This window comes from Salinibacterium sp. SWN248, assembly GCF_015864575.1.
GTDB lineage: Bacteria > Actinomycetota > Actinomycetes > Actinomycetales > Microbacteriaceae > Rhodoglobus.
Window position 1 is genome coordinate 57099 of sequence record NZ_JADYWW010000002.1, and the last position, 57671, is coordinate 114769.

50 protein-coding genes and 1 tRNA gene (2 of these 51 cut by a window edge) are annotated in these 57671 nt (G+C 61.4%); 23 read left to right on the forward strand and 28 right to left on the reverse strand.

Annotated features, from left to right (window positions below):
• Both I6E73_RS10210 and I6E73_RS14880 read right to left on the reverse strand, forming a co-directional pair.
• Nucleotides 1–182: the 5' end (the start) of a hypothetical protein gene (locus tag I6E73_RS10210; protein ID WP_197125335.1), read on the reverse strand. It extends 1312 nt beyond the left edge of the window; only the first 182 of its 1494 coding nucleotides appear in the window; the start codon lies at nt 180–182; the stop codon falls past the left edge of the window.
• Nucleotides 183–235: 53 nt separating this feature from the next.
• A complete protein-coding gene (locus tag I6E73_RS14880) occupies nt 236–2503 on the reverse strand; it encodes an ATP-binding cassette domain-containing protein (protein ID WP_307784288.1) in 2268 nt (755 codons plus the stop codon).
• Nucleotides 2504–2704: 201 nt separating this feature from the next.
• Here I6E73_RS14880 and I6E73_RS10220 point away from each other — a divergent pair, with 201 nt between their 5' ends.
• The 4 genes from I6E73_RS10220 (at nt 2705) to I6E73_RS10235 (ending at nt 6025) form a co-directional block, all read left to right on the forward strand.
• Complete coding sequence (locus I6E73_RS10220; protein ID WP_197107291.1) at nt 2705–3397, forward strand: NTP transferase domain-containing protein; 693 nt, start codon at nt 2705–2707, stop codon at nt 3395–3397.
• Between the two features lie 146 nt (nt 3398–3543).
• Nucleotides 3544–4344, forward strand: a complete 801-nt coding sequence (locus tag I6E73_RS10225) for an ABC transporter permease (RefSeq protein WP_307784289.1) — start codon at nt 3544–3546, stop codon at nt 4342–4344.
• Nucleotides 4344–5084 (forward strand): ABC transporter ATP-binding protein, encoded by a 741-nt coding sequence (locus I6E73_RS10230; RefSeq protein ID WP_197125337.1) that lies wholly within the window; start codon nt 4344–4346, stop codon nt 5082–5084. The genes I6E73_RS10225 and I6E73_RS10230 overlap by 1 nt, the downstream gene beginning before the upstream one ends.
• 98 nt (nt 5085–5182) lie before the next feature.
• Nucleotides 5183–6025, forward strand: a complete 843-nt coding sequence (locus tag I6E73_RS10235) for a hypothetical protein (protein WP_231600895.1) — start codon at nt 5183–5185, stop codon at nt 6023–6025.
• A gap of 5 nt (nt 6026–6030) precedes the next feature.
• Here I6E73_RS10235 and I6E73_RS10240 read toward each other — a convergent pair whose 3' ends face one another.
• Nucleotides 6031–7323, reverse strand: coding sequence for a CDP-glycerol glycerophosphotransferase family protein (locus tag I6E73_RS10240; RefSeq protein ID WP_197125339.1), 1293 nt, complete (start codon nt 7321–7323; stop codon nt 6031–6033).
• A 191-nt stretch (nt 7324–7514) separates the two neighbouring features.
• On the opposite strand from I6E73_RS10240, the gene I6E73_RS10245 reads away from it, so the two are divergent.
• On the forward strand, nt 7515–9449 hold the full coding sequence (locus I6E73_RS10245) for a DEAD/DEAH box helicase (protein ID WP_197107294.1): 1935 nt from the start codon (nt 7515–7517) through the stop codon (nt 9447–9449).
• 68 nt (nt 9450–9517) lie between these two features.
• On the opposite strand, the gene I6E73_RS10250 is transcribed toward I6E73_RS10245, so the two are convergent.
• From I6E73_RS10250 to I6E73_RS10275, 6 genes are all read right to left on the reverse strand, one after another.
• On the reverse strand, nt 9518–10384 hold the full coding sequence (locus tag I6E73_RS10250) for a glycosyltransferase family 2 protein (RefSeq protein ID WP_197125340.1): 867 nt from the start codon (nt 10382–10384) through the stop codon (nt 9518–9520).
• Nucleotides 10381–11199 carry a CDP-alcohol phosphatidyltransferase family protein gene (locus I6E73_RS10255; protein WP_197107296.1) on the reverse strand — a complete coding sequence of 273 codons (819 nt, stop codon included), beginning with the start codon at nt 11197–11199 and terminating at the stop codon, nt 10381–10383. Before I6E73_RS10255 ends, I6E73_RS10250 begins: the two co-directional genes overlap by 4 nt.
• Nucleotides 11200–11203: 4 nt before the next feature.
• Entirely contained in the window at nt 11204–12232 is a 1029-nt protein-coding gene (locus I6E73_RS10260; RefSeq protein ID WP_197125341.1) for a glycosyltransferase family 2 protein, read from the reverse strand.
• Nucleotides 12233–12361: 129 nt separating this feature from the next.
• Nucleotides 12362–14023 carry a S1C family serine protease gene (locus I6E73_RS10265; RefSeq protein ID WP_197125342.1) on the reverse strand — a complete coding sequence of 554 codons (1662 nt, stop codon included), beginning with the start codon at nt 14021–14023 and terminating at the stop codon, nt 12362–12364.
• Nucleotides 14024–14186: 163 nt separating this feature from the next.
• The gene (locus I6E73_RS10270; RefSeq protein WP_231600896.1) at nt 14187–14993 is read right to left on the reverse strand and encodes a PKD domain-containing protein; all 807 of its coding nucleotides are present in this window, start codon (nt 14991–14993) and stop codon (nt 14187–14189) included.
• Complete coding sequence (locus I6E73_RS10275; RefSeq protein WP_197125343.1) at nt 14987–15541, reverse strand: hypothetical protein; 555 nt, start codon at nt 15539–15541, stop codon at nt 14987–14989. The genes I6E73_RS10270 and I6E73_RS10275 overlap by 7 nt, the downstream gene beginning before the upstream one ends.
• A 94-nt stretch (nt 15542–15635) precedes the next feature.
• On the opposite strand from I6E73_RS10275, the gene I6E73_RS10280 reads away from it, so the two are divergent.
• Nucleotides 15636–16838 carry an aminotransferase class I/II-fold pyridoxal phosphate-dependent enzyme gene (locus I6E73_RS10280; RefSeq protein ID WP_197125344.1) on the forward strand — a complete coding sequence of 401 codons (1203 nt, stop codon included), beginning with the start codon at nt 15636–15638 and terminating at the stop codon, nt 16836–16838.
• On the opposite strand, the gene I6E73_RS10285 is transcribed toward I6E73_RS10280, so the two are convergent.
• The 7 genes from I6E73_RS10285 to I6E73_RS10315 form a co-directional block, all read right to left on the reverse strand.
• Nucleotides 16835–17647: a carbon-nitrogen hydrolase family protein gene (locus tag I6E73_RS10285; protein WP_197125346.1), complete on the reverse strand. Its 813-nt coding sequence runs from the start codon at nt 17645–17647 to the stop codon at nt 16835–16837. The two genes, I6E73_RS10280 and I6E73_RS10285, sit on opposite strands and share 4 nt — an antisense overlap.
• A gap of 56 nt (nt 17648–17703) precedes the next feature.
• Nucleotides 17704–18930: an NAD(P)/FAD-dependent oxidoreductase gene (locus I6E73_RS14885; protein WP_197125348.1), complete on the reverse strand. Its 1227-nt coding sequence runs from the start codon at nt 18928–18930 to the stop codon at nt 17704–17706.
• A complete protein-coding gene (locus I6E73_RS10295) occupies nt 18930–19121 on the reverse strand; it encodes a ferredoxin (protein WP_009774276.1) in 192 nt (63 codons plus the stop codon). Before I6E73_RS10295 ends, I6E73_RS14885 begins: the two co-directional genes overlap by 1 nt.
• Nucleotides 19118–19996: a fumarylacetoacetate hydrolase family protein gene (locus I6E73_RS10300; protein WP_197125350.1), complete on the reverse strand. Its 879-nt coding sequence runs from the start codon at nt 19994–19996 to the stop codon at nt 19118–19120. The genes I6E73_RS10295 and I6E73_RS10300 overlap by 4 nt, the downstream gene beginning before the upstream one ends.
• Nucleotides 19989–20900: a catechol 1,2-dioxygenase gene (locus I6E73_RS10305; RefSeq protein ID WP_197125352.1), complete on the reverse strand. Its 912-nt coding sequence runs from the start codon at nt 20898–20900 to the stop codon at nt 19989–19991. Before I6E73_RS10305 ends, I6E73_RS10300 begins: the two co-directional genes overlap by 8 nt.
• Nucleotides 20901–20902: 2 nt before the next feature.
• On the reverse strand, nt 20903–22366 hold the full coding sequence (locus I6E73_RS10310; RefSeq protein WP_197125354.1) for an aldehyde dehydrogenase: 1464 nt from the start codon (nt 22364–22366) through the stop codon (nt 20903–20905).
• Nucleotides 22367–22486: 120 nt separating this feature from the next.
• Nucleotides 22487–22987 (reverse strand): MarR family winged helix-turn-helix transcriptional regulator, encoded by a 501-nt coding sequence (locus I6E73_RS10315; protein WP_197125356.1) that lies wholly within the window; start codon nt 22985–22987, stop codon nt 22487–22489.
• Nucleotides 22988–23134: 147 nt separating this feature from the next.
• On the opposite strand from I6E73_RS10315, the gene I6E73_RS10320 reads away from it, so the two are divergent.
• Nucleotides 23135–24379: a cytochrome P450 gene (locus tag I6E73_RS10320; RefSeq protein WP_197125358.1), complete on the forward strand. Its 1245-nt coding sequence runs from the start codon at nt 23135–23137 to the stop codon at nt 24377–24379.
• A 21-nt stretch (nt 24380–24400) separates the two neighbouring features.
• Nucleotides 24401–25771, forward strand: coding sequence for an aminotransferase class V-fold PLP-dependent enzyme (locus I6E73_RS10325; protein WP_231600897.1), 1371 nt, complete (start codon nt 24401–24403; stop codon nt 25769–25771).
• 78 nt (nt 25772–25849) lie between these two features.
• Here the strand turns inward: I6E73_RS10325 and I6E73_RS10330 are convergent, their stop codons facing one another.
• Nucleotides 25850–26791, reverse strand: a complete 942-nt coding sequence (locus I6E73_RS10330; RefSeq protein ID WP_197125360.1) for a hypothetical protein — start codon at nt 26789–26791, stop codon at nt 25850–25852.
• Between the two features lie 219 nt (nt 26792–27010).
• Here I6E73_RS10330 and I6E73_RS10335 point away from each other — a divergent pair, with 219 nt between their 5' ends.
• Nucleotides 27011–27346: a cupin domain-containing protein gene (locus I6E73_RS10335; protein WP_197125362.1), complete on the forward strand. Its 336-nt coding sequence runs from the start codon at nt 27011–27013 to the stop codon at nt 27344–27346.
• Between the two features lie 24 nt (nt 27347–27370).
• Here the strand turns inward: I6E73_RS10335 and I6E73_RS10340 are convergent, their stop codons facing one another.
• On the reverse strand, nt 27371–28078 hold the full coding sequence (locus tag I6E73_RS10340; protein ID WP_197125364.1) for a type 1 glutamine amidotransferase: 708 nt from the start codon (nt 28076–28078) through the stop codon (nt 27371–27373).
• A gap of 110 nt (nt 28079–28188) precedes the next feature.
• Here I6E73_RS10340 and I6E73_RS10345 point away from each other — a divergent pair, with 110 nt between their 5' ends.
• Complete coding sequence (locus tag I6E73_RS10345) at nt 28189–29535, forward strand: glutamine synthetase family protein (protein ID WP_197107312.1); 1347 nt, start codon at nt 28189–28191, stop codon at nt 29533–29535.
• 73 nt (nt 29536–29608) lie between these two features.
• On the opposite strand, the gene I6E73_RS10350 is transcribed toward I6E73_RS10345, so the two are convergent.
• Nucleotides 29609–30418 (reverse strand): acetoacetate decarboxylase family protein, encoded by an 810-nt coding sequence (locus tag I6E73_RS10350; RefSeq protein ID WP_197125366.1) that lies wholly within the window; start codon nt 30416–30418, stop codon nt 29609–29611.
• A 142-nt stretch (nt 30419–30560) separates the two neighbouring features.
• Between I6E73_RS10350 and I6E73_RS10355 the strand changes: the two genes are divergently transcribed.
• Nucleotides 30561–32057, forward strand: a complete 1497-nt coding sequence (locus tag I6E73_RS10355) for an APC family permease (protein ID WP_197125368.1) — start codon at nt 30561–30563, stop codon at nt 32055–32057.
• A 91-nt stretch (nt 32058–32148) separates the two neighbouring features.
• Here I6E73_RS10355 and I6E73_RS10360 read toward each other — a convergent pair whose 3' ends face one another.
• Both I6E73_RS10360 and I6E73_RS10365 read right to left on the reverse strand, forming a co-directional pair.
• On the reverse strand, nt 32149–33009 hold the full coding sequence (locus I6E73_RS10360; protein WP_197125370.1) for a sulfurtransferase: 861 nt from the start codon (nt 33007–33009) through the stop codon (nt 32149–32151).
• Nucleotides 33010–33359: 350 nt separating this feature from the next.
• Nucleotides 33360–34904 (reverse strand): amino acid permease, encoded by a 1545-nt coding sequence (locus tag I6E73_RS10365; RefSeq protein WP_197110246.1) that lies wholly within the window; start codon nt 34902–34904, stop codon nt 33360–33362.
• Between the two features lie 218 nt (nt 34905–35122).
• Here I6E73_RS10365 and I6E73_RS10370 point away from each other — a divergent pair, with 218 nt between their 5' ends.
• The 6 genes from I6E73_RS10370 (at nt 35123) to I6E73_RS10395 (ending at nt 42426) form a co-directional block, all read left to right on the forward strand.
• Complete coding sequence (locus tag I6E73_RS10370) at nt 35123–36490, forward strand: glutamine synthetase family protein (protein WP_197125373.1); 1368 nt, start codon at nt 35123–35125, stop codon at nt 36488–36490.
• Nucleotides 36477–37220 carry a gamma-glutamyl-gamma-aminobutyrate hydrolase family protein gene (locus tag I6E73_RS10375; RefSeq protein ID WP_197125374.1) on the forward strand — a complete coding sequence of 248 codons (744 nt, stop codon included), beginning with the start codon at nt 36477–36479 and terminating at the stop codon, nt 37218–37220. Before I6E73_RS10370 ends, I6E73_RS10375 begins: the two co-directional genes overlap by 14 nt.
• A complete protein-coding gene (locus I6E73_RS10380) occupies nt 37217–38578 on the forward strand; it encodes an aldehyde dehydrogenase (protein ID WP_197125375.1) in 1362 nt (453 codons plus the stop codon). The genes I6E73_RS10375 and I6E73_RS10380 overlap by 4 nt, the downstream gene beginning before the upstream one ends.
• Before the next feature lie 33 nt (nt 38579–38611).
• Nucleotides 38612–39400 (forward strand): 3-oxoacyl-ACP reductase, encoded by a 789-nt coding sequence (locus I6E73_RS10385; protein ID WP_197107321.1) that lies wholly within the window; start codon nt 38612–38614, stop codon nt 39398–39400.
• Nucleotides 39400–40143 carry a FadR/GntR family transcriptional regulator gene (locus I6E73_RS10390; RefSeq protein WP_197125376.1) on the forward strand — a complete coding sequence of 248 codons (744 nt, stop codon included), beginning with the start codon at nt 39400–39402 and terminating at the stop codon, nt 40141–40143. Before I6E73_RS10385 ends, I6E73_RS10390 begins: the two co-directional genes overlap by 1 nt.
• 66 nt (nt 40144–40209) lie before the next feature.
• Nucleotides 40210–42426, forward strand: coding sequence for a S9 family peptidase (locus tag I6E73_RS10395; protein ID WP_197125377.1), 2217 nt, complete (start codon nt 40210–40212; stop codon nt 42424–42426).
• 30 nt (nt 42427–42456) lie between these two features.
• On the opposite strand, the gene nadE is transcribed toward I6E73_RS10395, so the two are convergent.
• Nucleotides 42457–43281 (reverse strand): ammonia-dependent NAD(+) synthetase, encoded by an 825-nt coding sequence (nadE, locus tag I6E73_RS10400; protein WP_197125383.1) that lies wholly within the window; start codon nt 43279–43281, stop codon nt 42457–42459.
• 112 nt (nt 43282–43393) lie between these two features.
• On the opposite strand from nadE, the gene I6E73_RS10405 reads away from it, so the two are divergent.
• Complete coding sequence (locus I6E73_RS10405) at nt 43394–43666, forward strand: hypothetical protein (RefSeq protein WP_197107327.1); 273 nt, start codon at nt 43394–43396, stop codon at nt 43664–43666.
• Here I6E73_RS10405 and I6E73_RS10410 read toward each other — a convergent pair.
• Complete coding sequence (locus I6E73_RS10410; protein WP_197125385.1) at nt 43663–44055, reverse strand: VOC family protein; 393 nt, start codon at nt 44053–44055, stop codon at nt 43663–43665. The genes I6E73_RS10405 and I6E73_RS10410 overlap by 4 nt on opposite strands.
• 104 nt (nt 44056–44159) lie before the next feature.
• Here I6E73_RS10410 and I6E73_RS10415 point away from each other — a divergent pair, with 104 nt between their 5' ends.
• The 3 genes from I6E73_RS10415 (at nt 44160) to I6E73_RS10425 (ending at nt 48570) form a co-directional block, all read left to right on the forward strand.
• Nucleotides 44160–44771: a TetR/AcrR family transcriptional regulator gene (locus I6E73_RS10415; RefSeq protein WP_197125387.1), complete on the forward strand. Its 612-nt coding sequence runs from the start codon at nt 44160–44162 to the stop codon at nt 44769–44771.
• 130 nt (nt 44772–44901) lie between these two features.
• Nucleotides 44902–46497: an LPXTG cell wall anchor domain-containing protein gene (locus I6E73_RS14890; protein WP_197125389.1), complete on the forward strand. Its 1596-nt coding sequence runs from the start codon at nt 44902–44904 to the stop codon at nt 46495–46497.
• A 153-nt stretch (nt 46498–46650) separates the two neighbouring features.
• On the forward strand, nt 46651–48570 hold the full coding sequence (locus tag I6E73_RS10425; RefSeq protein WP_197125390.1) for a threonine/serine exporter ThrE family protein: 1920 nt from the start codon (nt 46651–46653) through the stop codon (nt 48568–48570).
• Nucleotides 48571–48580: 10 nt separating this feature from the next.
• Here the strand turns inward: I6E73_RS10425 and I6E73_RS10430 are convergent, their stop codons facing one another.
• The 4 genes from I6E73_RS10430 to I6E73_RS10445 form a co-directional block, all read right to left on the reverse strand.
• Nucleotides 48581–49531, reverse strand: coding sequence for an SDR family NAD(P)-dependent oxidoreductase (locus tag I6E73_RS10430; RefSeq protein ID WP_197125392.1), 951 nt, complete (start codon nt 49529–49531; stop codon nt 48581–48583).
• Nucleotides 49532–49701: 170 nt separating this feature from the next.
• Nucleotides 49702–49778 (reverse strand) — tRNA-Met (locus tag I6E73_RS10435).
• A gap of 89 nt (nt 49779–49867) precedes the next feature.
• The gene (locus I6E73_RS10440) at nt 49868–52747 is read right to left on the reverse strand and encodes a UPF0182 family protein (protein WP_197125394.1); all 2880 of its coding nucleotides are present in this window, start codon (nt 52745–52747) and stop codon (nt 49868–49870) included.
• Nucleotides 52748–52921: 174 nt separating this feature from the next.
• Complete coding sequence (locus tag I6E73_RS10445) at nt 52922–54034, reverse strand: S16 family serine protease (RefSeq protein ID WP_197125396.1); 1113 nt, start codon at nt 54032–54034, stop codon at nt 52922–52924.
• Nucleotides 54035–54142: 108 nt separating this feature from the next.
• On the opposite strand from I6E73_RS10445, the gene I6E73_RS10450 reads away from it, so the two are divergent.
• Nucleotides 54143–55486: a zinc-dependent metalloprotease gene (locus I6E73_RS10450; protein WP_197110256.1), complete on the forward strand. Its 1344-nt coding sequence runs from the start codon at nt 54143–54145 to the stop codon at nt 55484–55486.
• A 129-nt stretch (nt 55487–55615) separates the two neighbouring features.
• Nucleotides 55616–56506 (forward strand): hypothetical protein, encoded by an 891-nt coding sequence (locus tag I6E73_RS10455; RefSeq protein ID WP_197125398.1) that lies wholly within the window; start codon nt 55616–55618, stop codon nt 56504–56506.
• On the opposite strand, the gene I6E73_RS14895 is transcribed toward I6E73_RS10455, so the two are convergent.
• A protein-coding gene (locus tag I6E73_RS14895) for an ATP-dependent helicase (RefSeq protein ID WP_197125407.1) crosses the window boundary here: on the reverse strand, nt 56424–57671 show its 3' portion. Its footprint extends 447 nt past the window's final position; 1248 of the gene's 1695 nt are visible here — the last part of the coding sequence; the start codon falls outside the window, past its right edge; it ends in the stop codon at nt 56424–56426. The genes I6E73_RS10455 and I6E73_RS14895 overlap by 83 nt on opposite strands.

Consider the following 57671-nt stretch of genomic DNA (forward strand, 5'->3'; position numbering starts at 1 on the left):
CGCGGGTCGAGTGCGTCATCCGCGTTCCACCCCAGGGGCATCACGAGAAAACCGAGGAGAACGGCGGAGCCGAAGACGACGAGTGTGGCTCCCGCAACTTCGGGGGTGGTGTTGCGCAGGTCGGCAACGGCAAGGATGGCCATCACGAATAGGACGGCGCTGTAGATCAGCACTAGTCCCATGGCGGATGCTACGAGCGGTCCTCGGCGAAACGCGTTCGCCAGGATGGTTAGTCTCAGTCGGAGAAACTGCTCAACCACTCGAGCCCTCCCCCACTGGAATTTTTGCCGGTCAACTGCACGAAGCGGTCTTCGAGCGACATTCCATTGCGCACTTCGTCGATGGTGCCGTCGGCGAGCAGTCGTCCTTCGACGATGACGGCAACATGGCTGCAGACGCGTTGAACGAGTTCCATGCGGTGGCTGGAGAGCAGCACGGTGCCGCCGGCATCGACATACTGCTTGAGGATGCGGGTGACGGTTGCCGCCGAAACGGGGTCAACCGATTCGAAGGGTTCGTCGAGCACGAGCAGGCGCGGCGAGTGGATCATGGCTGCGGCGAGCGCGACCTTCTTGAGCATCCCGGACGAGTAGTCGCTTACGAGGCGGCCCATGACGTCGTCGAGGCCGAAGGCGGTGGCGAGGTCAGCGGAGCGCTTGCGCACTTCGGTGGCGTCGAGTCCGCGCAGCACTCCCGAGTAGTAGAGCAGTTGCGAACCCGTGAGGCGGTCGAAAATGCGCAGGCGGTCGGGTAGTACGCCGATGGAGCGCTTGGCGACTTCTGGTGACGCCCACACGTCGACTCCGTTGACGGTGGCACTTCCCGAGTCGGGGCGCAGCAGACCGGTGATCATGGAGAGCGTTGTGGTTTTACCGGCGCCGTTGGGGCCAACAATTCCGTAGAACACTCCCGCGCGCACGCTCAAACGAATGTCATCAACCGCGACAGTGTCGCCGAAGCCCTTCGACAATCCGCTGACTTCCAATACGACGTCGCTGGATGTCGCTTCAAGTCCGTGGCCCACAGTGGCGTCGACCGCAACCAGGGCGTCGCTCGCAGCCGCAGGTTCTAGCTCAGGCTCTGTTGCGGTTTCGTCGGTGGGTTCCGCCTCGGCTGCTGCCGCGCGTTCCGGCGCGGGAGCCGTCGTTGCCGCCAACGCGGTTTCGGACTCAAGTTCTGCGTCGTCGCTGGCGGCACTCGTGGTCGCGGCCTCTGCTGTGTCGGCGGCGAAGTCGGATTCGGACTCGGCAGCGCGCTCAGCGTCAGCATCAGCGTCAGCGAGCTTCTGGTCTTCAGCAGTTTCAGCGTCAGCGTTCTCGCCATCGGCCTTCAGCGCTTCGGCTTCCGCAGCAGCTGCCTCAGCCGCAGCCTCGTCAGCGGCGACCCGCTCTGCCTCGACACGTTCGGCTTCAGCCTTCTCTGCTTCAGCCGTCTCAGCTTCGGCGCGCTCTGCTTCGACCCGCTCGGCTTCACGCTTGTCTTCTTCTGCCTTCTCAGCTGCGGCCTTGTCAGCGGCAGCCTTCTCGGCTAGCGCCTTTTTCTCGGCCGCTTCCGCTGCGGGCGCAGCGAACTGCGATGCAAGGGCACGCAGGCGTGCGAGTCCCGCGAGTACGGCATCCGGCTTCTCTGCGGGCTCTACGGCCGCGGGCTCCGCGTCGTCTTCCGCGTCAGAGTCACTCTTCGCGTCAGAATCGTCCTTCGCGTCAGCGTCGCTCTCAACGTCACTAGTGGTGTCATCCGCCGCTGCCGGTTCTGCAGCAACGTCAGCGGTGGCGCCCTGGGCGCGCGAATCGGCAACGACACTCGCGTCGGCCTTGTCAGCATCCGTCGTGACCTCGGTGCTCTCAGCGATTACAAGATCGTCAACGAGCGCCTCAACGTCGACCGCTCCAACAGCATCCGAGTCGGGGGCAGCCGTCTCCGACGCAACATGCTTCGGAGCGGTCGGCTTGGGTGCGGTGGGTTTCGGTGCGGTCGGCTTAGGCGCCGTTGAGCCCCGAGCCGCTTGGCTCGTCGTTGCGGCAGCGCTAGCGGCACCAGTCTTGGCGACACCAGCCTTGGCGGCACTGGGCTTCGCTGCACTGGGCTTCGCTGCACCAGCCTTTGCGGCACCAGCCTTTGCGGCACTCGACTTGGCTGCGGCGGGTTTCGCAGCAGCACGCTTCGTTGCGGTTAGAGTCGGCTTCGCGGCAGTCGACTTGCTCGCGGCGCTCTTCACCGTCGTCGGCGACGGTTTCGGAGAGGTCGGCGACTCACCGGCAGACGCATCAACATTTGACGCATCAACGTTTGCGGCAGCACTACTTGTAGTGTTGGCCGGCGTCGTGCGAGCGGCGGGCTTCTTGGCGGCGGGCTTACGAGTAGCAGGAGTTGTTGGCTTAGCGGTAGACGATTTTGCTTGAGAACCACGGGCCGTAGTCGGCTTCCGGGTGCTGCTCGCGGGCTTCGTTACCGGCGTTTCGACAGACTTCGTGCCCTCGTCGGGTGTTTGGGCGTTTTCCACTGTCCAAACCTACCAATCAGATGCGCAGAGAATGAGCCTGCATCACAAATAGGCAACAACCCTCCAAAATCTATGGAGTTCTCGGCCGACACAGTTAGCCTGACTATCGCACAAAGGTGTGTCGTTTTTTCCAATCTCGGGTTAACAGTAGGTAAATCATGAACCTTGAACCCGAGCCCCAGAACTACTGAGGAGACCACCATGACTACACAGGTCGTAATTTTAGCTGCCGGAATGGGCAGCCGTTTGGGCCGCTCGTTGCCGAAGCCGCTTACTGAGCTGAGCGATGGACGCACCATCATGCAGCAGCAATTCGACAACATCCGTCACGCTTTTGGCAACAATGCCAAGGTCACGATCGTTGTCGGCTACAAGCTTGAGCACATCATCGAAGCGTTCCCTGAGGCATCGTTCGTCTACAACGAGCAGTATGACCAGACCAACACCTCCAAGAGCCTCATGCGTGCACTGCAGGCATCCGCTCCTGGTGGAGTTCTCTGGATGAACGGCGACGTTGTCTTCGACCCGACCGCTCTTGAGCGTGCCGCGGCCATGGTTGCTCGCGACCAGTCGTTCGTCAGCGTCAACACCGCGAAGGTCTCTGACGAAGAAGTCAAGTACACGACCGACGCTGAGGGCTACATCAAGGAACTCTCCAAGACCGTCAAGGGCGGACTGGGCGAGGCCGTTGGCATCAACTACATTTCGCGTGACGCCAAAGCAACTCTCGTGCGCCACCTCAAGAAGGTCGGCGACCAGGACTACTTCGAACGCGGCATTGAGCTCGCCATCGAAGAAGACCGCCTGCTCATCGAGCCCGTCGACATTTCTGACCTGTACGCCATCGAGGTGGACTTCGCTGAAGACCTCGAGCGTGCCAACCTCTTCGTCTAACGAGACATCTGGCTCGAGTGAGCCTCCCAGCTTTTGCCCGTTTCGCACTCAGTGCGAGGCGGGCATTGCTGCTTAAAGTGAAGAATCGCTCACACAACTGCGAATGAGTGCGGCTGATTGTCGAATTGCCCGTTTACTATAGGGGCGTGGCGAACACAGCACTGGAGCGACCTGCATGGTCTCCCCTCACCCGATACCGCCGCACTCTCTGGTTGCTCACCATGCGCGACCTCCGCGTGCGGTATTCCACCTCAGCCCTCGGCTACGTGTGGTCCGTTCTCGACCCTCTGGTCATGGCGGGCATTTACTGGTTCGTTTTCACTCAAGTCTTCGACAAGGCTGTGGGCGAGCAGCCCTACATCGTGTTCCTGCTCAGCGCTCTGCTGCCCTGGATGTGGTTCAACGGTGCAGTATCGGATGCCACGCGTGCCTACCTGCGTGAGGCCAAGCTCATCCGGTCCACCAAAATCCCTCGCACAATCTGGGTTGCCCGGCTCGTGCTCTCTAAGGGGATCGAGTTCATCGCGAGCCTGCCAGTGCTCGCCTTCTTCGCTATCGCGAGCGGTGCCGTGCTGCACTGGGAGGCAATCTACTTCGTGCTTGGCGTGCTGCTGCAGGCGGTCCTCACAATCGGCGTTGGCCTGATTGTGGCGCCATTGGTGGTGTTCTTCCGCGACCTTGAGCGAGCAACCAAACTCGCACTGCGCTTTCTGTTTTATGCCTCCCCCATCATTTACGGCATCCCCGATTTGGAGAAGCTTGGCCTCGACGGTCTCGCCGCGTTCAATCCGCTCGCCGGAATTTTCTCGCTGTATCGTGCCGCGTTCTTCCCTGAGCAACTCGATTGGTATGCCGTGATCATTGGAGCTCTCATGAGCCTGATCCTCGTCGCTGTCGGAGTCCTTGTCTTCACGCGCACCGAGCGTGCCGTGCTGAAAGAGATCTAATGAGCGACAACTACGTCATTCGGGTTGACGACGCCGGCATCCGGTTCCGCCTCAACCGCCGCTCACGCCGCAGCTTCAAAGACCTCTTTGCCGGCCGCAAGCGCCGCGCACGCTCCGACGAGTTCTGGGCGCTGCGCAATGTCAGTTTCGACGTCACCGCTGGTGAAGCAATTGGTGTTGTTGGCCGCAACGGTCAGGGCAAGTCCACGCTACTCAAGCTCGTGGCCGAAGTCATGCTCGCCGACGAAGGCACCGTGCACGTTGGTGAGGGCGTCGCCCCGCTCATCGAAATCACGGGTGGATTCGTTGACGACTTGAGCGTGCGCGACAACGTGTACCTCACGGCAGGACTGCACGGCATGACCAAGCGCGAGATCAACGAACGCTTCGACGAGATCATCGAGTTCGCCGAAATCGAACGTTTTATCGATACGCCCTACAAGCATCTTTCGAGCGGGATGCGCGTGCGCATTGCTTTCGCCGTGATCTCGCGCCTCGAGGAACCCATCATTTTGGTGGATGAAGTTCTCGCCGTTGGCGACAAGGCATTCCGCGAGAAGTGTTACCGCCGCATCGAGGAACTCTTGAAGGGCGGCCGCACGCTCTTCTTCGTCTCCCACAACGAACGAGACCTGCGCCGCTTCTGCACGCGAGGCCTCTACCTCGACAAGGGTGAGCTCGTGCTCGACGGGCCGATCAACGATGTGCTCGCGCGCTATAACGAGGACTACGGCGCCTAACCGCCCAACGACGCACCAACGACGCACCAACGTCACGGTTGCTCAACGGCTGCCCAACTCTCGGAGTGCCGTCAGAGTCCTCCGGTACGGTTAAAACTATGGCTAAAATCGAAGTGAGCACCTCACACCCCATGGTGGTGCGCGGAATCGACCGAGTACTCACCGTGCAGCGTCCCGTCGTGTTGGCCCACATCCGCAGCATCCGTCGCAGCAAGCCGCACGCGACTCCGGATGAGATTATTGCCGTTCTGGAGCGCCGCTATCTGGCCGCCGTCACCACCGGTGGCGCCCTCGTAGGCGCAAGTGCCGCCATCCCCGCCGTCGGCACGGGAACCTCGCTCGCGCTCTCGAGCGTTGAGACGGCCGGGTTCCTTGAGGCCAGCGCGCTCTTTGCTCAATCGGTCACTGAAGTGCACGGCATCGTCGTTGATGACCCCGACCGCGCACGCGCGCTCGTTATGACGATGGTGCTCGGCACCGCCGGCAGCGACCTCGTGAAACAACTGGCCGCTCAAGCAAGCGGCACGGGCGCCGCGCGCTCGGCGTACTGGGGCGAAACCCTCGCCAAGGGCCTGCCAACCACGCTCATGGGTCCGATTGCTGACCGCATCAAGCACACCTTCCTCAAACGGTACGCTGCAGCCCAAGGCACCAACATCGTGGGTCGCCTCATGCCCTTCGGTATCGGCGCCGTGATCGGCGGTGGCGGAAACAACATTCTGGGCCGTCAGATTATCCGCACAGCCCGCCAAGGCTTCGGGCCAGCACCGGCAACCCTGCCATCCTGGCTTGAGCCCGTAATTGCGCTGCCGAAAGCGCCCAAGACGCCCAAAATGCGGGGCGAGCGCAAGAAGCTACCGGCGCTGCCCAAATTGCCGCAGTTGCCACAGCGACGCAAGCGCCAAGGATGGGTCGAGCTCGAGAGCGATGACCAGCCCTAGATCAGCTACTCGTTAGACGTCGGCTCATCGTCGTCATCCTCGAAAGGATCCGCTTCGCTCGACGGTCGATCGCCAATGTGCAACTGGGCGTGACGGTGCCACAGGGCGATCAACGTTTCAACGGCCGCGTGGAAGCGAGCAGTCGCGGCGCCAGGAGTCGTGTCACCGAAGTGACGCTCAGCCCAATAACCGAGGCGTTCCTTCGCCTCAGTGTCGAATTGCACGCGCTGGGCGATCGCAAGGATGTCGCCAGCTTGGTCGGCGCGTAACCACTCGCACGCTCCAAGGTAGCCACCCTCATCGATGTCAGCGTGCTCGGAGAGCGGACGCGTGACGATGAGCGGTTTGCCGGTGGCGAGCCGGTCATAGACCATCGCCGAGACGTCAGTGATGGCGACATCCGCTGCGACAAGCTGCCAGCCCATCTCTTTGCCGTCGTCGTAGATGTGCTGCACCGACGGGTCAGTTTCGTTCGCTTCGGCAATCGCAGCAATGATCGCGATGTTGGCGCGCTTGTATTCAGGGTCGACAACACCACTGCGCGGGTGCGGGCGATAAATCAGGCGGTGCTTGTCGCTCGCGAGAACCGCGTTCGTCAACGTAACGCCGTGACTGGCGATGGAACCGTAGGCGGCAGCATCGCGGTCGCCCTCCCAGGTGGGGGCGTAGAGCACAACGGTGCGGTCGTCGGGAGCGTACGGCAATTCTCCGGCGAAATGGTCGGCCTGCGGACGCCCGATCGGGATTGCCTTCTTGGCGACATCGAAATCCCAGAGCTTGTAGCTCAAACGATCGAGCGCGGCATCCCCGGCTACAAGACTGAAGTCATAGGCCTTGAACTGGTTCGTCGTCATGTACATCTTGTCGCTCTCACCATGGTTGATGAAAACGTGCCACATGTGGCCGTACCGGAACATCTGGAAGTTTTTGGCGTTCTGGTTGACGTAGAAGATGATCTTCAACGGCTGCTCCGCCACAAACTGCTCAAGCTCAGACACTCGACGCAAATAGACGGTTGGTACCGGCGCTTCATCCCACAACGCCAGCACTGAACTCGGTGACCGCGAAATGATCGCCACCGGAAAGCTCTTCGAGAGCTCTGCTAGCGGGGCATACCACTGGCGCATTTGGTAAAGATTGACCTTGGTATCAGCGAAGTAGACCGCGATGCTCACCGAACCAGGAACGGGTAGCGGATGCTCAGCCATGAGGTTCGCCACACGACGCCGATTGCGGCGCGAACGCAACATAGAGCGCACCACCTTGCGTGCGGTTATGAAGTCTTTCAGTAGCGCCATGGTCACAATCAAATCGTCGGAGGGTCAATAGAACACCTCACCCGCCGCTCCGTTATCGAGCCGATGCTGATCCAGCGGCAGGTAATTGGACCGCGCTTTCGATAGTACCTGCCCTCCCCTCGGAGGCCTCTACCCGGCGAGACCGCTGGGAACCGCAGGATTTTGGGGATTATAGAGGTACGATTGATAGAATGACCGATTCTGATTCAACCGCACCGTCTGATACCACCGAGACCGCGATCACTTTCTCCGACCTCGCTCTCAGCGATGCGGTACTGAAAGCGGTTCGCGACATTGGCTACGAGACGCCTTCGGCTATCCAAGCAGCCACTATTCCTACTCTTCTGGAGGGGCGCGACGTAGTCGGCCTCGCCCAGACCGGCACGGGAAAAACTGCAGCGTTCGCGCTGCCGATTCTCTCGCGCCTCGACGTTTCCCAGAGCAAGCCTCAGGCACTCGTGCTCTCCCCCACCCGCGAACTCGCGTTGCAGGTGTGTGAGGCATTCGAGAAGTACGCCACCCACATGCGCGGCGTGCACGTGCTCCCCGTTTACGGTGGACAGGCCTACGGCGTTCAGCTGTCGGCACTGCGCCGCGGCGTTCACGTTGTTGTCGGTACCCCCGGCCGCATCATGGACCACCTCGCCAAGGGCACGCTCGACCTTTCCGAGCTCAAGTACCTCGTTCTCGATGAGGCCGACGAAATGCTCAAGATGGGTTTCGCCGAAGACGTTGAGACGATCCTCGCTGACACCCCTGACGACAAACAGGTTGCACTCTTCTCGGCCACGATGCCGGCGCAAATCCGCCGCATCTCCAAGAAGTACCTGAACAACGCCGAAGAAATTACGGTCAAGTCGCAGACCACCACCTCGGCAAACACGAGCCAGCGTTACCTCGTTGTCTCGTACCCGCAGAAGGTCGATGCGCTCACCCGCATCCTCGAAGTCGAAAACTTCGAAGGAATGATCGTCTTCGTTCGCACCAAGAGCGAAACCGAAAACTTGGCGGAGAAGCTGCGCGCCCGTGGTTACTCGGCCGCCGCCATCAGCGGTGACGTGGCCCAGGCCCAGCGAGAGCGCACCGTCAACCAGCTCAAGTCGGGCAAGCTCGACATCCTCGTAGCAACAGACGTTGCAGCTCGTGGACTCGACGTTGACCGCATCAGCCACGTCGTGAACTTCGACATCCCCGTTGACACCGAGTCGTACGTGCACCGCATTGGTCGCACAGGTCGCGCCGGTCGCAGTGGTTCGGCAATCAGCTTCGTCACTCCTCGCGAGCGTCGACTGCTGACTGCCATCGAGAAGGCAACACGCCAGCCGCTCACTCAGATGCAGCTTCCTTCGGTTGAAGACGTGAACTCCACGCGACTCACTCGCTTCGATGACGCCATCACCGAAGCGCTCAACCAGCAGCCTCGCATTTCGGCCTTCCGCGACATCATTGCTCACTACGTTGAGCACCACGATATTCCTGAGGCGGATGTTGCTGCCGCTCTTGCCGTTGTAGCCCAGGGCGAGACTCCCCTGTTGCTGTCGGCAGAAGAAGAACGCGCCCAGCGCTTCATCGAGCGCGATGACCGCAAGGCACGCACCGATCGCCCCGAGCGTGGCGGAGAACGCGGCGGAGATCGTGGCGACCGCCCCGAGCGTCGCCCCCGTTCGACCAAGCCGATGGCTGCCTACCGCATTGAGGTCGGCAAGCGTCACCGCGTTGAACCCCGCCAGATCGTTGGCGCTCTCGCCAACGAGGGTGGCCTCAGCCGCGACGACTTCGGTCACATTCAGATTCGTCCGGACTTCTCGCTCGTCGAGTTGCCCGCCGACATGTCGAAAGATGTGTTGGAGCGACTGCGCGACACTCGCATCAGCGGCAAGCTGATCGAGATCGCTCCCGACCGCAAGGCAAACGGGGGCGGAGCGCGAGGCGGAGACGGCAAGTACCCCAGCCGCGATCGCTCATTCGAGGGTGGCGCTCGCGCCAACCGCGAACGTGAAGAATCACGTGGCTACAACAACCGTGATTCTGCGCCCCGGAACGATGCCGGTCGCGACAACACATCGCGTGACAGTGGCAACCGCTACGAAGACCGTCCGACGCGCAAGCCTCGTACCAAGTACTAAATTCACACCGACGAACGGCGTTCTGCGAAAGCGGGGCGCCGTTCGTTCGTTAACGCGAGAGGGGCGCTCTAGATCACTGGAGGGCGCCCGGCACGCGCCATCCGCACCACGGTCGCCCAGCCCATGCCTCGGCGACCACCCGGGTTCTCTCGCCAGCCCGCAAACCAGCCGCCCCACCAGGCACGCATGCCCACCGGGTTCTTCGCTGCACGCAGGACCTGAATTGCGGTCCAGCTGGCAACATAGATTGGCACCAACAGCACCGGCAGGTTGCGCTTGGCCAACCACACGCGGTTGCGGGCATTGAGGCGGTAGTAGTAGCTGTGACGAGCCGGATCGATTGCCGGATGATTCGCCACCAAGTTGCCGGCGTACCAAGCGCGTTTGCCGGCACCCCACACTCGCCACGCGAGCTCTATGCCTTCGTGGGCATAGAAGTAGGGGTCGCCCCACCCACCGATCTCGTCGAAGAGCGGACGCGGCATCAATACAGCGCCCTCCCACACGGAAAACACATCACTCGGATGCCGTGGGTCGCCCTTGCGAATGCGCGGAATCCAGCGGCGTGGGTTCTCTTTTCCCTCGGCATCCTCAACGCGCGGCTGCAGCAGTCCAATGCTCGGATCAGCCTGCATGAGCGCCACAGCGTCGCTGAGGAACGTCGGAGATGGGATGCTGGCGTCGTCGTCGAGGAAGAAAATCCAGTCACCCTGCACGTGCTCGACACCGCGGTTGCGGCCTGCGGGGATGCCCAGGTTGGCCTCGAGGTGAAGACCGCGGACGGCATCCGGAAGCCCGGTGGGGTTCCAGCCATTGCCGACCACGATGATGTCGAGTTCAACGCCTTGCTGCGCCTGCAGCGAGGCAAGGCCGCGCGCGAGGTCGTCGGGGCGCTTTCCCTGACTGAGCGAAACAACGCCGATGCGGTGGGTCATGAGCGAACGCGCTTGGACGCCATGATGGCCACAAAGTGACCGGCGAGTGCGAGAAGTGCGAGCGGCAGCAGAATGAGCAGCACAGTGCGCTCTGCGGCGAGTGCGGGCACGAAGAGTGCGACGATCGCCGTTGCGAACGCGATCATCGTGAGCTCAACCGAGTGGTACAGGCGATGGAAAGGTACGAAGCGAGCAAGGCGACGGAGTTTCGCCACGACGCTATGGCTCGGCACCGCCTCACCCTTGCGGTCGCTGAGTTTGTCGAGGCCGGCATTGGCTCGAGCAACGTGCACCATGTCATTGAGCGCCTTGTTCAGCACGATGATGAGGGCAAGAGCGAAACCGGCAGTGGTCCACGCGAAGTCGGCGGGGAAGTCGAGCGGCCAGCCCGCGGCGCGGAGGCCGAGGGCAATCGGGATGAGCGCTTCTGTGCTGTAGTGCCCGACCTTGTCGAGGAACACCCCTGCTGGCGAACGCGTGTTGCGCCAGCGAGCAACTTCACCATCGCTGCAGTCAACGAGCATCTGCAGTTGGCCGAGGATGAGGGCGAGAGCAGCACCCGTCATTCCGGGGATGAGCAACGCGGCGGCCGTGAGCCAACCGGTGAGGATCATGAGCCCGGTGACACCGTTAGCGCTGATGGACGTTTTGAGGAGCATCCACGTCAGGTAGGGGGAAATGTCGCGCAGGTAGAGCGATGCCGTCCAGTGTTCAGCATTGGCTCGCAGGCGCACCTCTGGCGGTTGCGTTACTTCGCGCAGTTGGGCGATGCTTTCGGGGCGCGTAGCGGGCTGCGGTGGTGTGTGAGGAGACACGGTATTACCTTCCCGTATGCGCTGTGATGTTCTTGGTGAGTTTCAGGAATCCGAGAATGAACCCGCTGCCCCAGCCAAAGTGGATACAGGGAAGCACGATCAGATACCAAAGACCTGATCGTAGCCCGTCTTTCGCCGCGGCAACAGCAGCCGCAGCAATGACGAAGAGTGCGTAGATCGCGGGCGCAGCGTAGGCGACGGCCAGCCAGCCGGTGCCGGTGCTGCTCGCAACAATTCCGAGGATGAGCCCGACTACGGTGCCGACAACAGCCAACGGTGGCACGAAATAGCGCAGCGAATTTGCCGTTCCAAAGCGGCGAGCGAGCTCACCGCGCCAAATGCCGGTGGCAACGAACTGTCGAATAAGGGTGCGCAGGTTGGACCGCGGCCGGTAGACGACTTCAAGTTCGGGCGTGAACCAGACGGTGCCGCCGGTAGCGCGCAAACGGCGGTTCAGCTCCCAGTCTTGGCCGCGCTTAATGTCTTCGTCAAAGAGTCCGACCTCAACGAGACGTGCACGCTGGAAGACGCCAAGGTAAGCGGTATCGGCTGGGCCCTCTTTGCCGCCCGTGTGATGCTGGGTGCCACCGAGACCTTCAGGCGACCCGTAGGCGTGAGCGACAGCCCGTTCGAAAGGCGTGCGGCCTTGAGCTTTCATGATGCCGCCAACGTTGTCGGCACCGGTGCGTTCAAGAGTGTCAACCGCGACGCGGGTGTAGTTGGTCGGCAACACGGAGTGCGCATCGACACGAACCACGATCGGATACGTGGAAGCGCGGATAGCAGCGTTGAGCCCGCCGGGAGTGGAACCAAGTTCGTTGGTGATGTGACGGATGCGCGGATCAACCCGCGCCATTTCGTCGATGACGGCATTAGTGCCATCGATGCTCGGACCCAGCGCGAGCACGATCTCGAAGGGACCCTCATAGTCTTGCGCTGTGAGGCTGGCGACGGCTGCCTCAATGTGTTCAACTTCGTTGAGTACGGGCATCACGTACGACACACCAGTGAGGGCTTGAGCCTTCTTTGCCATGGGTTCCAATACGTCGGGCCGGGTTGTCGGTCGAGCTTATCGCGTAGGGCGCGAATTGCAGCGGTTACACACGTATGCGGCGTGCGCAGGCTTAGGGCCCGCACACGCCGCACACGTGGTCATTCGGTGTTACTGGAGAGCACCGAGAGTGACGTCGACGGTGTATCCCTTGCCGTCACGCACGTAGGTGAGAGGCGTGGTTTCGCCTGCCGATTGAGCACGCACCTGAGCGGTGAGGTCTGTCTTGTTGGTGATGGGGAGTCCATCGAATCCGGTGACGATGTCGCCTACCTTGAGTCCGGCATCCTCAGCTGCTCCACCGGCGACGATGTCGACGATGCTGGCACCGACTACTTCGGCATCGCTCTGGATGGGGTCGTCAGTCACATCGGCGACTGCGGCTCCGAGGAGACCGTGGGTGGCCGTTCCGCTTTCGAGGATCTCGTTGGCGACACGGCTGGCAACGTTCGAGGGGATCGCGAAGCCAACACCGATGCTGCCTGCGGTTCCACCGGAGGAGGCGATGGCGACGTTGATTCCGATGAGTTCACCGTCGGAGTTCAGCAGGGCGCCACCGGAGTTGCCGGGGTTAATTGCGGCATCCGTCTGAATCACGGCAAGGGCTACTGAGGCCTGAGCTGACGAGTTTTGTCCGTTATCCTGGCCGTTTTCGCCGAAGAGGTCGAAGTTCCAGAGGTCTTGGTCGCCGCTGTCGTCGGGGGCTTCAGTGCTTGCCTCGGGGTCTTCGGATAGCGCCGATGAAGCGATCGTGATGCTGCGGTTGAGTGCGCTCACAATTCCGCTCGTGACGGTTCCCGAGAGTCCCAGGGGCGCACCGATCGCGACGGTGCTGTCTCCTACGTTGAGCTCACTGGAGTCCGCAATGCTGATGAAAGGCATGTCGCTGACGTCATCAATGTGAATGACGGCGATATCGGAGATGGCATCGAAGCCGATGACGGTCGCGGAAAGCAAGCGTCCGTCGCTGGTGGTGACGGTGACGGCGGGGTCTGCGACTTCACCATCGAGGGTAACTACGTGAGCGTTGGTGATGACGTTGCCGTCTTCACTAATGATCACGCCGGATCCGCTTCCGCCTGCGTTCTGGCCCGTCACGTTGATGGTGACGATCGCGGGAGCAGCCTTAGCGACAACCGAGGTGACGAGAGTTGCGTTCCCCGGGTCGTTGACGGTGATGGATGCGGGGCTCGCGGTGCCGCTGACAGCTGACGTCGCTTGGTTTCCGAGCGCCCAGAGCGTGACGCCTGCACCGGATGCACCGCCGAGGAGCGCGACGATGGCGAATCCGGCGACGAGGCCGAGAGTCATGCGGGGCTTCTTTTTGGGTGCGGCAGATTCCGCGGATGCTGCCGCTGGAACTGCTGCAGGGCCGAAGCTTGCGCCGGAGTGTGCCCCTGCTTCTGCAGAGGCTGCATCCGCCTGCACGGTGGGTGCAGCGGGAGCCGTGGCGGCCGAAGATGTGACGAGCTCAGCAGGTGCACTTGGAGTCGCAGCGTTCGCGGCGATCGCTGTACCTGCAGCGGGCGGGGCTTCCACCGGGGCGGCACCGGGTGCGGCTTCGGTGGAGGAAGTCTGTGTGGGCGCGCTGTCGACGCCGGCGGGTGTTTCCGCGGAGTTGCCTGCTGCGGGAGTTTCCGCAGTGTTGGCTGCGACGGGAGTCGCTGAAACCTGGGGTGCTGTTTCGGGGGTGCTGGTTGGGGTGCTGTTCTTTTCGGGTGTTACGTCTTCGGGTGTTTCTTCGGGGGTGGGTTCTTCGGGGACCTGAGTCATGGTGTGCTCCTTTCAGCGATGCAAGCTTCCATCGCTAACCTGTGCATTCTATTTAGGTCTGCTGTGGGTGGGCTGCGCGGTTGAAAGGAGTTGGCCTAGACACCGAGCTGGTAGCCCGGTTTTGTGGGGTTCTTGTTCTGTGTTCGGTTTGCGGCCGAAAGGATTAGCAGCCAATTCCCGTGGGGTTGGCGATGCAGTCTTGGTCAACAAGGACTGTGGTGGCGTGCCCGGCGGTCGCTGTGAGGGGCGGCGCGACGATGGTGAGGGTACCGACGACGTTCTGCCAGCTGCTGCCGGCGACACGGTATTCGGCGGCGTAGGTGACGGCGAGAGTGATCGTGTAATTGCCGGGTTCTTCGAAGACGTGGCTGGTGGGTGTCGGATCGAATTCGGCGATCTTGCTCTTCGCCCAGGTGGTTCCTGCAGTGCCGAGGGTGGAGGTGGTGCCGTCGCCGTAGTCCCAGTTGTAGGAGGTGGGCGTGAATCTGACTTGGGCGGTGCCGCCGAAGAGGGTGCCGTCTACGACGTGGGCGGATGTCGTGGCGTAGAAGTTGGTGTCGAGGCCGACGATCATCCACTGGTTAGGTTGCATCCCCGCGGCGGGGGCTTGCGGGCGGAAGGTGGCGATGGCGGAGATAGTGACGGGGCCAGAAGCTGCGACTTCAGCAGGTTCAGGAGCAAGGCATGGAACACGAGGAATCACGCACCAGCTCTCGTCTTCTGCTTCCTCCGCTGCACCATCCGCTGGAGACTGAAAATTCTCAGATGAGGTGCCAGAATTTCCGTGGACTTCGGCTGTAGCTCCGATTTCTACCCCGCCGCCGACCACACCTGCCGTAGCGCAGAGGCCTTCGGCATAGTCCTGTTCGCTGCATCGATCAGCTGTCGCCGCGAACGCAGAGGTGGTCGAACCCGCGCCCAGACACGCTCCAACTGTAAGAACTAGGACGAGCGCGGCTGGCTTCAACATTCCCCACTGCTCCAAAGCAGCTGGTCTGAAACCATCAGAGCTGCTCGATCTTCAACGTAATCGAAAGTGACCTGCATAATCGATGAGTCGTCGCGCTCCGGTGAAACAACGGATTGACCTGAGCTATCGAGAACATCAACCCCTGAGATATTGCGGCAAACGTAGATAGTGATGATCTCGCGCGAGCCGCCTGATGGCGAGTAGCGCTGCAGCTCAGCATTGCCGACTTTTGACTCGCCGGTCTGACGTTTTCCTGCTTCTTCAAACTCACGGAGACCCTCTATCGATGAGGCGAGAAAGTCGCCCGTCACAACTGTTTCCAGCCGCTCAGGGTCAGCACCGCCTTGTTCCAAGATCTCGCCAGAAACTCTCACGTACTCCGCATACGCCTCCTCGGCCGCCGCGAGCGCCTCTTCGTCTGACGCGTAGGGCGCAACGAAGGAGGCCGTCTGCTCGGGTGGAGGTGTCGTACCGGAGGGCACGCATCCACTCAGCAGCACTAAGAGGAGCACGCCGCCCGATACACGTACGAGGTTCGGTAGCCGCATACAACGACGCTAGGCATCCCCCACGATCCGGGCAGTCAACTTTCCACAGCCAGACGCCGCATCCGGCACCGCAAGTGGTTAGGCTTGCGGAACAATGACAGTCACCGGATCTTGGGAACGCGCCGCCAATGGCGCCATGCTGCTCGGCGCCGACGGGCAGCTGAGTCAAACAATTTTTGCCGAAATGTCGGCCCTCGCCGTTACCAGCGGTGCCATCAATTTGGGTCAAGGTTTTCCTGACGAAGACGGCCCCGCCGAAGTGTTGGATGCCGCCCGCAAAGCAATCAGTGACGGTGCCAACCAGTACCCACCAGGCAACGGTTTCCCGGTGCTGCGCAACGCGATCGTCGAACACCAAGAACGTTTCTACGGAATCGAACTCGACCCCGACACCGAAGTTCTCGCGACAGCGGGTGCCACCGAGGCGCTAGCCGCCACGATCCTTGCACTCACCAACGAAGGCGACGAGGTCATCACCCTCGAACCGTTCTACGACGCCTACGGCGCCATGATCAACTACGCGCGCGCCACCCACGTGACGGTGCCGCTGCGCTCCCCCGACTTTCAGCCCAACCACGACGACATCCGCGCCGCCTTCAGCGGACGCACTCGCCTCATTATCCTGAACAGCCCACACAACCCCACCGGTGCTGTGCTCGACCGCGAAACCCTCGAACTGATCGTGGAGCTCGCCCACAAATATGACGCGCTTATCGTCACCGACGAAGTGTACGAACACATCACCTTCGGCTTCGAGCACATCCCGGTCGCCAGCCTTCCGGGTGCGTTCGACCGCACGATCAGCATCTCGAGTGGCGGCAAAACGTTCAACACCACGGGCTGGAAAATCGGGTGGATCACCGCACCCCAGCCCATCCTGCAGGCCATCATGGCGGTGAAGCAATACCTCACCTACGTCAACGGCGCACCACTCCAGCACGGCATCGCGGCAGGCCTTGGTCTCCCCGACAGCTACTTCGACGACCTCTCCAGCGGCCTCGCCCGCAAACGCGACACCCTGGGCACGGGTCTCCGCAACGCAGGCTTCGACGTGAGCACACCCCAAGCCGGCTACTTCATCATTGCGGATGCCGCACCCCTCGGAGTCACGGACGCTGCCGAGTTCTGCCGCCAGCTGCCCGAACTCGCCGGAGTCGTCGGAATCCCTGTCACCGCGTTCGTGCACCCCGCGAACCACGGCGACTACAACACGCTCATCCGCTTCGCTTACTGCAAGAAGCCTGACGTGCTCGAGCGGGCTGCAGCTCAGCTCTCAGGGATGAAGCTGCGTCACTAGCCCTCGAGCGGGTGCACTCCATAGCGACGCAACGATAGCGCCGGGTTGGTCGCCCGCACCTCGTCAAGGCGAGCCAGTTCAATGTGGGCGACAGCGACATCCGTGCGCTCCCCAATCGTCACGAGCTCGACCCCCATGGGATCAACGACCATGCTGTTGCCGACACCAATCGGCGGGGCGTGATCGGCAGCGGCGACAAAGACAGTGTTCTCGATCGCCCGCGCTGTGAGCAGCGTGCGCCAGTGATACTCCTTGAGCGGTCCGCGCACCCACTCGGCGGGCACCACAATGAGGTTGGCTCCGGCATCCACCAAACGGCGTGACACCTCTGGAAAACGGACGTCGTAGCAAGTCTGCAAACCGACCGTGAAGTCCTCCCAAGCGAAGGTCTGCGGCGCGGCAATCGACCCGGGAATGACCCAGTCAGATTCGCGCTGACCGAACGCGTCGTAGAGGTGCTGCTTGCTATAGGTCGCGACGATGGCGCCGGTGGGAGCAATCGCGACGAGGGTGTTCCAAAAGCGGTTATCTTCGTCGCTCGACTGCAACATGCCCGCAGCGACATGAATCCGCAACCGCTGGGCGAGCGAGGTCAGAGCCTGCACGAATGGGCCATCAAGCGGCTCGGCGGCGGTGACCCAGTCTTCGCCCATCGTGGCGGTGAAGTACGACGAGTACTCCGGGAACACCACAAAGCTCGCGCCGCGCTCGACGGCGCGCTCAGCGAGCTCCGTGATCTGCGCGATGTTCTCATCACGGTCAGAACCGGGCACAAACTGGGCAACAGCAACAGTCGAAGCGGGAGTCATAACCCCAGCCTACGACCCCGCCGGGACAGCCAGCAGGGAACCGTCGGAGAAAGCGACTACGCGCCGCCCTCCGCAATCTGCTTGCGATACGGCAGCAGCGCGGCCTTCATGCCAATTCCGAGCACGCCTACGAGGCGGTCGTCGCGATAGTAACCAACGGCAGCCTGGTCGCTGAGGTCTCCCTCAAGGACGCGGATGTCGTCATCCGACACCAGGCCCAACAGACCGTAAGCCTGCAGTTTGATCTCGAACTGGTTAGACCAGAACGACGGCACCGGAGCGAAGGGTTTCGCCACTACATCAGCGAATGATCCGTCGTCGGCGAGGTGCGCCGCGAGCACAGCGCCCGCACGTTTGCCAGTGTCGGTCGGGATGTTCCAGTGCTCGATACGACGAGCAACGTCATCGAACATAGGGTTCGGGAAGCGCGCAATATCACCAACGACATACACGTCATCGCGAGCGACTCCCGAGGTCGTGACCGCACGCATCGCGTTATCGGCGAGCACACCATCGCTCAGATCGAGGTCTGTGCTCTCGAGCCACTCGGTGTTGCACTCCGAGCCAACCGACTCGATCAGAACATCGGCGGGCACAACCGTGCCATCGCTCAGCTCAACAGACTCGACCGTGGTCTCGCCGTTGATCGCCGCAACAGTCACGCCCGAGAAAATATCCACGCCCTCGTTGGTGAGACGGCGACGCATTTCTTTCGCCACCAGCTCGCCAAGCGGCCGCATCATCGGCTCCGCACTCGGCGTCACAATCGTGACTTCACAGCCCAACTTGCGGGCCGTAGCGCTCAGTTCGCAGCCCAAGAAACCCGAACCGACAACAACAACGCGTGCACCCTCGGTGAGTTCGGCACGCAACGCCATCGCATCATCGAGCGAACGAACCACGTGACGGCCGGCAATCGGCGCAAAGTCCAAACGGCGAGCGCGCAATCCGGTCGCGATAACGAGTGCACGCCAGGGCTGCACCTCGCCATCATCGGTGGTCAGCGTTCGAGCATCAAGGTCGACCGCGGTGGCCCGCACTCCGAGCATCCACTCAACGTCGCCCATTTCAGCTCGCGACGGGAACGCCACCGCCTCGTGAGTCACGTCAGTGGCCAACACCTCTTTTGACAGCGGCGGACGGTTATAGGGGGCGTGAAGTTCTTCGCCAACCACGCGGATAGCACCGGTGTAGCCCGAACGGCGAAGAGACTCCGCCGCGCGCAGCCCACCCATCGCCGCACCGACAATAACGACCGGTGCGGCGGGGTTAGCCACAGTCACTATTCGACGATTCGGATGGCCTGCATCGGGCACACATCAACAGCAGCTTCAATGTTGTCGCGCTCCGAGTCTGGCGCTTCAGCCACGTACTCGAGCTTGTCGTCGTCGTTGAGCTTGAAGTTGTCAGGTGCCTCAAACACGCACTGGCCGTAGTGCTGGCACTGGTTCATGTCGACTTCGATTTTGATCATCGCTTTTCCTCAACTTTCGACGGGTAGAGATCTTTCGACGGAGTTCGAATGCCTCGGAACTCCCAGTCGCCACCCATTGCTGTCGACATTACCTCTTCGCTCTCGGTCGGCTGCGCTCCCACGTCGGTGCGGATCGCAGTCGGGCCCGTAACGATACGGTTCGTGAGCTTGCCCAGGCCTTCAACTTCGACCTCAACAACGTCGCCAGGCTGAACCGGACGCGAGAACGCGGGCGTTCCCGAGAACAGCATGTCGCCGGGGCTCAACGTGATCGTGCGCGCGATGTCGGCCACGAGGTAGTTCATGTCCCACTCCATGTTGTCGGTGCTGTCGTCTTGCTTGACCTCACCGTTCACAATGGTGCGCAACTGCTTGCCGCGGAAATCCCAGTCGGTCACGAGACCGGGGCCCACGGGAGCGAGTGTGTCGCTGCCCTTCACTCGAAGCATGGAACCGGCATCCGTGTCGCGGAAATCGTGCAGACCGTAGTCGTTACCGATCGAGTAACCGGCGATGTAGTCGCTGGCCTGGTCAGGCGACACGTTGCGGCAGGTGCGGCCGATCACAATGACGATTTCGCCTTCGAAGTTCAACCACTTGCAGCCCTCGGGGCGCACGACATCACCCTTGTGGGTGTTGAGCGCGGTGACCGGCTTCTGAAAGTAGGTCGGAGCTGCGGGCAGCTTGGTCATGAACTCTTCGGTGCGGCTGGCGTAGTTCAAGTGCACGGCAATGATCTTGCTCGGCTCGGTCGGCGGCAAGTGGATTGCCTCGTCGACACCAACCTCGCGGCCATCGCCGGCGACGAGAACATCGCCGTGACGCGTTACCTGCGTCGGGTAGCCATCAAGAAGTACTCTGCGGAACTCAGTCACGAGAAAGGACCACATCCTTTGCTGCCGGGAAGCCGCCTTCGGGCTTCGGGAACCAGACGTGCACCTGACCGGTGCCGATCGAATTTTCGTACTCGCTGTACATCACGCCGGGAGCAGTGCAGGCTTCTTCACCGATCGCACCGGCAGTCATCAGCCAGTGGCCAAACATGGCCTCGGGGCGCACCTTCTGGAACGCGGGCATGGTTTCCAATACCTGAGCGTGGTCGCCAGCCTTGAACCAGTCGAGACGTTCGTAATCTGCCTCGCGGGCAGCATCCGAGAAAATGTGGGCCGGATCGGCCATCTCGTGCTTGCGCAGATCGCGCAGCTTGTAGAACGTGTGCGATAGAGCACCCGATGCCAGCAGGATGACGCGGCGGTCGCTCTTGGCGATCGCTTCGCCAATGGCGCGACCGGCACGGAGGAAGTCTTCGTCGGTAGCGGTCTGGCAGATCGAGACGCTGACCCACTTCTTGTCAGGCAGGCCCTTGCCGAGGTACTCCCACAGGTTGATCGTGGCGTACATGATCGGCAAGTACTCGTCGTCGATCGGAGTGATCCACGTGCCGTTCTTTTCGGCTTGCTCCCCCATGAGCTTTGCGAGCTCGGGGTCACCAATGAAGTCATACGGCACACCGCTCATGCCGCGGGGCAGTTCTTCTGACGTGAACTTGCCGTGACGACGCTCGTGCGCGGTGACGACGAATTCAACCGTGGTCGCCCAGTGGCTGTCGAGCACAACAACAGTGTCGTAATCATCATTCTCGAAGTAGTCCTTGCGGAGTCGTTCGAGGCCTTCAACGAGCGTTGAATCTTTGCCCTCATTGAGTTCCATGCGGATCTCTTGGGGCAACATGATCGTAGGTACGTGGGCGATCAGCCCAGCGCCAACAACTTCTCCCATGACTATTCCTTCCATCCGTTAGGTGCGAACACCGTGTTCTTAACATCTGCGTAGAAATCGAACGACCAGGTGCCGCCCTCACGGCCAACACCCGACTTCTTGGAGCCGCCGAACGGTGCGCGCAAGTCGCGCACGAAGAAGCAGTTGACCCAGATCGTGCCGGCGACAAGCTGCTTGGCGATCACGTCGGCGTGCTCGCGGTTGCCTGCGACGAGGATGGCGGCGAGACCGAATTCGGTTCCGTTGGCCATCGCGACAAGTTCTTCGTCGGTCGTGAAGGTTTGCATTGTCAGCACCGGCCCGAAGACCTCCTGAGTGACAATTTCGCTTCCAAGCGCAGGGTTCTTGACGAGCGTTGGCGTGAAATAGAGGCCGCCGAGTTCAGCGTTTGGCCCACCGCCGAAGAGGATGTCTGCTCCGCCCTCCTTGGCGCGATCGACGAATCCCTTGATCCGCTCGAAGTGCACGCGATGAACCTGCGGCCCGATATCGGTCTCGAGGTCGCGAGGGTCACCCTGACGCAGGGTCTCGACCTTCGCTTGGAATGCTGCGGCAAAGGCATCCGCAATGTTCTCGTGAACGAGGATGCGCGTGCCCGAGAGACAGACCTGACCAGCGTTGTCGTACTGCTCAACCGCGAGCGTCGCAGCGAGTTCGAGGTCGGCATCTTCCATGACGATGCAGGGGCTCTTGCCCCCGAGCTCGAAGCTGCAGGGGGTGAGGTTGTCGGCGGCGGCGCGAGCGATCGACTTGGCCGTCGGCACCGAACCGGTGAACGAGATACGGCTGAGGTCGGGGTGCTCCACGAGCGAGGCACCCGCTTCTTTTCCATAACCCTGAACCACGTTGAACACACCGGCGGGCAATCCCGCTTCGGCAGTAATGTCGGCGAAGAGGGATGCCGTGAGCGGCGTCCATTCGGCCGGCTTCAGTACGACAGTGTCGCCTGCGGCGAGCGCCGGAGCGATCTTCCACGTGGCGAGCATGAGGGGCGCGTTCCAGGGCGTGATGAGCGCGGCAACTCCCGAAGGATCCCACGAGACGTGGTTGTTGTGGCCGCGGGTTTCGAAGTCCGGATGCCCGAGGTCGTTCACAAGGTAGTCAGCAAAGAACCTAAAGTTGTGGGCCACTCGCGGCATGACACCGCGCAGGTGGCTGCGCAGGAGCGCACCGTTGTCCATCGTCTCGACGTTTGCGAGGTCGCTGACGCGCTCCTCAACGAGGTCGGCGATCTTGTGCATGATTGCTGCACGATCCTGGGGACTGGTGGCAGCCCAGCCGGGGAATGCTGCGCGGGCGGCGGCGACGGCCAAGTCAACTTCGCGTTGACCTCCGCGAGAGATTTCACCGAGTGCACTGGCATCGATCGGTGACACGTTGGTGAAGGTGTCGTCTGAAGCGACGCGTTCTCCGTTGATGAAGTGCCGGGTGTCGACGGTCACTCCTGCTACTTGAACGTTGGTCATAGTGTTCCCGTCTCGAATCGCTCGCCGTTAAGTCATTCGGATACTAATGACTTACCTTAGCGAGTGATTCGACCCCAAACAAGAGTTCAGAGCATCCGGCCACTAAAAAATCGGTGCGGGTTAGTTCTTGGGCTCCACGCCAGCCGTGATCACGCGCAGCATCTCGGCCAGCTCTTCCCTCTTGCTGGGATCAACCGGGCCAGTGACGGCCTGCTCTTGCAGGTTGAACGCCGGAAAGAGTTCCGTCATGAGTTCGCGCCCACGATCAGTGAGCTTCACGACGACGAGTCGACCATCGGTCTCGCTGCGTTCGCGTGTGAGCCAGCCACGGCGCTCAAGAGTCGTGAGCACTCCGGTCAGAGTCGCCTTAGAGAAGCCTCCCTCAAGCGCGATCTGGCGAGTTTCAATCGGTTCCCAGATCCACGTGACCCAGAGAACGACAAACGCTGTCCAGGAGAGATTGTGCTCCGACAACACGGTGCGCTCGAAGTGATTACGCACGGCGTTTGCCGCCCGAAAAAGGTTCGATGCGACGGCCATTGCGGAGTAGTCCAGCGGAAGGCCGCCGACTCTCGCTTGTACTTGGCGTTCAGTCTCAGTCAGTGTGTGTGGTCCGGCCACGGAGGGTCCCCTTGCTCGCGTTTAGCTGCGGTTACTCTATCTAACCCCCGGCGTTCAGAAAGTTTTTGGGGACATCGCTCACAGAAACGCGCCGATGTGGCATATTGTTTGTATCCAAACAACCCACGGAGGATTGAGTTGACTTCAATGGCGAACGTCACCCTGGCAGACCTAGATCTGTTCGAGAACGGCACACCCTGGCACGTATTCGACAAGCTTCGAACTGACGCCCCCGTGCACTGGTCAGAAGAGCCAGCCCCCAACCATGGGTTCTGGTCGCTCACCCGTTATCACGACATCGTTTCCGTATTGCGAGACACTGAAACGTTCTCGAGCGAACGCGGCACCGTCAACCTCGAAGAGCTCGACGCTGACCAAATCGAAGCTCGCAAGTCAATGCTCGAAACGGATGGCGTGCGTCACCGGGCGCTCCGTCGCCTTATGCAGGGTGAGTTCACGCCCCGCGCCGTCGCCGGGTACGAGACGTTCCTCCGCGGACTCACCGCCAGCACTCTTGACGCTGCCTTTGCGAACCCCGAGTTCGAATTCGTCGACCAGGTGGCCGCCGACTTCCCCATCCGGGTTCTCGCCAAGATGCTCGACGTGCCCGACACCGACATTTACAAGCTCATTGACTGGGGCAACCGGATGATCGGAAACGACGATCCGGAACACGCCGACGTACTGGCAAGCTCCGCCGAGAGCGAAGAGTTCCGACTGCTGCCCTTCCGCTCCCCCGCAGCTCGGGAGGTTTTCGAGTACGGCAACGACCTCGCCAACCAGCGTCGCGGCAAGGACGGCAACGACCTCGTGTCGCGCCTCGTCAACCAGACGCCGATGGACGGCCAAGCGCTCAGCGAGCGCGACTTCAATAGCTACTTTCTGCTGCTCGTCGTCGCCGGCAACGAGACCACACGCCACACCATCACGCACTCCATGAACTACCTCATGGATAACCCCGACCAGCTTGAGCTACTCCAAGAAAAACCAGAACTCATCCCGTGGGCGGTCGAAGAGTTCTTGCGCATGGCCAGCCCGGTTTACCACTTCCGTCGCACCGCGACCAAGGACACCGAGATCAACGGTCAAGCGATCAAGGAAGGCCAGAAAGTTGTCACGTGGTTCGCCGCCGGCAACCGCGACCCCGAGATCTTTGAAGATCCTTACAAGATGGATGTCACCCGCAACCCGAACGAGCACATGGCGTTCGGTCGCGGTGGCCCGCACATGTGTCTCGGAAACTCACTGGCACGCCTTGAGATCCGTATTATGTTCGAGAACCTGTTGCCCCGTATCTCGGGCATGACGAAGCTGGCTGAACCTGACCGCTTGCGCAGCAATTTCGTCAACGGAATCAAACGACTCCCAGTACGCGTCGAATTAGCAAAGTAGGCACATGAGCGAGGTAGTTGCATGAGCGAAGTTCGGCCGCAGGGCAGACCCCACGCTGTCTGGGGCGATGAGACTGAAGTCGTTCAGCTCGCCATTGACTGGACCTCTAAGAGAATGGTTCGCGAGACCGACCCGTTTTCGACAGCGCGACCCGCGGCCGATTTGGCGGCAGAGGTTGGTGAAGCGATCCGCCCCAAAGGCATCGGCGGCGCAGAGGCACTGCGTATTTTTGACGAAATTCTTGAGCCGGCAACTCGTGCTCAGGATGACCCGTTGAACCTCGCTTATATTGCGGCCGCACCGACTCGCGCGGCAGTTGCGTTTGACCTCGTCACCAGTTCTGCTAACATTTTTGGTGGCCTCTGGGAGTCGGGTGCTGGCGCGATCTTTGCCGAAAACCAAGCCCTGCAGTGGATCATCGGGCTGCTCGGTTGGCCAGAGACCGCTGGCGGCACTTTTGTTTCCGGCGGCACCTCGGGCAACCTTTCAGCGCTCATGACCGCGCGAGAAACAGCCAAGACTCGTCGCGGTGGCCGCCCGGCTGGGGGCTGGCAACTGGCCTACACTTCCAACGCTCACTCGTCGATCAACTCGGCAGCGAGAGCACTCGACGTTGACAGGGTTGACGTGCCCATCGATGACCGTGGGCACATGACCGGGGCAGCGCTGCGCGCCGTTCTCGAACAGAACCCGAACGTGTTTGCGGTGGTCGCATCCGCTGGAACAACTAACGAGGGCCTTGTCGACGACCTGGCCGATATCGCCGACGTCTGCGAAGAGTTTGGTGTTTGGATGCACGTTGACGGCGCCTACGGTGGCGCAGGGCTCGCCGCCCCGAGCATCCGCCCCCTCTTTGACGGCATCGAACGAGCAGACAGCTTTATCGTCGACCCGCATAAGTGGCTCTTCGCCCCCTACGACTGCTGTGCGCTGATCTATCGCGAACCCCAGCTGGCGCGGGCCGTGCACTCTCAGCACGCCAGCTATTTGGATGCCATTGACCGCAACGAGTCGAACCCCAGCGAGCTCGCCCTGCACCTCTCGCGGCGCGTGCGAGGCCTTCCACTGTGGTTCAGCCTCGCCACCCACGGCACCGATAAGTATCGGGATGCGGTCGAAGCATCGGTGTCGACCGCTCGCGAAGTCGCCCGCGCAATCGACGCGACCGACTACCTCGAACTCGTGCGTGAGCCCGAACTCTCAGTGCTGCTGTTTGTGCGGAGCGGGTGGACGGCCGAACAGTACTCGGCGTGGTCGAAGCAAGTGGCGCACGACGGTGTCATCCTGTGCGTACCGACGAAATGGCGTGGTCAGACCGTGTTGCGGCTCGCTTTCGTAAATCCTGATAGCGAGGCAGCCAAGGTCATGGCGGCGTTGGAGACGCTGCGGTAGCAAGCGCCGTGACGGAGCCCCAATCACGGCACACCGCCGTCGGTGCGAAGCCTGGCGGTACAATGCGACCCTGACTGCTCAACCTGTAAAGCTTCTTACCGTGGCTGCGATCATTATTGCGATCTGCGCTATGCCCCAGACGACCGGAATACCGATGACTATCGAAGTCACCCATACGGCTATCTTCAGGGGCGGAGCCATCCCCCGTTTCAGCCTCGCGCCAGCAGCGCTGACTTGGTTGTGCGCCATTCGATCGCTGACCCCAGCACCAACAGAGCCGCTGACCGCCTCGCCACCCAGGTTATGCCGTGAATCGGCATAGTGGACGGTGCGAGCGAGCGTCTTTGCCCCAACAGTTTCGATGATGCCAAATAGCGTGGCCATCGTTTGCGGATTCGACAGATCGAAACCACCGAACTGGTAGAGAAACATCCAATCGTCGATGATCTCGGCATCCACCGAAACGGCTTCGTCGATCATCAACGCCATCAGGTCGGGGGTGAACACGTACAGCGCATCCCGCTCGTAGCCTTTGGGGCAGTACATCGTGAAGTACTCGTCAAAGTTGCCCTCAAGCGAGATGCGCTGTTTGCTCGAAAAACCGACGGGAAGCTGAGTCGCGCCGAGAAAGTTGTTCTTATTCGAGTCAAGCACGAGGTGAGGCATCCGACGCTGCAGCTTGATAGCGACGAATCCGTAGCCATAGCTGAACTCAGTCTTGCCATCATTCACCGTGTAGCCGTAGTTGCCGATATCGAGGAAATTTTCGCCTCGACGAAGGATGTGCTGCGATACGCCTCGGTTGTAACCCAAGCCGAAAATCATTCCGGGGTAGTTAACGGCGCCGCGGTGAGCGCCAAATTCAAAGCCGTTGAGGGCCGCAAACAGGCTCAACCGCAGTCGCTGCTCAGCGCTACCGGCAGGCTGGACCGAACCGTCTTTCGCTCGCTCACGGAAGTCCTGGATTTCGGCTTCGCTGAGCTGCGCATCCAGCGCACCTAAGTCGACAATCGATGTCATCTGTATCGTTTCCCCAGCATCTGGTCGTTGAACCCAATGAATTGAAGATTACTTGCGGTTCGCGACTGCACCCCAGCGGCTGGCCGCGAAGGTGCAGCGCGCTGAGCACGAAACGAGAACGGACGCACGGTCCGCACGCTTGAGGTCCACGAAAGGGCACGACTGCGGTAGCTTTGCCCCACGGCGATGATGCCGACCGTGCACGAAAGGCGTGACGACATGAACACAACTGTTTCTTTGACCGAGCTTGCCGCATCGGAACTGGCGAGCGCTCTTGCCTCGAACAACGGCCGCAGCGCCGTGACGGTGTGCGGCGGGCGAGATGCCCAGCTCAGACAAACGGTGATGGCGTTGCGGGCTGGTGAAGGGCTCTCCGAGCACTCCAGCCCCGGCGAAGCAACACTGCAGGTACTCGTCGGACACATCGCACTGCGGTCCGCCGACGAATCGTGGGAGGGCAAGCCGGGCGATCTGCTGCCAATTCCCACTGAGATCCATGCCGTGGATGCTCTTGAGGACTCCGTGATTTTGCTCACGGTTATTAAAGCTCAGTAGCGGTCAGCGACGCCCTCGCCGCCGCTAGACGAGCTTGGCTACTCGCTCCAAGAAAGCATCCACGAGGGCTGCCGTGCGTTCAGCGGCACGGCCCTCTTCGTCGCGGGTTAGAGCGATCATGATCTCGGGGTTCTGCCCGCTCGCGATCACTTCGTTGATGCCGCCCTGATCGAGCCAGCCTTCTAAAATTGCCGAGTTGAGTTCGGGATGAAACTGCACGGCCAAGCTGCGGCCGTAGGTGAATGCTTGAGGTGCGATCGGGTTGCGAGCGATTTCGACGGCGCCTTCGGGCATCGTCCACTGGTCATAGTGAAACTGAAACCAGGGTCCGTTGGAGACGAGCGAGGTATCGTCGCTGTAAATCGTTTTCCAACCGATTTCTGATTGGGCTCCACGAGCGACTGTGCCGCCCAGCGCCCGTGCGATCAGCTGGCCGCCGAAGCAGATACCCAGCACCGGGATGTCCGCCTCGATGGTGGAGCGCACCCACTCGAGCTCTGGCTGCAACCAGCGGCCGATGCACGCGTCATCCCACGCACCCCACGGCGCTCCCATGGGGATCACGAGGTCGTACTGCGACGCATCCGGAAACTCAAAATCAACGTTCGGGTTGTCGAAATTCTCCTCGCTGACGACCATGATCTCGTCGATCTCAAAGCCGCGTTCCCGCAGGCGATCCCCCACTGGGCCGCTCGCGGTGACGTGATCGTGTTGCACCAGGAGAGCTCTCATCTGTGTACCTTTCAGGTAAATTTCTGGCGATGAGTGGACAGCCACACCGCTGTGTGCCTTAGTATCGCACTAATCGTTCAGTGCCGAACGATTTATTTTTCGGAGGAAGAATGACTCTCGACATAGCAGCACTTCAAGCAGACTTGCAGGCAAAAGGGATCGATGTTCTGCGCCTGATTTTCCCGGATGTGCTGGGAATCACCCGCTCAAAAGATCTTCTCGTCAGCCAATTACATCGCACGAAGTCTCCGCTGTTCTGCCAAGGCGTGTGGGTAACAACCACCGGCGGGGGCGTGCTCGACGGAAACGACATCATGTCATCCGGCCTTCCCGACCTCCTCACCCAGATCGACCCCGAGACCCTCACGATGATGCCGTGGGAGCCCGGCGTTGCCCTCGTCATCGGCGATGCATTCAACCCCGACCACAGCCCCAGCGACGTCGCACCGCGTTCGGTGCTGCAGAACGTGATCGCAGAATATGCCGCCCTCGGCCTCACCCCGACCGTCGGCCCCGAACTTGAGTTCTACATCGCCAACTACGACGAAGACAACGGGTGGAGCCGCAGCCTCAGCCGCACCGGCCGCGTCTACACGACCGGCGAGCACGTCGACCCCGGTGGGCAATTCTTGAATCTCATGCGCATGCTCGACGGCATGGACATCGGCGTCTTCGCCGGCAACCACGAATTCAGCCCCTCGCAATACGAAATCAATCTCTGGCACAGCGAGGCACTGGATGCCGCCGACCGCACTTTCCTCTTCAAGACCGCCGTGCGCGACATCGTCGCCCGCACCGGCAAGCACGCCCTCTTCGTGGGCAAGCCCTGGGACGACGAAGGCGGCAGCGGATTCCACTTGCACTTCTCCGTCGTCGACAGTGACGGCAACAACATCATGTCGGATGGCGGCGCTGGGCTCTCAGAGACCGCCAACCACATGATCGGTGGAATCCTCGCCCACGCCGGATCACTCGCAGCACTCTCGAACCCCACCGTTAACGCCTACAAGCGCCTCGGCCCGGACACCCTGGCTCCCTACCGCGCCAACTGGGGCCACGATAACCGCAGCGCGATGCTGCGGGTACCGCCTGAGCGCGGCGCCGGCACGCGACTGGAAGTCCGCCTCGGCGACCCGGCAGCGAACCCGTATCTGCTGATCGCATCCACTCTGGCTGCTGGCCTTGATGGCATCAAGCGCAAGCTCACGGCACCCGCAGCAGTCGCGGGCTGGGCCTACGAAGACGAGTCGGCACCGATCTTGCCGATGACCCTCAGCGCCGCTCTGGACGCTCTCGACGCCGACACGGTGATGCGCGAGACCATGGGCAGCACTGTGATTGATGTCTTCAGCGTGCTCAAGCGCGATGAAGTGATGCGCTACGAAGACTCTGTCGCCGACAAGACGACGCGCGACATCAGCCAGTGGGAGATCGACGAATACTTCGCCGACTACTAAGTCGGTGAACCGCTAGACACACGAAAAGCCCCGCCGAAGTTCTCGGCGGGGCTTTTCTGCGTGGTGAAGGAACTTAGATCGCGTTCGAGCGGTCTTCTACGAGCTCGCCACCGTTGAACGTGACTCCGATCTCGCGGTAGTAGCCGCCGAGAATCTCTTGCACGGGCAGGATCGAGTGCAGCTCATCCCATTGCGAATCTCCGAGGTGAAGCTCGGCGTCGCCCTTCCAGGTCTCGCCAATCTCGACGTCGGTGCCGCCCATGGTGATGAGCTGATCGAGGGACATGCCGGCATCCTTGCTGATGGATGGCATGAACCGGCTGTGCAGCATTTTGTGGCCGTTGACGAAGCCGTTGCTTTCAGCAGGCTCACGCAGCGTGACGACGGCCGAGGCGAGGCGGTGGTCGTACGCCGCGATGGAGGCGCCGAACTGGCCACCGTTCTCGAGCTTGGGGGTTGCTTTGCCCGTGTTGAAGACGCGAGTAACGGCGATGTTGCCGAGCTTCTTGGGGTAGCCCTGGAACCAGCCGCGGCCGATCGCGAAGTCTTTATTGACCCAGATGGCGACACAGCGGCTGTAGACGATGCCCTTGTGGGAGCAGCGCACCACCATGAAGGCTTCGAGGTATTGAGCGCGAACAGGGTCGAGCAGTTCGAGGCCGCCAGTGCTGCAGGACTGCCAGTCGGCCCACACGATGGCAACAGCGCCAGGCTGTTCAGGGGCGAGGTCAATATCGTCAGGGAGGATCGCACGTACGTTGGCTGGATCGGTCAGATACTCGACAGTGAGCAGCGTTCCCGAGTAGTACCAGGGCATCTTCGGCACGAGCGAACTTGACCCTTGAGGGGTGAGTGGAGGAAGAAATCCGTTGAGTTCGGTCATGCGCCAGAGTGTAGCCCAAAACAGTTCGTATCCGAATGAATTTCCAGAAACCCTTGACTAAGTCACCCTGTCTTCGCCATTGTTGAACCCAACTCGTTCGGATACGGACGACTTGATTTAGAACTCAACGAGGAGTTTCACTATGGCGCTTGACCAAAAATCCCAGGAAAGCCCCGATCGGACCCTGCGCAAAGGGCGACTCGGTGTAATCGGAATCGTCTTCTTTGTCGTGGCCGCCGCCGCACCGCTGGTCGGAATGACCGGCGCCGTGCCCGTGGCCATCGTTCTCGGTAACGGTGCAGCCGCCCCCGGCGCGTACTTGTTTGCCGGCATCGTGCTTCTCCTGTTCAGCGTCGGTTACGCCGCGATGAGCCAACGCGTTACCAATACCGGCGCCTTCTTCGCCTATGTCGGCCGCGGACTCGGGCGCAACGCCGGAATCGCCTCCTCGTTCGTGTCGATCCTCGCGTACCTCACCATCCAGCTCGCCATCTATGGCTTCTTCGGTGGCGTCATGGCCGGCCAGGTCGGACTTCTCCCCTGGTGGGCCTGGACGCTTCTCGCGTGGCTCGTCGTTACCGGCCTCTCGCTTGCTCGCGTGGACGTCGGCGCCAAGCTACTCGGTGTGCTCATGCTCGCCGAAGTCACCGTGCTTGTCATCGCAGCCGTGGCAATCCTCGCCGATGGTGGCCCCGAGGGCCTCAACTGGGGTGCCTCCTTCTCCCCTGACCTGATTCTTGCTGGTGGCCTCGCAGGCTCCGCCGGTATCGCGTTCGCGTTCGCCTTCGCCTCCTTCATCGGCTTCGAAGCAACCGCCATCTACGGCGAAGAGAGCGTCAACCCGAAGCGTGCCGTACCGCGCGCTACCTACCTTGCTGTTGGCCTCATCACCGTACTGTTTGCCTTCACCGCTTTCGCCCTTGTCACCGGTATGGGCGCCTCGAACGTGATCGACCAGACGCTCGAACGTTCAGCCGGTCTCGAAGACCCGGCCGCTGTGCTCTTCACTCTGGCCAGCGAATACGTCGGACCATGGCTCGCCACGCTCATGAGCATCCTCGTGCTCTCGAGCCTGTTCGCCGGACTGCTCGCATTCCAGAACGCCGCAAGCCGCTACCTCTTCGCCCTCGGCCGCGGTGGCGTGCTGGCGAGCTCGGTGGGAACCGTGAATGGTCGCGGAGCCCCCGGTCGTGCATCCATCATCGTGTCGATCATTAGCGGTGTTGTGATCGTGCTGTTCGCTGCGTTCCAGCTCGACCCCATCGGCAACATGTTCTTCTGGTTCAGTGGCCTCGCCGTGGTGGCGATCGTGCTGATCGAAGCGCTCGTCTGCGTGGCGATCATCCGCTTCTTCCTGATGAACAAGGGCACCGAGAACATCTTCGTGACGATGATCGCTCCGGTGCTGGCCTTCATCGGTCTCGTGCTGGCCGAGTACCTGCTGATGTCACGCTTCGGCCTGCTCGCCGGCGACCTCACGCTTGCTGCCGGAGTCGACCCGACCGTCACCGCCTTCGGACTCAACGCCTTCGGCTGGTTCCTCGTGCTGTCACCGTTCATCGCTCTCGTGATCGGCTACATCGTGTCGATGGTTCGCAAGGACCTCAACGAAGAACTGCTGCAGGATGTGATTTCTTAAATCCCGCACACGAATGGCCCCGACACTTCGGTGTCGGGGCCATTCGGTAGTTAAAGGGAGCGCGGTGAAACGCCGTTAGATCGTCGCGCCGTTAGGGCGTAGCCCCAGTCGCGACGGGCCGCTCCGGCTGATTGGCCCAAGCGGACCACGATCCGGGAAAGACGGCCGGGCGGAAGCCCGCAACCGTCAGCGCCAGAGCATCGTGCGCCGCCGTCACCCCGGAACCGCAATACACCCCCACCGCACGATCGACACTGACGCCGAGGGCTTCGTAGCGTTCGCGCAATGTGTCGGGGTCGAGAAAGTGACCAGCGTCATCCAAGTTTGCTGATGTCGGAGCGCTGATCGCCCCAGGGATGTGGCCGGCACGAGGATCGATCGGCTCGGTCTCGCCCCGGTAGCGTTCGCCGGCGCGAGCATCGAGCAGCACGCCATTCGCCGGAAGCGACGCAGCGTCGTCGGCACTCAACACGGGCTCGTGACCAGCGCTCAGCGTGATCGCGCCCGGCACGACACTCGTCATATCGTCAGCGCCGACAGCGAGTGGATGCCCGGCCGTCGTCCACGCGGACAGCGCGCCATCGAGCACCCGCACGTCGGAAGCGCCCATGTAACGCAGCAACCACCACGCGCGGCCCGCAGCAAGACTGTTCCAGTCGTCATAGACAACAACCGTGTCGCCATCGTTGAGACCCCAGCCGCGCGCGGCAGCCTGAAAATCTGCGGCATCAGGCAACGGATGCCGCCCCTCCTGCGGTTCCCCCTGGCGGGCGAGCTCGGTGTCGAGGTCGACGTACACCGCACCAGGGATGTGCCCTTCCCTATAAAGAGGTAGCCCAGCGGGCCCGCCCAAGCTCCAGCGCACATCGAGAACCCGTACCGGCGCTCCCCCGGAGGCCGCATCGTCGAGCAGTGCGGCAAGTTCGTTCGCGGTGACGAGGGGGTGTGGCATCCGGGGCTCCGATCGTGGGGATAGCTCCATGATGACATTCGCCGCGGCGATGCCGTGACTGGCCACAACACTGGCGCCCATCTCCACGCGCCCAGATGAGGGGGATGCTTAATTCCGAAATTATCTCAATAATGGTGTGTAGCGTCGCGGTAACGCGAGGTATTGCGAGGTATTGCGAACAGGGAGCCAGATTCAACGATGTCGAACACCACGGCCGAATGTCCCCTGTGCGAAAACTATGGTGCCCACGAACGCTCTGATAGCAATTGGTTCCGCTGTGCGCACTGCACCACGTCGTGGGGGTGCCCCGCCGACATCCCTAAAGATGCCGACGGGGCTGTACAACTCAATTAGCTCCGAGGTTCGTCCCGACCGTCAGCAGCGAGAAGTTCCTCCTCGACGGCACCGCCATACCCCTCCTTTTGAGGATCCCCGTGGAGCCCGCCAGAGATCGCGTATTCCTCTTCAGGCGAGAGCACGAGGCGCTTGCGACCGTAGAGCCCGAAGATCGCAAGCATCACGATGTAGACCACAGCGATGGCCCCGATCGCCGGACGAGCGGGCTCGTTGATGAAGAAGCCGAAGAAGATCGCCAACGAAAGAACGCCGCCGATAATGGCTCCGGGAACACCCCAGGGGCTGCGGTAGGGGCGGTTTGCGTTCGGGTATTTCTTGCGCAAAATCAAGAACGACACCATCTGCAGCACGTAAGCAATAACAGCGCCCCACACCGCGATGTTCAAGACGATTGCACCCGCGACGCCATCTGCGCCGCCGAGGCTGTCAACGAGAACCAGAGCGACGTAGCCGATAATTGCGCCCACTAAGAGCGCAACAGCGGGAGTCTGACGCTTGCCTGTGAGTGACAAGAATTTCGGGTAATAACCGGCGCGTGACAGTGAATACATGTTGCGTCCGTAAGCAAACATGATTCCCTGCAACGACGCGAAGAGCCCGATGAGCGCAAACAACGCGAGGGCCGCCGCTGCTTGGTCTCCGACGATCGCACGGAATCCATCGAGTAGGGGCTCTCCCGAAGTAGAAATCTCAGAAGCACCAACGATTCCAGTGTTGAGGAAGAGCACCAGAAGACCCGTGATGATCAGCGTCGTGCGAGCGATCAACCCGGCCTTCGGGATGTCACGCACAGGGTTGTGAGCCTCTTCCGCAGCGAGCGGCAATTCTTCGATTCCCAAGAAGAACCACATGGCATAAGGAAGCGCGAAGAGAATCGGCACTATGCCATGAGGCAGGAAGGATGATTGCCCCGGATCGGCAGCGATGTTGAACAAGTTGTCCCAGCTGAAAAGACCGGAGAATGCTGCCATGACGGAGAAAACGAGCAGGATGGTGATCGAAACAATCGCCACGATGATCGCAAATTTGAATGAAATCGCTGCGCCGGCCGAGTTCAGCCCGATGAACACGATGTACAGAATCAGCCACCACACTGGCGCCGGCAGCGAGAAGCCCAAGAGCTCGCTCGTAATGAAGTCGGCATATCCCGCTGAGAAGTAAACGATGACCGCCGTAGTAGCAACGTATTCAATCGTCTCAGCGAGCCCCGTTACGAAGCCACCCCACGGGCCCATTGCGGCACGAGCGAAGGAGTAAGCTCCGCCGGTGTGTGGCATGGCGGATGCCATTTCACCGATGCTGAAGATCATTCCGTAATACATAAAGATGAGCAGGGCGAAGGCGATCAGCATTCCGCCGAAGCCAGCGAACCCGATTCCGAAGTTCCAGCCGGAGAAGTCGCCCGAGATAACGGCTGCAACCGCGAGCCCCCACAGCCCCCAGATTCCCGCCGTGCGTTTGAGTGTGCGTTTCTCGAAATACCCGGCCGCAGCCGTCGTGTATTTCACCCCGGAGACGTTCAGTGTGTCTTTGGACATCCTGTTTCCTTTGCAGTCTGGTTGCGTGCACCGACGGGTCGATCACACAATGCTGGGAGAATCCTTGCGATGACTATACGGTTATCAATGGTTGTTGACTACCCATAATCCACAGAAATTTCCCGCGATGGTGGGGAAGATTTATGAGCAACACAGTCATCAATGTGTTCTAATGGTCGGAAAGCGCACCATTTGACTTGCTTAATGAGGAGAAGTTAATGTCCCCCAGCTCCGGTAACCTCACGCTCGCAGAACTCAAAGACGATGTTGCCAGTGGCGCAGTCGACACGGTTCTCGTAGCCTTCACCGACATGCAGGGACGACTGGTGGGCAAGCGCCTCTCGGCGAGACTCTTTCTTGAGGATGCCGCGGCTCACGGTGCCGAATGCTGCAACTATCTCTTGGCCGTTGACGTCGACATGAACACTGTCGAGGGCTACGCCATGTCGAGCTGGTCGCGCGGTTATGGCGACATGGTGATGGTGCCCGACATCGGCACCCTCCGTCGCGCGCCCTGGCTCACGGCAACCGCCCTAGTAACTGCCGATCTGCGCTGGCATGACGAAACGCCCGTAGCGCCCTCTCCTCGTCAGATCCTCAAAGCCCAACTCGCCCGCCTCGCAGAACGTGGCCTCGACACGTTCGTCGCCACTGAGCTCGAGTTCATTGTATTTGACGACAGTTACCGCGAGGCGTGGAAGAAGGGTTACCGGGAACTTTCTGCCGCCACCGACTACAACATCGACTACAACGTGCTGGCGTCCACGCGCATGGAACCACTGCTGCGCGACATCCGTAACGGCATGGATGGCGCCGGCATGTATTGCGAGGGCGTCAAAGGCGAATGCAATCCTGGCCAGCAAGAGATCGGCTTCCGCTACGCCTCAGCCCTCGACACGTGCGACAACCACTCGATCTACAAGAACGGCGCGAAAGAAATCGCCGATGCGCACGGCAAGAGCCTCACCTTCATGGCGAAGTACAACGAGAAGGAAGGCAATAGCTGCCACATCCACATCAGCCTGCGAGGAACCGACGGCACCGCCGTCTTTGCCGACAAGGATGCCGAACACGGCATGTCAAAAATGTTCCGTCACTTTATTGCAGGCCAGCTCGCGGTCATGCGGGAACTCACTCTGTTCTCCGCCCCCAACATCAACTCGTACAAGCGCTACGTTCCGGGAAGCTTTGCACCCACCGCACTCGCGTGGGGTCTCGATAACCGCACGTGTGCCCTGCGCGTCGTTGGGCAGGGCCACGGAATGCGCGTCGAGAACCGCGTTCCCGGCGGAGACGTGAATCAGTACCTTGCCGTCAGCGCCCTCATTGCGGCCGGGCTCTACGGCATCGACAACGAGCTTGAACTCGACGATGCCTTTGAAGGCAACGCCTACACGAGCGATGTTCCGCGGGTTCCGGCAACGCTGCGTGAAGCGGCCGACCTGTTCGCGTCATCCACGTTTGCCCGTGACGCTTTCGGCGACGAAGTAGTTGACCATTACCTCAACTACGCCGCAATTGAACTGGCTGCCTTTGATTCTGCAGTAACCGATTGGGAAAAGGTGCGCGGCTTTGAACGACTCTGATCGGCCCATTATCGGCCTGACCACCTACCTCGAACAGTCGCAGACTGGTGTGTGGGATGTTCCCGCATCCTTCTTGCCGAAGGCCTACTTTGAAGCGGTCACTCGCGCCGGTGGCATCGTCGTGCTGCTGCCGCCACAACCGGTCAGCCCCGAGCTTGCTCGCCGGGTGCTGAACGGTCTCGACGGCCTCATCATCACCGGTGGCAAAGACATCAATCCGGCGCGCTACGGCCACGAGCCGCATCCCACCACCGATGATCCTCGACTCGATCGTGATGCGTGGGAAGACGAACTGATGCGTCAGGCTCTCGAAGCCGACCTCCCTTTTCTCGGCATCTGTCGCGGGGCTCAAATTCTCAATGTCGCGTTGGGAGGCACCCTGCACCAACACCTCCCTGAAGTGGTCGGCCACAGTGACTATCAACTCGGCGGTGGCAACTTTAGCCAAACCCCCGTAGAGATCGAGCCCAACACCCGAATCGATAAGGTGCTCGGCGGACAAACCGAACCACTCGTCGTTCCCCTCTATCACCACCAAGCGATCGATCAGCTGGCCGAGGGGCTCGTCGTCACGGCCCGCACGAGTGACGGCGTGATCGAAGCTATAGAACTGCCTACCGCGACTTTTGCGGTTGCAGTGCAGTGGCATCCCGAGGCAGCGCCAGAAGACATCCGACTATTCGAGGGCTTGGTCGACGCAGCCCGAATCAACCGAAAGGCTCTCGCGTGAGCACCTATACCGTCATCAATCCCGCAACCGAGGCCGAGATCGGCTCTGTCGATCTCCTCGACATCGAAGCGACGGATGCCGCGATCGCCCGCGCCGCAGTCGCCCAGAAAGCATGGGCTCGCGTCTCCCCCGCCGACAAGGCGCTCATGCTGCGTCGCTTCGCGCACACTGTCGACGGCGACGTCGAGAACCTTGCAGCGCTGGAGGTCAGCAACTCCGGGCATCCGATCTCGCAGGCTCGCTGGGAAGCCGGTCACGTTCGTGACGTTCTCAACTACTACGCTGCAGCTCCCGAGCGGATGTTCGGCCAGCAGATTCCCGTAGCTGGCGGACTCAACGTCACCTTCCACGAGCCGCTCGGCGTTGTGGGCGTCATCACTCCGTGGAACTTCCCGATGACGATCGCGGCATGGGGATTCGCTCCGGCACTCGCCGCCGGCAACGCCGTCGTGCTGAAGCCTGCCGAGTGGACGCCGCTCACGAGCATCCGTCTCGGTGAACTTGCTCTCGAAGCGGGCCTCCCCGAAGGGCTATTTCAGGTTCTTCCCGGCAAGGGGTCGGTAGTCGGCGAGCGCTTCGTGACGAACCCCACCGTGCGCAAAGTGGTGTTCACTGGGTCGACTGCCGTCGGCAAAAAGATCATGGCCGGCTGCGCGGATCAAGTGAAGCGCGTCACGCTCGAACTGGGCGGCAAGAGCGCCAACATCGTGTTCGCGGATGCCGATCTAGAGAAAGCTGCGGCGTCGGCACCCTACGGCGTCTTTGAGAACGCAGGCCAGGACTGCTGTGCCCGCAGCCGCATTCTGGTGGAGCGCAGCGCCTACGACCGCTTCATGGAACTTCTTGAACCTGCCGTTGCTGGAGTGAAGGTGGGAGATCCACTGGATGAAGCGACAGAAATGGGGCCGTTGGTGTCAGCAAAGCACCTCGCTTCTGTGCAGTCCTACGTGCCGGCCGATGCGCCTGTTGCTTTCCGCGGCAGCGCTCCCGACGGAGCAGGCTACTGGTTCGCCCCGACGGTGTTGACGCCAGCATCGCGCAATGATCGCTGCGTGACCGATGAGATCTTCGGGCCCGTGGTCACGGTGCTTCCCTTCGACGACGAGAACGATGCTCTGCAGTTGGCCAACGACTCCGACTATGGGCTTTCGGGTTCGATTTGGACTCGGGATGTCAGCCGGGCAATTCGGGTTTCCCGAGGTGTCGAGGCCGGCAACCTCTCCGTGAACTCGCACTCCTCGGTGCGGTACTCCACGCCCTTCGGTGGCTTCAAGCAGTCCGGCCTCGGCCGCGAGCTTGGCCCCGATGCACCGCTGAATTTCACGGAAACCAAGAACGTTTTCATCGCTGTTGATTAACCCTCTCGACACCTTTTATCCAAGGAGCATCACATGACCATTACCCCTCTTGACCTCACGCAGCGCCTCGCAGGCAAAGTGGCCGTCATTACCGGCGGAGCGAGCGGCATCGGCCTGGCCACCGCGCGCCGCTTCGCCGCCGAGGGCGCCACCGTCGTCATCGGCGACATGGACGAGACGACGGGTCTCGCGGCCGCTGAACTTGTTGGCGGCCACTTCATCAAAGTCAACGTGACGGATGAGGCGCAGGTGAACGCCCTCTTCGACACCACCGCCAGCACCTACGGCTCAGTCGATATCGCCTTCAACAACGCCGGGATATCCCCGCCAGAGGATGACTCGATCGTGACGACCGAACTGCCGGCGTGGGAAAAGGTTCAAGACGTCAATCTCAAGTCTGTGTACCTGTGCTGCCGCGCGGCTCTCCGACACATGGTCAAGCAGGGCAAGGGCTCGATCATTAACACGGCATCCTTCGTCGCTATTATGGGATCAGCGACCAGCCAGATTTCGTACACCGCTTCCAAAGGTGGCGTGCTGGCGATGAGCCGTGAGTTGGGCGTGCAGTTCGCCCGGGAGGGAATTCGAGTCAATGCACTCTGCCCTGGCCCCACAAGCACCCCGCTTCTTCAGGAGCTCTTTGCGAAAGACCCCGAACGTGCCGCTCGTCGTCTCGTTCACATTCCGATGGGCCGTTTTGCCGAAGCGGATGAGCTCGCCGCTGCGGTTGCCTTCCTCGCCAGCGATGACTCGTCGTTCATTACCGCGTCGACGTTCATCGTCGATGGCGGCATCAGCTCTGCCTACACAACACCGCTGTAATGGATGAGCCGACCGGTCTCCACGGAGAGTTACTACTGCGCCCGGTGCGCGGGGGCAACTCTTTCGAGGAGACCGTTCAGCGCCTCCTTCAGACAGTTCGACTTGGGCTGGTCGCTCCCGGCGAACGGTTACCCGCTGAACGAGAACTCGCCACGATGCTCTCGGTCAGTCGAGACACGGTGCGTGACGCTATCGCCTCGCTCAGCGACGCTGGCTATTTGGTGTCTCGACGCGGTCGCTATGGGGGCACATTCGTCAGCGACGTTCTGCCGACGCACATTCCGGGAACGCCCTCGGGCGACTCGGTGGGGCCAGCACGCCCGCTAACTCCCGAAGTGATCGAAGACACGCTCACTCTGCGGGAGATCCTCGAAGTCGGCGGAGCGCGCGCGGCTGCAGGTCGCGCCCTGACTCCCACTGAGCGAGAACTTCTCTGGCAGAGCCTGAGCAATGCGAACGCCGCGAATGACGAAGAATACCGTCGGCTAGATTCGCGCTTTCACCTCATGGTGGGCGAGCTCGCGGGTTCCGCATCCCTCACTCCACTGATTGCCGATGTACGCATGCGCGTGAATGAGTTGCTCGACAGCATCCCCTCGCTCGGCCCCAACATCGCGCACTCCAACACTCAGCACGAACAAATCGCCATTGCGATTCTTACCGGACGTCCGGATGCTGCCGCCCAAGCAATGAGCGAACACCTCGCGGGCACGGCGCTCTTGCTGCGCGGCTTCCTCGAGTAGCGGCCGAAGCTCCGATTCACGTTGCGGGCACTCCCGCTACTCAGAAATCCGGCATACGCTGAAGGCATGCTCACCCCACCTGAAGCCGCGAAGGTTCCCACCGAACGCATCCAGCATGGCGACCACTACATCGACAATTACGAGTGGATGCGCGACAAAGAGAGCCCCGACACCCTCGCGCATCTCCACGCCGAGAACGCGTTCACCGCTGCGCGCACGAGTCACCTGAGCGTGTTGCAGGAGCAGATCTTTGAAGAGATCAAGGCCCGCACACAGGAGACCGATCTGAGCGTTCCGGTTCGTCGCGGCCAGTGGTGGTATTTCAGCCGCACCGAAGAGGGCAAGCAGTACGCGATCCATTGCCGCGCGCCGATTGCGGCCGACGACGACTGGACTCCGCCGACGATTGCCGAGCCTGTGGCTGGTGACGCTGGGGGTGCTGCCACGGATGCCGCTGCCGCCGCTCCCACCACGCTCCCCGGTGAGCAGATCCTTCTCGACAACAACGTCGAAGCAGAGGGGCACGACTTCTTCAGCCTCGGCTCGTTCTCGCTCAGCGACGACGGAACCCTGTTGCTCTACGGCGTCGATATCGAGGGCGACGAGCGCTACACACTGCGCGTGCGCCAGCTCGGCGATGCCGCTGCAGCGAGCGCTCCCTCCGACGCTGAGACCGTCATCCGCTTCAGCTCCGCCGCTGACCTTCCGGATGAGATTCCGGGCACCGCGGGTGGCGCGCTCTTGGATGCCACGGGCAAGTACGTCTTCTATACGACGGTTGATGATGCGTGGCGCCCCGATACCGTCTGGCGCTACGAGTTGGGCACTGCTGCGGCATCCGCGGTGCAGGTGTTTCACGAGCCCGACGAGAGTTTCTGGGTGGGCGTTGGGCGTTCGCGCAGTGGCAAGTATCTGACGATCGAGGCCGGTTCGCGCCTCACGAGCGAGACGCGACTGCTCGACACGAGCGACCCGACCGGTGAGTTCGAGGTTGTCTGGCCGCGCGAAGTCGGCGTCGAGTACGACGTCGAGCACGTGGTGGTGGGCACGCAAGATCGTCTGCTGATTGTGCACAACAAAGAGGCGATCAACTTCGAGCTCGTGAGTGTTGCGGCGGCGGATCCCCTCGGCGAGCGCCGCGTGATCCTCCCCCACAACGAAGCCGTGCGCCTCGAGGGTGTGGATGCCTTCAAGGACTTTGTGGCCATCGAGTACCGCCGCGAGGGTCTCACCCGCGTGGCGATTGCGATCGTTCCCAAGCATGGCGGCCGCTATGAAGACATTCCGCACGAACTGAAGTTCGACGACGAACTCTTCACGGTGGGCCTCAGTTCTAACCCCGAGTGGAACCAGCCGAGCATCCGTCTCAGCTATGGCAGTTTCGTGACCCCGACGATCGTCTACGACTACCTCGTGGATGACAACGAGCTCGTCGTGCGCAAACAGCAGCCGGTGCTTGGTCGCTTTGATCCAGCGCTGTACACCCAGCGTCGGGAGTGGGCCACTGCCTCTGATGGCACTCGCGTGCCAATCTCCCTCGTGTACCGCAACGACCTCGTGGTGCCCGGCACCCCGGCGCCGACGGTGCTCTACGGCTACGGCTCCTATGAGATCAGCATTGACCCGGGCTTCACCGCTGCCCGCCTGAGCTTGCTCGACCGCGGCATGGTGTTCGCTGTCGCCCACGTGCGCGGCGGTGGCGAACTGGGCCGCACCTGGTACGAGGGCGGCAAGAAGCTACACAAGCGCAACACGTTCACCGACTTTGTCGCGTGCGCCCATCACCTCATCGACACCGATGTCACGTCAAGCGATCGCCTTGTCGCTGAGGGCGGAAGCGCCGGCGGCCTGCTCATGGGTGCCGTCGCGAACCTTGCCCCGCAACTGTTCTCGGGCATCCTCGCGGTTGTCCCCTTCGTCGACCCGCTCACCTCGATCCTCGATCCATCGCTGCCGCTGACCGTCATCGAGTGGGACGAGTGGGGTGACCCCCTGCACAACGAGGAGGTTTACTACTACATGAAGTCGTACTCCCCCATCGAGAATGTGCACGACACTCACTACCCGCGCATCCTCGCCGTGACCTCGCTCAATGACACGCGCGTGCTCTACGTCGAGCCGGCCAAATGGGTTGCCCGACTGCGTGAGGTGGGGGCGGATGCTCTGCTCAAGACCGAGATGGCGGCGGGCCACGGCGGCGTCTCCGGTCGCTACGACGCGTGGCGCGAGCGTGCCTTCAACTACGCGTGGATGGTGGATGTGACGCGTCCGTCAGCGCACTGATCGGGCAGGCGCAGCTCGCGAACTAGCGAGCTAGTCAGTCCACCACTCGTCGTACATCGACACCGGCACGGAACGCTTGTGGCGAGTGTTGAGGAACTTCTTCTCGATATCGGCGGCGGCCTCGGCGGGCACGTCGAGGCCCTCGAGGTAGTCATCGATGTGCTCGTAGGTGACGCCGAGGTTGGCTTCGTCGGCCTGGCCGGGCGTGTGGTCGAGCAGGTCGGCGGTCGGCACCTTTTCATAGAGGCGCTCGGGAGCATTGAGGTGCTTGAGTAGCTGCTTGCCCTGGCGCTTCGTGAGGCCCGTGAGCGGCAGCACGTCGGCACCGCCGTCGCCGAATTTGGTGAAGAAGCCCGTGACGGCTTCGGCGGCGTGGTCCGTTCCGACCACGAGGTAGCCGAGCTGCCCCGCAATCGCGTACTGCGCCACCATGCGCTCGCGTGCCTTCACGTTGCCCTTGTTGAAGTCTGTAATCGGCTCGCCCATCGCATCCGCGAATTCGGCGGCAATGCCGTCGACAGCCCGCTGGATGTTGAACGTCACTTCGCGGTCAGCCTCAATAAAGTCGAGCGCCAATTGCGCATCGTCTTCGTCGTGCTGCACCCCGTGCGGCAGCCGCACGGCCACGAACTGTGCTTCGACTCCCTCCGCGCGCAGTTCAGTGACGGCAAGCTGACAGATTCGCCCGGCGAGCGACGAATCCTGACCACCGCTGATGCCCAAGACGAGGCCCTTGGCGTGCGAAGCCGTGAGATATTCCTTGAGAAACTCAATGCGCCGGCGAATCTGTCCAGCAGGGTCGATCGTGGCTTGGGTGTTTAACTCGGAAATGATGCGCGCCTGCAACGAAGTCATGCGTTAAATCTAACCCGGAGCGGTGTCATTAGGATTGTTCATTTTTACTGCGCCGCAGACTCTCGGCGGGTTAGCCTGAAACTGTTACGCCCACGAAACACAGGAGCTCCGGATGATCGACCAACTACTTCGCCCCAAGATTGCGTTTTGGACAGGGCTCGGCCTGCTCATCGTCGGATTCGTTCTGGGCAACTTCGTGATTCCCAACCTCTATTGGGCCGCGCAATCGATCGGCTTCCCGCTCGCTTCGCAGTTCGCGAGCGGCCTTGCCGGTGGGGTCGAGTTTCTCACTCAGATCGCACGCCTCGTCGGCCCGGTGCTGATCGTCGGCGCACTCGTCATGCTGAAGATCGAGCGCACTTCTGGGGGAACGCGCGCGAGCTAACCCAGCTCCTGCGCAATCTCCCACGGCAGCCCAGACGGGTCGAGAAACACGGCAGTACGACGACCCCATGGCCGATCGATGGGGCCGTTGACGAGCTCGACGCCATGCTCGCGCACAGCAGCGCACGCGGCATCCACATCGGGCACATTCACTGTCAGCATGACGGATGCCGCCACTCCCGCTTCTGCGATCGGCTCGGGCGCTATCAACGCGGGGGCTTCGGTTCGCGCCAAGACGTTGATCACGATGGCACCAACGCGCAGCGCGACCGAGACGTCGTCTTCAAAGAGGATGGGCGCGGCAAAGACGGTGGTGTAGAACTCTCGGGATGCAGGAATGTCATCCGCAAACACCGTAATCGCTTCAACGTTGTCTAACGAACTGGTCATCGGTCTTTCCCTCCGTTTTTCCCCAACGACACGTCCTGAACGGCACACGATTGTTTTGATACCGGTGGGTTCTAAATATCCACGAATGGACGTAGAGTGGATGAATGAGCACCACATTAACACCAACCGCTGGCCGCCCTCGAGCGTTCGACGAAGAAGCTGTGCTCAACCAGCTCACCGCGCTGTTCTGGCAGCAGGGTTACGGCAATACCTCCATGACAGACATTGTTGAAGCCAGCGGGGTTCACAAACCCAGCCTGTACCGCACCTTCGGAAGCAAAGAAGAACTCTTCGCAACCGTGCTGCGGCGCTACCTCAGCGAGCGCATGGCGATGCTCGCGCAGCTGCGCGCTGAATCCGGGACCGGCATTGCCGGCATCCACACTTTCTTCGACAAGTTCGAAGAATTCGCGAGCACCGACGAGGGCAGTTGGGGCTGCCTCATGGTGATGAGTGCGAACGAATTGCGGGGCAGCACGCCAGGCTACGAAGACTTCTCCGTCGAGAACAGCCGTGCTCTTCACGCGCAGATGACGGCTCTCGCAGCCCTCGCGTTCGCCGGTTCGACCGAGAATGATGCGCTCACCGCTCAACGAGCCGACATGCTCTCGCTTCTGTTCTTCGGGCTCCAGGTCACCATCCGCTCCCGAGCTGGTGCCGAGCACGTCCATTCTGCGTTTGCCTCCATCCACGCGCTCGTCGACACCTGGCGCTAGGCGCCCCCGTCTGCTAAGTCGCCAGATAACCGCGGTCACCCGAATTGGGCGGTGGTCTGGTCGCTTCGTGATCGCTAGAGTTGTGGGGTGATCGTCGCACCCGAAGCGACTTCACGCTAAAGGATTCACTGTGAAGTACCCGATTAAAACTGCACTCGTCGCTGCCCTCGCGACCTCGCTCGTTGCGCTCGTCGCTACGCCGGCATCCGCTGCCACCTATGCGAACGTCTCGGCCGAAGCATCCGGAAACAACATTGCAGGCCGTGCTGCCGCCACCACCCTTCGCGATGCCTGGGGCGCTGCCATCACTGCGCGTGGCGGAACCGTTCCCGCGCCTCTCGTCATCAACGGAACCCACAACGACCCGCTGTCAGGAGTAATTGCAACTACCGCCGGGGGCACGACCGTCTCCGTTGAACGCACCATGTACACGCCCGGCGCCACAACAACGTATGTCGGCATCAGCCCGAACTCGGGAATCGCACAATGCACGGGCAGCGGCAACACGCTTCAGAGCAGCTCACCCCGGCCGTCACTTCTCGATGGCAATAGCGGCTGCACGAACGGCGCTGGCTTCAGCTACGGGGCATCCGGCGGCAATTCGCAAGAAGCAAACACCCGTGATGCTTTCGAATTCACCTTCTCCACGGGCGTACTCGCCTTCGGCGGTTGGTTCGGTGACCTTGAGACGCGCACCGACGGGTCGGGCGTGCCAGCGCTCGTGCGCCTCTACGGCACCGATGACCTTCTCCTTTCTGAAGAAGAAGTCGTTCCCAGCGGCGACCAAAGCCTCTGCGGCACCGACCCTGACGGCTGTGGCAACCGCAGCACACGCTGGATCGGATTCACCGCTGACCTCACGACTCCGGTCGCACGCATGGTGGTCATTGTCGGAGACGAACACGAGACAGGAACCGCCGTCGCGGAAGGGATGAGCTTCATCGGTCCCTCGGTCGTTGATGGCACTGCGGAACTCACCATCGCGAAGACAGCGATCCCGTTACCCGCGGGCGCGACCGCCGTGGGCGACGACATCGACTACAGCTTCCTCGTCACCAACTCAGGAACGCTCGCACTCGGCAACGTCGCCGTCACCGACGCGGGAGCGCACAACCTGTCCTGCCCCGCGAATGCCCTCGCGGCGACCGAGACGATGATCTGCACCGCCGAGCATGCCGTAACCCAAGACGACATTGACGCGGGCAGCTACACCAACTCAGCTACCGCATCCGGCAAGGCCTGGAATGAGACGGTCACCTCGGCCGCAGATACCGCCACAACCACGATCAATCAGGCACCCGCGCTCGACCTCGCTCAGAGCGCAAACACCACGACTTATACTGCCGCCGGCGATACCGTGGCGTTCACCGTTTCGGCAACCAACACCGGCAATACGACGCTCGAGAACATCGTCGTCACCAGCACTTTGCCGACTCTGTCGTTCGACTGTTCGGCAATGCCCGCTGACCTTCTCCCTGGCGCTACGGCGATCTGCACAGCAACCTTGATAGTCACGGATGTCGGAGCCGACTTCTCGAGCGTCGCAATGGTGGCATCCGATCAGCTTTCACTCGCATCAGATGCCACCACCATCCGTTTCGCTGGAGCTTTACTGCCGGCAACCGGCTCGGACGCCACACACACGATTCTCGCAGCAGCCTTCCTGCTCATCGCAGGGTCGACGCTGCTCGCCGTCCGCCGAAACCCAGCACGGCGACGTCAGTAAGTTCAGCGGAGACAACTCCCGTCTCGCCCGACCTCCACGGCTCGGAAACACAAGCACCATGAGGCGCACTAGGGCGATCCACATTCGCTGTTGTCGACGATTCCGCGTACGTTTCATACACACCGGTTTGTCTACAACGGAGGACGCTGGAGCATGAGACACGCGCTGCGCCGACTGACTCTTCGAGTGCTCGTCGTCGCTGCCTGCTCTGCCGCAGCACTCGCGTTAGCCGCACCGGCGGCGGCCGCACCCGCCTCCCCCGCGTCTGCGTCCGCGTCCGCGTCCGCAACAGCGTTCTCGCCGGCCTTCTCGATCAACGCCACAGCGAGCGGCACCGCCGTGGCCGCTGTCGACGACCCCGATGCGCTTGACCCCGGAGCGCCAGAGACTCCCCCAGCGACGATCACTCCGAGCCCGACTTCTACGATCGATCCAATCCCAACACCGACTGCCCCTTCCACTTCGATTCCCACCCCCACTCCGGTCCCCTCCGAGACCGCTACTCCGACCCCCAGCGTCACGCCCACGCCGGTCGAGACTCCCGTCGATGAGGTCGAGGTTGTTCCGCTGCCGGCAACACCACCAAGTGTTGCGACATCCACCGTTTCGCTCACATCACTACTGATCGCGATCGCCGTGCTGGCCGCGAGCCTCTTTGTGCTCTGGCTCGCCCTTCGCCGGCGCTCCCACCCAGAGCACACCACCGCACCGGCAGCACCGTCGCGCGACAGAAACACCTCCGCTGGTGTGGTGCTCGATTCATTGGCGGATGTCGGTGAAGCGATGATCGACAGCGGCTATCCGGTCAGCATGGTTCGTTCTGCGGTCCAGGATGTGGCCACCGCAAACGGGTATCCCTCCGCTGAAGTCATCGTGTTTCCGACAGCGATACTGGTGTCGTTGGATGCCGACGGCTCCGCCCAGACCCGCGCCGTCTCGGCTGGCCGACGCTCCTATCTGCTTCACCATGTTGACGTGATTGACCGCGTCGTCAAAGTGGGGCGAGTTCGGGCTGGCTCTAGCGCATGGGTAACTCGCCAGCTCACCAAGGTGCGAGAGCTTTCTGCACCGTTTTCTCCCGTTCAACGAGTCTTCGCCTATGCCCTCACGTCAGCAGCAATCTCGGTTCTTTTGGGATCGTCATGGCTGGGAGTGCTGTTAGCTGCGGTTCTTGGCCTCGGTGTCGGCACGCTGCTCTTGCTTGGCGAACGACTCCCCTCCGCCTACACGGCTCTCGTCATTGTGGGGGCAGCGCTCGGCTCGTCACTGATTGTGCTGCTTGTAGCCCGCATCTCCGCGGACTCCGGAGTGCTGCCGTCGCTCGTGGCCCCGCTCGTCATCCTGTTGCCGGGCGGGCTGCTCACGACAGCTGTGATCGAGCTTGCGACCGGCCACATCATGTCGGGTTCTGCCCGCGCCGCAGCCGGAGCCATGCGACTGCTGCTGCTCGCCGTCGGCATTGTGTCCGCCGGCGCCCTCGTGGGAGTTCCCACGATCAATCTCGACGTGTCGAGCGAGCCACTCGGCCCGATCGCACCGTGGGTTGCGGTCGCCGTGTTCGGAATAGGCATCACGGTCTATCAGTGCGCTCGGCCCACATCCATTCCGTGGATCATGCTCGTGCTCTACGTTGCCTACGGCGCCCAGGTAATCGGTGACGTGCTGTTCGGTGGCGTGCTCTCGGCTCTCATCGGTGCCATCGCCATGACTCCCGTCGCGGTTCTCGTCGCCCGACACCGCAGCGGGCCTCCCGCCATCGTCAGCTTCCTCCCTGCGTTCTGGTTGCTCGTACCGGGGGCGCTGGGCCTCGTGGGCGTCACAGAGGTCTTAGGCGGCAACACAGGAGCGTTCAGCAGCCTCGTCACGACCGTCGGAACGATGATCGCAATCGCCTTGGGCGTGCTCATCGGCCTTGCCGCTTCAAGCTCGCTACGGGACCAACGCATCCCGCAACTCTTCGACTTCCTTGAGCCCGCTCCCGCGACCGAGCCAGTAACGGTGTCGGCACCGACCCATCAGCACGACGGCGAACAGGACGCTGAACCCGCGGTTGAACCCGCGGCCGACAAATAGCCGCCGAACCTTACTGAGCCGTCCCCTTTTCCAACACGCTCCACAGCGCGCGCTGCCCGTCCGGGTTCGTGAAATGGCTCTGGGTTGCGGCGGTGAGCGGTCCCGTCATTTTCTTCGGCGGTGATGCGAAGAAGGTGCCGGTCACCTCATCTGAGAATTCGATCGCGCTGAGGTAGCGAGCAGCCGCCGTCGGAACGCTGTGCGAGACACCAGGAATGAGTTTCATGAGCGGCAGCAGCACTCTGCGCATGATCGCGGGCATCCCCCGCGACGCTTTCGTATCCGGAGTGTTGCCTGGCGACACCGCGTTCACCGTAATGCCTGCGGGAAGTTGGGTGGCGAGCTCTTTCGTCCACCAGACAGCAAACGTCTTGGCCGTCGCATACTGACTGTTGTTGCTGTATTTCAGCAGTGGCTCTGCGCGAAGAACCGCCTCGATCGCGCGTTCCAAATCGCCATCGAAGGATGCCGCAGCCAACTCAGCAACGTCAACGACCGTGAACGAGGGAACATCTCCGCGCGCGGCCTCCGACCCGGCAATGATGATGCGCGCGTGGGCGCTCAGCATCCCGCCCCGGAGCAGGTGCATAGTAAAAGCGTGGTGGCCGGTGAGCGTGGCTGACATGATCTGTTCGATGCCCGCCGATGTTCGGCGCAATTGCGTCGTGGAGGCGACGCCCGCGTTGAGGATGAGAGCGTCGATAGCAGTGCCGTCGGCGATGAGCACGTCAGCGGCCCGTGCGACGGAGCTAAAGTCGTCAAGGTCGAGAGTTACGGGCACAAACTGCGCGCCGGGAACTCGTGCACTGAGTGAAGCCCCAGCCTCCGCGACTTTCTCGTCCGTGCGCGCCGTGATGATGATGCGGCCGTAGCCTGCCTCGGCGAGTTGCGCTGCGGCTTCCCAGCCCACACCGGAGCTTGCACCTGTGACGAGGGCGGTCATGCGTGCGTGGGAATTCATCGTGGGTCTCTCTCTGGTCACACACCGTCGAAAAGTGTCGCAGAACCGGCGACCAGCGAGAACAGTGCAGCCAAGAATCTCACACCCGTGGGCGGATCCCGCATCCGAAGGCGCTGCCTGAACTCGTTAACGCAAAAATCCCGGTCTCAATGAGACCGGGATTCTTTACGTGGTTGCGGGGACAGGATTTGAACCTGCGACCTCTGGGTTATGAGCCCAGCGAGCTACCGAACTGCTCCACCCCGCGGCGTATATAAAGCGTAACACAGGGTGAACGGCACGAAAACCGAACTCAGCGGGCTCACAGTGTGCTGCGGCCCGCTGAGTCAGAATTCGCTATTCGGTGGCGGCGATTGCACGCTCGATTGCGTCGACCATTTTCTGGTCAGCTTCTGCAGCAGCGACGAGGTCGTTGTCTGCATAGGCGGCGTTACGGTCGGCAAGCGCTGACTTGTAGTCGGCGAGTGCACTGTCGAGTGCCGCATTGTCACCGGGAGTGACAATCGGTGCATCCGGGTCTACTGGCGCATCCGGGTCAACGGGAACATCCGGCGTTACCGGAACTTCACCGTCGCCGGCTTCGGCGCCAGAGTCTCCACCAAACAGTGTGTCGAGTGCTTCGTCGAGAGTGTCTTCGAAGGCAATCTCGTCACCGAACGACACCAGCACCTTGCGCAGCAGTGGGTACTGAGTTCCGCTGGTCGACTGAACATAGACCGGCTGCACGTACAGCAGCCCGCCGCCGACGGGGAGCGTCAGCAAGTTACCAAGCTTCACCTCGGTGTCGCCCTGCTGGAGAAGTGCCAGCTGGTTGGCCACGATCGTGTCGGTATTGAAGCTGTTCTGCACCTGTCCGGGACCAGGAATCGTGTCCTGCTTCGGCAGCGTCAGCAACGTGAGCTTGCCATAATCAGGTCCCGCATCCGAGTTCGCCGTCAAATAACCGGTGAGAACACTTCGACTGGCGTCTGCTGTTCCCTTAGGAATGAAGGTCGAGTAGAGAGTGAACGCGGGGTCTTCTGTTCCCGGAACCTGCATAGTGAGGTAGTACGGGGGCTGAAGCGAACCGGTTCCAGAAACCGGATCCTCCGGGCTAACCCACTGGTCATCACTCGAGTAGAACGAGCCAGCATCCGTCACGTGGAAGGATCCCAGAATTTCGCGCTGAACCTTGAACAGGTCGGCGGGGTACCGCACGTGATCGAGCAACTCAACGCTCATGTCGCTTTGCGGCAACAGGGTGTTCGGGAAGATCTTGTTCCACGTTTGCAGAACTGGTTCCTCGTCATCCCAGGCGTAGAGCTTCACCGAACCGTCATACGCATCAACAGTCGCCTTGACCGAGTTGCGGATGTAGTTGATGTCGTCGAGCGCGAACTGCGGCGCCGGCGTGTAGCTGTCGGCAATCGCGCTAGAAAGCTGCTCAACCTGCGAGTACGGGTAGTTAGCACCCGTGGTGTAGCCGTCGACGATCCACACAATCCGGTCGTCCACAATGGCCGGGTACACGTCACTGTCAAGGGTGAGGTACGGAGCAACCTTCGCTACACGCTCGAGAGGCTCGCGATCGTAGAGAATCTGCGACTCGTCAGTTACGTCTGAGGCGAGGAAGATCTGCTCAGACTGGAACTTCACCGCGTAGACAAGCTTCTTGAAGATGTTGTCGAGCACAGGCCCGCCGTCGCCCTCAAACGTCGTCGTGGCGTTCTGTTCGCTGTCTTCTCCACCCGAGGGGTAGTCGAGTTCGATGTCGTCAGAGCCTTCAGGGGCACCAACAATCGAGTACTCGGGTGAATTTTCACCGAAGTACACGCGAGGGTTGTAATCGCCGAGATCTCCAGTGCTCGGGATGCCCGACTCGAGGAACACCGGCTGACCGTCGGCAGCACGCTGGTTACCGAAAGCCGCAACGACGCCATAACCGTGGGTGTAGACGACTGCGTTGTTGTACCAGGACTGTGACTCGCCAAGACCGGACTGGTTGAGCTCACGAACCGCAATCACGGTGTCTTGAGTTTCGCCATCAATCTCATAGCGGTCAACGTCGAGGTGGCTACCGAACTGGTAGTACTGCTTGAACTGCTCGAGCTGCGCAAATGCCGCTGGGGCGATCGCGGGGTCGAGAATTCGGATGTTGGCCGTCGTGGCCGCGTCTGCACGAAGCGCACCGGGCTCAGCATCCGTTGTCGCACTGTAAGGAACTTCGTCTACTTCAGCGACACCGTACGCATCCCTCGTCGCTTGAATACTTCGATCAATATATTCGGACTCGTAGGTACGCGCGTTGGGGTCTACCTGGAAGCGCTGAACGATCCACGGGTAGAGGTTTCCGACGACCAGGCCACTAATGAGCAGCAGGGCGGTACCGATCATCGGAAGACGCCAGCGGCCAATGATCGCCGTGACGATGAAGAGGATGGCCACGATCGCCGCGATGCCGGCGAGAATCGCACGGCCCGGGATGGTGGCGTTTGCCTCGGTGTAGCTTGCACCGGTCTGCAGGAAGCCCTGGCTGGTGGAATACAACGTCGTGTACTGGTCAAGCCAGATGCTGACGGCCTGCAGCGCGAAGAAAATGCTTGCGGTGATCGCAAGCTGCACTCGAGCGGAACGAGAAATGCGTACCTCACGACCGTGAACGCTCAGAGCACCGTAAAGGTAGCTTGTGGCGAGCGCGCCGATGAACGAGATGATCAACACGGCGGACGCGAAGCCAACGATGGAGTGGTACATCGGGAGCTCGTAGAAGTAGAACGAGATGTCCAAGCCGAACTGCGGGTCGGTCTCACCGAACGAGCTGCGGTTCAGCCATTGCAAAGCAACGGGCCAGGCGCTCGCTGAGGAGACACCACCGAAGATGCCGAGCAGAACCGGGATGCCCACCATCGCGAGCTTGCGCAGCGGTTCGACAACCTGCTGGTAGCCCTCAAGCTGTGCATTGAGTTTGGCGTAGATGGGGCGTGCGCGGAAGGCGACCAGCAGGCTGACGCCTACGGGAACGGCCATCGCGACGAAGCCGATGATGAACATCACGGCTGTAGCGATCCACTGGGTAGTGAGAACCTCCAGATACCCGGCCTGGCTAAACCAGAGCACATCGGCGTAGAGGTTCGAGAACAAGAAGAACGCGATAACAATGACAGCGAGAATTATCGCCGTAATCGTAAACGCAGACCTCGTCTTGCTCGTCGGGGCTGATTGGGTTTGGCTCGACACAGTACTTTGCTCCTGAAATTGGGGGCTTAGAGCTATCTTAAAGGTCTTTCATGGGCGCGGGGCTGGTGATCGCTCTCAGCGTTACACAAGCTCCGTGCAATGTTCTACACAGGGCTGTGTGCTGGAGGCAGCACACAGGAAGGTTCGTAGCAAAGTTGACGGATCAGGCAGCGCTCAATTGGCGCTGCATGAAGGCAGTCCCGCGCCGCTCAAGCCGCCGCGAATGCTGGCAAGCGCGACAAGCGCATCGTTGAGGTCGTCGACCGCATAGACGGTGAGTCCCTTGGGAGTGTTTTCTGCGACCTCGTCACAGTTTTCGACGGGCGCAAGGAAGAAGTCAGCACCGGCAGCCTGGGCACCATACATCTTCTGCTGGATGCCACCGATCGGTCCGACATCGCCTGTTGCGGTGATCGTTCCTGTGCCAGCAACTTCGGTGCCGCCGTTGATTGCGCCAGGTGTGAGCTTGTCGATGATTCCGAGCGCAAACATCATTCCCGCGCTCGGTCCGCCAACGTTCTCCAACTGGATCTTCACGTCGACCGGGAAGTTGTACGCGCTACCCACCACAACACCAATGACCGGGATGGCGTCGTCGCCTTCGCTCATTGTGGGGGTGATCTCGACGGTCAATTCTTCGTCTTCGCGCTCGAAGACAACCTCGGCGGGAGTTGTGGTTCCGTTTGCTGCGATCTCGTCGCGCAGTCCAGCAACGTCGGCAAAAGTCTCACCGTTCACGCTGCGGATGATGTCGCCTGCTTCGAGCACGCCTTCTGATGGCCCGCCAGCGGAGGTTTCGGCGACGGTCAGCGTGGCATCAAATTCGTAGCCCAGGTTAGAGAGCGCTGCGGCAATTGCTTCCTGCTGCGAGGTCTCCATCTGGATGCGACCGGCTTCAGTGGAATCCTCGACCGTCACCCCAACGGGATAAACAGCTTCGACCGGAACGATTGCTTTGCTGCGATCGAAATAGGCGGCGCCAACCTCAAACCAGCTAAGCGGTGAATCGGGGTTTCCCAACACGTTGACTGTCAGCATGTCGAGCGCACCCTCAGTGGGGTACGTCGTCTCGACCGGAATCTGAATGAGCGGCACGAGGGCGCCTTCAATTTCCACGTCGCCCAAAGTGTCGTACACCGGGCCAGGTTGCTCGATGATGTACGGCGAAGGTACGAGGGTTGCCAGCAGGGTTCCTACAAGCGCGACGCTCAGAACCAGCCATCCCAGCCAGCCACTTCGGGCGCGGCTCGATGAAGGTTCGGGTCGATTATCAGTAAACAGGGCCACCTAGGTCCTTACGGGGTGGGAGCGGTGTTCGCCACAGGCGCACGGTAAGAGTCACTAGCCTAGGTCAAAACTCAGCCGCGCACGGCATCGAGCGGCTAGCGTTAAAGCATGGCTGACGATGCTGAGAACAATTCCGAAGACGAGTTCCGCGACATGATGCGCGACTTTCTGTCGGGCGAGGGCGAAATCGATCCGGCGAAATTGGCTGGTGCGGCAGGGCTGCCCAACGATCCTGCGATGATTCAGCAACTGCTGAGCCAGCTCCAGAACGCGCTCGGCAAGAGCGGCGATGGAATTAACTGGGACATTGCTCTTGAGCAGGCCAAGAACCTCGCGTCGCAAAGCACCGTGGTGTCATTGCCTGCCGAACGCACCAAACTCGAGCAGGCCCTCCATGTGGCTGCGCTCTGGCTCGACGAGGTCACCGACATCTCCGAGCTCACTGTGGAACCCAAACTGCTCAGCCGCAGCGAATGGGTCACCATCACGATGCCCATCTGGACCCAGCTTGCTGAACCAGTGGCCAACTCGATCGCCAATTCCCTCACGGACGTTCTCAAGCAGAACGCACCCGAAGAGATGGATGAGATGCTCAGCGGTGCCAGCAAAGTCATGCGCAACATCGGCGGCACCCTCTTCGCCATGCAGCTCGGCCAGGTCGTTGGTCAGTTGTCGAGCGAAGTGGTGTCGGGCGGCGACATCGGCATCCCCCTCTTCGACGAGCAACAAGCGGTGCTCGTTCCGCAGAGTGTCTTCGCGTTCGGCAACGGTCTCGACCTGCCCGACAGCGAGATTCACCTCTACTTGGCGGTGCGCGAGCTCGCGCACGCCCGACTCTTCCGCCACGCAAAGTGGCTGCGTCTGCAGTTCATGACCTCCGTCACGGCCTATGCGCACGACATCCACATTGATTCGGATGCCATTGCTGAGCTAGCCAGCGGCTTCGACCCCAACAACCCTGAAGAGCTTCGTGACGCAATGACCAACGGTTCGCTGATTCCACCGAAGAGCGAAGAACAGCGCGAGGCCCTAGAGCGCCTCGAGACCGTGCTTGCCCTTGTCGAAGGCTGGGTGGATGTTGTGACGGCGGCCGCTACTTCGCGACTTCCTGCGCGCAGCGCGATCGCGGAGACAGTACGACGCCGTCGTGCTTCTGGCGGCCCCGCCGAGTCTGCCTTTGCCACTCTCGTGGGTCTCGAATTGCGCCCGCGCCGCCTGCGTGAAGCGGCAGCAATGTGGCAACACGTCACCGACGAACTTGGCGCCGACCAACGCGATGCACTGTGGTCACACCCCGACTTGATGCCGACGGCAGCCGATATCGACGATCCCGCGGCTCTGGTAGCGCGACTGCGTGATGGTGGCAGCACTCTGGACGACGTTGATCAAGCCATCAATGACCTTCTCAACGATGAGTCGGGAGATCGCCCTCACGAGGGCGAAGGCTCCTAGCCCTCAGCGAGCAAACTGCGCGCCCCGCTACGACGGGCGCGCGCGTGGCAAGTTTTTGTCGCCCATAGTTCATCTTCGGGCTGTGGAATCTTCACACTGACCAATCGGACAGTTGTGCACAATGGGCACATGATGCTGCGTGTAGACCCCCGACTACCGCTCGTGTGGCGATCCCCGACGAGTGCTCAGTTCGGCATTGACCCACCCGTCGTTGTATTGCCCCGCGTCACCGAGACTCAAGAGAAGATCCTCTCAGCTCTCGTGGCCGGCATCAGCCGGAGTGGCATCGCCATGCTTGCGAAGTCGCACCCCGACGAATGCAACGATCTGCTTGATGCGCTTTCGCGGGTGCTGGTCGCTACGCCCCCGCAGCCGCCGAGCGCTCACGTCGCGGTTCTCGGTTCAGGCGTTCTCGTCGAGTCCATTGCGCGCATTCTCGCCGCCAGTGGGGTGAGCGTTGATGTCGCTTCCACTCCTGATGAACTCACTAACCCCGACCCAGATCTTGCGATCGTCGTCGGTCACTTCGTGATTCCGCCATCGGTGCACTCACACTGGCTTCGCCGCGATGTGCCCCACATGCCCGTCGTCATCACCGACTCTGCTGCCGAAATTGGTCCGGTCGTTACTCCTGGAATCACCGGATGCTTGTTATGCATCGATCTTCATCGCCGAGATGCCGACCCGTCCTGGCCCGCCATCGCCACCCAGCTCATGGGTCGCACCTCACTCGCGCACACCCCCACGCTCGTTGCTGAAGCCGCCGGCGAGGCGAGCCGCATGGCCCTGCATCGTCTCGGTCGCAGCGGTTACACCGTCTTCGACCAGACACCGGCCGACGCTACGTCATCGGTGCGCATCGATCACGCCACGGGCCGTCGCGATGAAAGCTTGCGCTTTCGGCATCCAGAATGTGGCTGCCAACAGGTGACGAACGTTACAAGCGTTGAGTCCGGTCCCGAACGTCGTCGAGGAAGCGGCTGGGGGCACGACGCGCAGCCCGGCCTGTTTGTGCGCTAGCCGACCACGACATCCCGAGTGATCGTCGCGCACGGGTAATACCGACGTACAGCAGACGACGTTCTTCGTCGATCGCTTCTGGGGTGCGGGCGTAGCTGATGGGCAAAAGGCCCTCATTGAGGCCGATGAGGTGCACGCACTCCCACTCGAGGCCCTTGGCCGAGTGCAGGGTCGCGAGGTTCACAGCGGAACGCAGAGGTTCGTTGTTGCTGCTCTGGCGATCGACAAGGTCGGCCACGAACTCCCGCAGCGTCATCTCGGCAGCGGCATCCTCGGCGAGACGCATGATCACGTTGAGCGATTCCCACCGCTCGCGAACGGCACCGGCGGTCTCCGGTGGTTCTTGCGACCACCCAATGGAGCGCAGGATGTCGCTGACTGACTTGAACAGTGGCTCGGTAGCGGTCGTGATGGAGGCACCACGCAACAGCATGATGGCCTCTTTAACTTCGCGCTGGTCAAAGAAGCGAGTCGCTCCGCGCACGAGGAATGGCACGCCGGCCGCGGTGAGCGCGGCCTCAATGGGCTGCGACTGAGCGTTGATGCGATAGAGCACGGCGATGTCTTCGGGGCTGGTTCCCGCGGCAATTTGGGCCGCGACTGCGGCGGCAATCGCGGCGGCCTCGGCGTTGTCATCGTCGTAGCCAATGACCTGCGGGGTCGGAGAGTGCTCGGTTGTTGCCGCCTGCAGGGTGAGCGCACCCTTCTGGTTCGCCATCAACTTGTTCGCGGTGTGCACAATCTCGGGAGTCGAACGGTAGTTGCGTTCGAGTCGAAGTACCGCAGCGTTGTCATGTTGCGAAGCGAAGCGCAGCAAGAAGTCAGGGCTCGCTCCGGCAAAGGAGTAAATGGTCTGGCTCACATCGCCGACGACACAAAGATCATCGCGGTCGCCCACCCACAGCCGCAGCAGTTCGTGTTGCAGCGGGGAAACGTCCTGATATTCATCCACGACAAAGAAACGGTATTGCTCGCGCACCTGCTGAGCGATGCGGGGCTCAGCCTCGATCATGCCTGCTGCAGCCAAAAGCACGTCTTCGAAATCGATCTGGCGCCGGGCATCCTTGATCGACTCGTACGCGGATTGGAGTTCGACCATCTTGTCGATAGTCAGGGCCGCGGGCACCGTACGGCCAGCGTTGCCGTATTGTTCCACCGACATCCG

Bases quoted from the DNA above. Each gene is read 5' to 3' on its own strand.
- I6E73_RS10220 (WP_197107291.1), top strand. From the start codon at position 2,705: ATGACTACACAGGTCGTAATTTTAGCTGCCGGAATGGGCAGCCGTTTG.
- I6E73_RS10230 (WP_197125337.1), top strand. From the start codon at position 4,344: ATGAGCGACAACTACGTCATTCGGGTTGACGACGCCGGCATCCGGTTC.
- I6E73_RS10235 (WP_231600895.1), top strand. From the start codon at position 5,183: ATGGCTAAAATCGAAGTGAGCACCTCACACCCCATGGTGGTGCGCGGA.
- I6E73_RS10240 (WP_197125339.1), bottom strand. From the start codon at position 7,323: ATGGCGCTACTGAAAGACTTCATAACCGCACGCAAGGTGGTGCGCTCT.
- I6E73_RS10245 (WP_197107294.1), top strand. From the start codon at position 7,515: ATGACCGATTCTGATTCAACCGCACCGTCTGATACCACCGAGACCGCG.
- I6E73_RS10250 (WP_197125340.1), bottom strand. From the start codon at position 10,384: ATGACCCACCGCATCGGCGTTGTTTCGCTCAGTCAGGGAAAGCGCCCC.
- I6E73_RS10260 (WP_197125341.1), bottom strand. From the start codon at position 12,232: ATGGCAAAGAAGGCTCAAGCCCTCACTGGTGTGTCGTACGTGATGCCC.
- I6E73_RS10265 (WP_197125342.1), bottom strand. From the start codon at position 14,023: ATGACTCAGGTCCCCGAAGAACCCACCCCCGAAGAAACACCCGAAGAC.
- I6E73_RS10270 (WP_231600896.1), bottom strand. From the start codon at position 14,993: ATGTTGAAGCCAGCCGCGCTCGTCCTAGTTCTTACAGTTGGAGCGTGT.
- I6E73_RS10275 (WP_197125343.1), bottom strand. From the start codon at position 15,541: ATGCGGCTACCGAACCTCGTACGTGTATCGGGCGGCGTGCTCCTCTTA.
- I6E73_RS10280 (WP_197125344.1), top strand. From the start codon at position 15,636: ATGACAGTCACCGGATCTTGGGAACGCGCCGCCAATGGCGCCATGCTG.
- I6E73_RS10285 (WP_197125346.1), bottom strand. From the start codon at position 17,647: ATGACTCCCGCTTCGACTGTTGCTGTTGCCCAGTTTGTGCCCGGTTCT.
- I6E73_RS10295 (WP_009774276.1), bottom strand. From the start codon at position 19,121: ATGATCAAAATCGAAGTCGACATGAACCAGTGCCAGCACTACGGCCAG.
- I6E73_RS10305 (WP_197125352.1), bottom strand. From the start codon at position 20,900: ATGGGAGAAGTTGTTGGCGCTGGGCTGATCGCCCACGTACCTACGATC.
- I6E73_RS10310 (WP_197125354.1), bottom strand. From the start codon at position 22,366: ATGACCAACGTTCAAGTAGCAGGAGTGACCGTCGACACCCGGCACTTC.
- I6E73_RS10320 (WP_197125358.1), top strand. From the start codon at position 23,135: ATGGCGAACGTCACCCTGGCAGACCTAGATCTGTTCGAGAACGGCACA.
- I6E73_RS10325 (WP_231600897.1), top strand. From the start codon at position 24,401: ATGAGCGAAGTTCGGCCGCAGGGCAGACCCCACGCTGTCTGGGGCGAT.
- I6E73_RS10330 (WP_197125360.1), bottom strand. From the start codon at position 26,791: ATGACATCGATTGTCGACTTAGGTGCGCTGGATGCGCAGCTCAGCGAA.
- I6E73_RS10335 (WP_197125362.1), top strand. From the start codon at position 27,011: ATGAACACAACTGTTTCTTTGACCGAGCTTGCCGCATCGGAACTGGCG.
- I6E73_RS10340 (WP_197125364.1), bottom strand. From the start codon at position 28,078: ATGAGAGCTCTCCTGGTGCAACACGATCACGTCACCGCGAGCGGCCCA.
- I6E73_RS10345 (WP_197107312.1), top strand. From the start codon at position 28,189: ATGACTCTCGACATAGCAGCACTTCAAGCAGACTTGCAGGCAAAAGGG.
- I6E73_RS10350 (WP_197125366.1), bottom strand. From the start codon at position 30,418: ATGACCGAACTCAACGGATTTCTTCCTCCACTCACCCCTCAAGGGTCA.
- I6E73_RS10355 (WP_197125368.1), top strand. From the start codon at position 30,561: ATGGCGCTTGACCAAAAATCCCAGGAAAGCCCCGATCGGACCCTGCGC.
- I6E73_RS10360 (WP_197125370.1), bottom strand. From the start codon at position 33,009: ATGCCACACCCCCTCGTCACCGCGAACGAACTTGCCGCACTGCTCGAC.
- I6E73_RS10365 (WP_197110246.1), bottom strand. From the start codon at position 34,904: ATGTCCAAAGACACACTGAACGTCTCCGGGGTGAAATACACGACGGCT.
- I6E73_RS10370 (WP_197125373.1), top strand. From the start codon at position 35,123: ATGTCCCCCAGCTCCGGTAACCTCACGCTCGCAGAACTCAAAGACGAT.
- I6E73_RS10385 (WP_197107321.1), top strand. From the start codon at position 38,612: ATGACCATTACCCCTCTTGACCTCACGCAGCGCCTCGCAGGCAAAGTG.
- I6E73_RS10390 (WP_197125376.1), top strand. From the start codon at position 39,400: ATGGATGAGCCGACCGGTCTCCACGGAGAGTTACTACTGCGCCCGGTG.
- I6E73_RS10395 (WP_197125377.1), top strand. From the start codon at position 40,210: ATGCTCACCCCACCTGAAGCCGCGAAGGTTCCCACCGAACGCATCCAG.
- nadE (WP_197125383.1), bottom strand. From the start codon at position 43,281: ATGACTTCGTTGCAGGCGCGCATCATTTCCGAGTTAAACACCCAAGCC.
- I6E73_RS10405 (WP_197107327.1), top strand. From the start codon at position 43,394: ATGATCGACCAACTACTTCGCCCCAAGATTGCGTTTTGGACAGGGCTC.
- I6E73_RS10410 (WP_197125385.1), bottom strand. From the start codon at position 44,055: ATGACCAGTTCGTTAGACAACGTTGAAGCGATTACGGTGTTTGCGGAT.
- I6E73_RS10415 (WP_197125387.1), top strand. From the start codon at position 44,160: ATGAGCACCACATTAACACCAACCGCTGGCCGCCCTCGAGCGTTCGAC.
- I6E73_RS10425 (WP_197125390.1), top strand. From the start codon at position 46,651: ATGAGACACGCGCTGCGCCGACTGACTCTTCGAGTGCTCGTCGTCGCT.
- I6E73_RS10430 (WP_197125392.1), bottom strand. From the start codon at position 49,531: ATGAATTCCCACGCACGCATGACCGCCCTCGTCACAGGTGCAAGCTCC.
- I6E73_RS10450 (WP_197110256.1), top strand. From the start codon at position 54,143: ATGGCTGACGATGCTGAGAACAATTCCGAAGACGAGTTCCGCGACATG.
- I6E73_RS10455 (WP_197125398.1), top strand. From the start codon at position 55,616: ATGATGCTGCGTGTAGACCCCCGACTACCGCTCGTGTGGCGATCCCCG.